The sequence below is a fragment of the Azospirillum soli genome (assembly GCF_017876165.1).
GTDB lineage: Bacteria > Pseudomonadota > Alphaproteobacteria > Azospirillales > Azospirillaceae > Azospirillum > Azospirillum soli.
This window is the reverse complement of the sequence record NZ_JAGINQ010000024.1, coordinates 1-56778: the sequence shown is the minus strand read 5'-3', so window position 1 is coordinate 56778 and position 56778 is coordinate 1. Positions and strand designations below refer to the sequence as shown.

Genomic DNA, 56778 nt, shown 5'->3' with positions numbered 1-56778 from the left:
CGTCAACGCGCAGGAGGCGTTCGACTCCTTTCTGGCGAACAATCCGGAGGCGCGCGCCGAATGGGAGGCGACGCGCAAGCTGCGCAACGATCCCCGCGTGACCTGGATCGGCCACATCCTACGCCGGACCAGCTTGGACGAGCTGCCGCAGCTGTTCAACGTCCTGACCGGGGAAATGAGCTTGGTCGGTCCCCGCCCCATCGTGGAAGAGGAGGTCTGCCGCTATCACGCCTGCTTCGCCTTCTACACCCGCTGCCGGCCGGGCCTGACCGGGCTGTGGCAGGTCAGCGGCCGCAACGACGTGGACTATGTGCGGCGGGTGCAAATGGACACCGCCTATGTCCTGGGGTGGAGCCTTTGGGGCGACATCCACATCCTGTTGCGCACGGCGGGCGTGATGGTCAGTGGCAAGGGTGCCTATTAAGGTTAAATTTCTCGGACCATGCCCCTCCCCGTCCGGGATTGAACGGCGCGGCTTCGCACACCCTATGTTAGACGAACGCCCTGCTCCGGAGCGGACTGGGGCGGAGGGGACTTGAGCGGGGCGGGGTTGCCGGGGGCGGACTTTGAGATTGCTTGACCGACGTGCTAGGTTTGTTTTAGGCGGAACGTCCGAATGTCGGAAGGCTATTCCGGCCTGCCCGAAGGTACGTACACACCGCCCGTAAACTTCCGGCAGGCGAAACCCCTGGTATAGTAGGTTCGATGGATTTGAATGTGCCGGCCGGACCGGCCTGTGGAGAGGGGCGCAGGATGGCGAAACTGCTCATGGCGCTGTTGCTGCTGATGGCGGCGATGGGGCCGGCATGCGCGGTGGCGCCGACGTCACGCGCCGAAACCAGCGCCGCGCTGGAGCGCTATCGGCAGGAGTTCGCGAAGGTCAAAGGCACCGCGACGGTTCCGTCCACCTCGGACCGCAACTACATCCTGTTCGCCGACGTGATGCGCCGCGTGCTGGCCGAACATGTCAAACCGTCGCCGCCGCAGGTGCTGGTCGAAAAGGCGGTCGCCGGCCTTCAGAAGAAAAAGAAGGACGAGCCCGGCGCCAACGACCGTGCGCTGACCGAAGCGGCGCTGGACGCCATGCTCAGCTCGCTCGATCCTTATTCAAGTTTCCTCGATTCCGAGCATTTCCGCTACATGCGCGAGCAGACGCAGGGCGAGTTCGGCGGCCTGGGCATCGAGGTGACGATGGACGACGACAGCGGGCTGATCCGCGTCGTTTCCCCCATCGACGGGTCGCCCGCCGCCCGCGCCGGCCTGCGCACCGGCGACCTGATCACCAAGATCGACGAGCTTCAGGTGAAGGGCCTGAACCTGCGCGACGCGGTCGCCCGCATGCGCGGGCCGGTCGGCACCTCGGTCGCCCTGACCATGCGGCGCACCGCCAACGACTCGCCGTTCCGCGTCTCCCTGACCCGCGCGGTGGTGAAGATCCAGCCGGTGCGCTACCGGTTGGAGGGCGACGTGGCCTACATCCGCATCGCCGCCTTCAACCAGCAGACCGCCCATTCGCTGGACGAGGCGGTGGAGGACATGCGCCGGCAGTCGAACGGCAAGCTGGCCGGCGCCGTGGTCGATCTGCGCAACAATCCCGGCGGCCTGCTCGACCAGGCGGTCAACGTCGCCGACCGCTTCCTGGAAGGGGTGGACATCGTGTCGGTGCGCGGCCGCGACCCGGACGAGAACCGCCGCTACACCGGCACGCCGGGCGACCTGCTGGCCGGGCTGCCGGTGGTCGTGCTGGTCAACAGCGGCTCGGCCTCGGCGTCGGAGATCGTGGCGGGCGCGTTGCAGGACCACAGCCGCGCGCTGCTGTTCGGCACGCGCAGCTATGGCAAGGGGTCGGTCCAAACCATCTCGTCCCTGACCGGGGACATCGGCATCCGCCTGACCACGGCGCGCTATTTCCGCCCGTCGGGCGCCCTGGTGGACTGTTTCGGCATCTCGCCGAACCTGGAGATCAAGCCGACCAACGGCAACACCGAGGAAACCCACCCCGACCCGGCCACCTGCGACCCCAACGCTCCGCCGCCGCCGCCCGCGCGCGCCTGGAAAATGGAGGAGCTGTGCCCGGACGTGGCGGCTACCGAACCCAAGCCGGACGCCGACCGCCCCATGGAATGCGCCGTCGCCGCCATCCGCACCCGCCTGATGGGCACCCTGATCGGCCGCCCGTAAGCAGCCCCGGCCGTAAACAACCTTTGCCCCTCCCCCTGGGGAGAGGAGAATAAAAAAGCCCTCCGCCCAAACTGGGCGGAGGGCTTTTTCTTAAGCGGTACGCGTGCGATCAGACCACTTCGATGCGCTGCGCTTCCGGACCCTTGGCGCCCTGGCGGATGGTCACCCGCACCTGCTCGCCGTCGGCCAGCGCGCTCACGCCCGAACGCTCCAGAGCGCGGATGTGGACGAAGATGTCCTTGCCGCCGGTGGACGGGGCGATGAAGCCGAAGCCCTTGGAGGTGTTGAACCACTTCACGGTGCCGTCCACGGTCTCCTCGGCGCCGCTGTCGTAGCCGCCGTAGCCGCCACCGCCATAGCCGCCGCCGTTGTCCCAGCCGCCGGAGTCACGGTCGCGCGGGGCGCGGGCCGGACGGCTCGGGCTGGCGGTCGAGGTGTCGACGTCGTGGATGGTGGCGACCTGCGGGCCCTTCGGGCCGCGCGACAGGTCGCAGGTGATGGTCGCACCCTCGGGAAGGCTGTCGTGTCCGCAGAACTGCAGAACAGTGGAGTGCAGGAAGGCATCCGGCGAACCATCCTCGGGCGTGACGAAGCCGAAGCCCTTGGTGCCGTTGAACCACTTGACGGTGGCGCGGATGTTGCGCTGGGTGATCTCGGGAGCGCGGAAGCTGTTGTTGCGCTGCGGACGGTCGAACATACGTGGTCTCATCTGTCGTGATACGCCGCGCCCCCTCAACCGAGACGCGGAACCTCGAAGATGATCCGTTCCGCCGCGCTTTTCAATTGAGAACGCAGGGGAGGACCAGAAAGACCGGACAAAGTCCTCCCCACGGCCGGCTCCGGGGTTCTGAGCGACCAAAAATGTCTCAATCAGAGCGCGAATCGGGGAGACTCGGACGTCAGGCCGCCGCCCCGTGGCACTTCTTGAACTTCTTGCCGCTGCCGCAGGGGCACGGGTCGTTGCGGCCGACCTTCGGGCCGCTGCGCGGGCGGGCGCCCAGCGTGCCGTCCACATAGTACCAGCGGCCGTCGCGCTTGGCGAAGCGGCTGGTCTCGTGGTGCTTCTGCGGCTTGCCGTTCATCATGAAGTTGGCGACGAACTCGACCACGCCTTCCTCGTCCTGCTCGTCGCCGGCCTCGGTGGAGCGGACCTCAAGACCGGTCCAGACGCTGTTCTTGGCCCAGGCCTCGATCTCCTTGCGGTCGAAGTCCTCGCGCGTTTCCGGCAGCAGGGTCTCCTGGAGGTAGTCGATCTTGCCGGTCGCGAAGGCCGAATAGCGCGAGCGCATCAGCGCTTCGGCGGTCGGCGGGGTCGCGGTGCCGTCGAGATAGGGGCCGCAGCAGGCGTCCAGGGCCTTGCCGGAACGGCAGGGGCAGTCGGTCATGGGTCAGGCCTTTCCTCTTGAGGGCGCCATGCATAGCGCAGCCGTTTCGCTTCGCCAAGATCCCGTCACAAGATCCACCATGCGGCAGCGCCCGTACTTGAGCTAAGCTGTCGACATCGAACGAGGGATGGGCCACCTCATGAGCAAAACCGCCAAATGACCAAGATTGGGGCCGAGGTGCGGAATCGCCGCTTTCCCGCCGGCACCGTCCTGATCCGCCAGGGCGAGCCCGGCGACCGCGCGTGGCTGATCGAGGCGGGCGAGTTGGAGGTGCTGCTGGAAGGGCCGGAGGGCATGCGCCGCCTGGGCACGGTCGGGCGCGGCGCCATCGTCGGCGAGATGGCCCTGCTGGACGACGGGCTGCGCAGCGCCACCGTGCGCGCGCTGAACGAGGTCGAGGCGGTCGAGCTGTGCCGCGACACCTTTCGCGCTTTGCTCGGCAAATGCCCGCCGCTGGCCGCCTACCTGCTGGAAAGTCTGATCGCCGCCATCCGCCGCACCTACGGCCTGCCCCAGCCGGAACGGCAGGAGGGCGGGGCCGACATCCGCTCCTCCAACGCCTTCGACAAGGTCGTGGACCGCCGCATGTTCCGCGAGGGCCACACGTTCTTCCGGCAGGGCGACGAGGGCACGGGCGCCTATCTGATCCAGTCGGGTTTGGTCAGCATCCAGAAGTCAGGCGAGGAGATCGCGGTGCTCGGCCCCGGCCGGATCTTCGGCGAACTGGCGCTGCTCGCCCACCGCCCGCGCGCCGCGACGGCGGTCGCGCTGGAGGCCACCGTCTGCGAGATCATCCGCAAGGACAGCTTTACCCAGGCGCTGTCCAGCATGCCGCCGATCCTGCGCTCTCTCACCCGCATCTACATCGAGCAGTTGGCGGGGCAGAAGTGATTTTTGACACAGATGGACACAGATAAACACAGATGGATTGCGCCAACGCCCCCGCCATTCGCGAACACGCCCGGTGCGCATTGATTCATCTTTATTAATCTGTGTTTATCTGTGTCCATCTGTGTCAAACAAACCCCACTCTTCTCCGCGAATGCTATGACGACGACCAAGACCACGCGCCCCAAGGCTGCCCGCTCGCATCCCGACCTGTCCTTTGAAACCACGCTCGGTCAGGGGCGGCGGGTGTGCGGCATTGACGAGGTCGGGCGCGGGCCGCTGGCCGGGCCGGTGGTCGCCGCCGCCGTGGTGCTGCCGCCGGAGGGCCTGCCCCAGGCGCTCGCCCGCGCCATCAACGACAGCAAGGCGCTGAGCCGCGCTGCTCGCGAGGATCTGGAACCGGAAATCCGTGCCCACGCGCTGGCCTTCGCGCTGGCCGAGGCGACGGCGGCGGAAATCGACCATTTCAACATCCACAAGGCGACCCTGCTCGCCATGAAGCGCGCCTACGAGGCGCTGACCGGGGAACCGCCGGCCGTCGCGCTGATCGACGGCAAGTTCACGCCGGACCTGCCCTGCCTGGCCGAGGCCATCGTCAAGGGCGACGGCAAGAGCCAGTCCATCGCCGCCGCCTCGATCATCGCCAAGGTGGCGCGCGACCGCGAGATGTGCCGGCTGGCTGAACTGCACCCTCATTACGGATGGGACCGCAACGCCGGCTATCCCACCCCGGAACATCTGGAGGCACTGCGCCGCCACGGAGTCACCGACCACCACCGAGTCAGTTTTGCACCAGTCCGCGAGCAAAAGGCGCTAAGCAACTGAGGCGCCTGATTCCCGCGATAGAAACCAGTTGACGGCGACTCGGGACCGAATCATTGTCCCAGCGAGTGAGTCGCTGCTGTTGGTTGCGTCAATGCTCCCCCTGAACAAAATTCTCGTGGGCGATTGTATCGCCCTCATGAATGAATTGCCGCCTGAATCGGTGGATCTCGTCTTTGCGGATCCGCCCTATAACCTCCAACTTGGGGGCGAGCTCTTGCGTCCGAACCACACCCGCGTGGATGGTGTGGAAGAGGACTGGGACAAGTTCGATGATTTCGAGACCTACGACCGCTTCACGCGCGACTGGCTCGCCGCCGCGCGCCGCATCCTGAAGCCGGAAGGCTCGCTCTGGGTCATCGGCAGCTATCACAACATCTTCCGCGTCGGCGCGACGTTGCAGAATCTGGGCTTCTGGATTTTGAACGACATCGTCTGGCGCAAGACGAACCCGATGCCGAACTTCCGCGGCACGCGCTTCGCCAACGCGCACGAGACGATGATCTGGGCGTCCCGCGACAAGGACGCGCGTTATCGCTTCAACTACGACGCCATGAAGGCGCTGAACGACGATCTGCAGATGCGCAGCGACTGGCTGCTGCCGATCTGCAGCGGCGGCGAACGCCTGCGCGACGAGGAGGGCCGCAAGACCCATCCGACGCAGAAGCCGGAAGCCCTGCTCTACCGCGTCATCCTGTCCTCCTCCCGGCCGGGCGACACGGTGCTGGACCCGTTCTTCGGCACCGGCACCACGGGCGCCGTCGCCAAGCGACTGGGCCGCAACTGGATCGGGCTGGAGCGCGACGACACCTATGTGAAGGCCGCCCAGGCCCGCATCGACGCAGTCGAGGAGGCGCCGGATCCCAGCGTGCTCGACACGCCCCCGAAGCGCTCGGCCCCCCGCATCCCGTTCGGCTGGGTAGTGGAGCGCGGGCTGCTGCGCCCCGGCACCTCGCTGTTCGACCAGCGCCGCCGGTGCATCGCCCGTGTCCGCGCGGACGGCACGCTGATCGGCTCCAACGCGCGGGGCGATCATCGCGGCTCCATCCATCAGGTGGGTGCCGCCATGGCCGGCCTGCCGGCCTGCAACGGCTGGACCTTTTGGCACTACGAGGAGGGCGACGACCTGCGCCCCATCGACGTGCTGCGCGAACGCATTCGCGCCGAGGCCAACTAAAGCGAATTTGCATCCGCTTTAGATTCATATGGCCTCATTCGCCGGCTCTCAGCGGATGCCATTGGCATCCGCCTGCCGCCAGCGGGAACTGCGTTCCCGCGAGAGGCCAGGCTTCGGCCGCACGTGCGGCCGGGACCGCCGTCGCGGTCCAAAGCGGATCGATATCCGCTTTAAGCCCAACAAAATCGGCATCGGTGCCCACCAATTATCGCCGCCGCGACGCCTTGGCACGGTCGCGGCGGCGTGCTAGGCGTGTGCGCCATGAACAAGCTCTTCGCCACCGTCACCGCTCCGCTGCCCCGCTCGACCCCGGCGGCGGTGTCCACCCGTTGCTTTGTGCGCGATCTGGTCATGGACGCGCTCGTCGGCGTCTACGCCCACGAGCGGATCAAGCCGCAGCGCATCCGGCTGAACCTGGATCTGGAGACCATCGCCCCCGGCATCACCGGCGAGGACATGGCCGCCGTGGTGAAGGGTCTGGTCAACCAGGGCCACGTCACCCTGATCGAGACGCTGGCCGAGCGCATCGCCGAGCGCTGCCTTGCCGACGCGCGCATCGCGTCGGTGAAGGTGCGCGTGGAAAAGCTGGACGTGTTTCCCGACGCCGCCAGCGTCGGCGTGGAGGTCGAGCGCGCGCGGAGCTGACGCTCCCCTCGCCCTTACGCCACCAACTCTTCCTGCGGAGCCTTGACCCGCCCGGCGACGGCAGCGGGCTGCGCCATGCCAGCGGCGGTCAGCGGCAGGCGGATGGTAAAGCGGCAGCCCTGGCCGGGGTGTGATTGCACGGAAATGCGCCCGCCCAGCGTGCCCACCACGATGTTATGGACGATGTGCAGGCCGAGCCCGCTGCCGCCCTCCGTCCGTCGCGTGGTGAAGAAGGGTTCGAAGATCCGTTCCAGGTTTTCCGGCGGGATGCCCTTGCCGTTGTCGGTGAAGTTGAGGAGGACGGCGGACGGCCCCTCCCGGTGCACCGCGATGACGATGGTGCCGGGAACGTCCGGCTCGAACGCGTGCAGCAGCGCATTGATGACGAGGTTCGAGACCACCTGCGACAGGGCGCCCGGATAGCTGTCCATGGTGACGCCGTCTGGACAGTCGAGCAGCACGCGGTGCGGCGTGCGCTTCACCTGCGGGGCGAGGCTGCCCAACACGCCGTCCAGATAGTCGCGCAAGTCGAACGGCCGGCGCGCCTCCGACGTCTGGTCCACGGCGACCTGCTTGAAGCTCTGCACCAGCGAGCAGGCACGCTCCAGGTTGGACAGGATCATGCCAGCGGCTTCCTCGATCCGCTCGATGAACTCCTCCAGGTCGCGGCGGCGCACGCCTCCATCGGCGGCGATGCGCTTGAAGCCGCGCGTCTGTTCGGCAAGGTAGGAGGCGGCGGTCACGCCGATGCCCAGGGGCGTGTTGATCTCGTGCGCCACGCCGGCCACCAGCGCGCCCAACGAAGCCAGCTTTTCCGCCTGGACGAGGCTTTTCTGCGTGCGTTGCAGGTCGATCAGGGTGCGTTCGGCCTGCTCCTTCGCGGCGACCAGCGCATTCTCCGCGTATTTGCGGGTGGAAATGTCGTGCAGCGCCAGGAACATCGAGGGTTCACCCCCGTAATCCATCGCCATCGCCGAGATGACGCCCCAGAAAGGCCGGCCCTCCGCAGTTTTCAGCCGCGTTTCGAAATCGGTCAGCCGGCCCCGGCGGAAGATGTCCTGGGCGAAGGCGACCCAGTCGATGGTTTCTTCCAGAAAGTCCGGTATCGCGCACCCCAGCGCGTGGGTGGACGGAAGCTCCAGCAGATCGACGGTCGGGGTGTTGGCGAACAGAACGCGCCCATCGGTGCGCCGGGCGATGACGATGGGAAAGGGCGAACTTTGCAGGATGGTGTTGAGCCGCCCCTCGCTGGCCCGCAACGCCTCGGTCTGCGCCTGCTGGGCGACCAGCGCCTCGGCGAAGCGCTCGACCGCGCGGTCGATGCGATCGAACTCCTCCAGCGAAGCGGGGGGCAGCGCCACCGGGCGCGGGGCCTGCTGCAACGCGTGCAGCGTCCGGCTGACCCGCAGCACCGGCCGCACCACATGCCGGCGCAGCAGCAGCGTCACGCCGCCCAGCAGCAGAATGGTCGCCGCGATACCGACGATGCTGATCCACAGGCCGCGCCGCCCGTCGGCGACGATCCGCTCCACCATGTCCAGCGTGGTGGCCGAGGCGTCGCCGGATAGGCTGTCGGCCAGCTGCTTCAACTGCTGGTAAGCGATGTCGCTGTCCTGGCGCATCTGCGCCTGCACGGCGATCCGGCCGCGATGCAGATCGGTCAACGTCCGCGCGGCGGCAAAGCGGTCCAGCACAGCCAGCAGCCGGCCCTGCTGTTCGCTGGCCGTGCCGGAGATGCCGCCGATGAGGGCGCGCTGGTTGCGCAGCAGGGTCAGGATATCGTGGTCCACGACCGTCAGCGCCTCGGCCGTGTCGGTCGCCATCGCCTGCCCGTAGAGACGGCGCAGGTGGTAGAGATTGCTGAGGAAGGCGTAGTCCTGCACCGCCCGGTCCGGTTCGGCCAGCAGCGAGGTACCGAGCGCCAGCGCGTCGTCCACCCCCGCCAGGGTCTCGCGGATGCTGGCCGACAGGGCGTCGATCAGGTCGGCGCGGTGGTTGCTCCGCCGCACCGCGTTCAGCGCGCGGTCGAGCTTTTCCAGAACGGAAACGTCCACCACCTGGGCGAACTGGCTGGCCAGCGCCTCCGCCTCGTCCAGCGATGCCGCGCGTCGGGCGCGGTCGCGGCTGTTCAGGATGACCTCGGCCAAGCGGCTCAATTGTGCGGCGGTCATGGCGTTCTGCTGCTGGGCGCCGATGCGCGGCACCGTGACGTCACGCGCCTGTTCCGCGATGCCGACGATGCCGAGGAAGGCGGCGCCCACCACGCCGGTCAGGGTGGCGAGGACCAGCGCCACCGCGCCGACCAGCGCCACCGCCGCCGCCTGCAAGCGCGGCTTGCCACCGGCGGAGGCTTCGGCCCGGCCGGCGTCGTCCTCGACTGTTCCCGGCCCGGCCGGTTCCCGATCCCGCATGCCCCGACCCCAGACGCTCGCGCGGGCAACACGCCGGATCCTTGAATCGCATACCCGAGGATGCTTCCGGCACAATGATTTTCGCGCTTAGGTAATTTACCGTCAGCCGGGCGATGCCTCCAGATGAATTTATCGCAAACACCAGCGGCTTAGCACCGCAGGTCATAGACGCATCAAAGATTAGCTGCCGTGATAATCTTGGCCGGAACGCCAAGACCGGCGATCTCCTGAATCAGCTTTTGCCGCAAAGCTTCAACGAAGCTGTCGCGATCCATGGCCGTCTTGACAAAGCAATTGGGGCCGCCGACGATGTTTTCTTGATAATATTCTTCCAGCCACGAAAACTCGTCGAGAATGGCGAGCGCGTTGATTGTGATGCCCTTCCGTTCGGCACGGTCCCGCGCGCCGGCCGGGTCGGCGCCGCTGTTGTTGAAGCCGTTCGACACGATGTCGATCACCTTGCGCGGCGCGTTGATCCCGTTGTTCTCGAACAGCTTGGCGGAGTCGTCGATGGCGCTGCCCAGCGCGGTGGAGTCCGCCTGGATGCCGCGCGGTGCGGATTCGATCTTGTGAGCGAAGGCCTTAGCGTCCTCGGCGTTGCGCAGAACGGTCCAGGGCACGATCACCCGCAGGCTGTGCGGGCCGGAAAAAACCACCAGCGTGGCGGCGATGCCGCCGGCCGAGATGGACTCGCCCAGTTGCGGGTCGTTGAAGGCGGCAGCGTGGCCCTGCAACTGAAACTCCAAGCCGCCGTCGGTGATAGAGGCGGACCCGTCCACCGCCAGCACGATTTCCAGCGACACCGACCGTTCCGCAGGGGCTACCAGCGGAGCTTTCTTCTTCGGCTCCGCCGTGGCGGGACCCGTCAACGCGATCAGCGCAAGAAACAAGAGGATCGCAGGCCGCAGCATTCCCAACCCTTTGCCATGTCGTTCACGCATCATCCTTCACGCGTGGGCAAGGGCGTGGCGCACCACCTTCATCATGACGGAGGGAAGCGCCTGCCCGCCCAGCCGGTCGACCGGGACCCAGATGCCCTCGGCCCGCCGCCAGCCGTCGCCGGCCTTCGCGGCGACCACTCCAAGTTCGAGGTGAAAATGGCTGAAAGTATGGCGGACCGTGCCGGGCAGCCGGCGCCAGTTCGCCTCCAGCGGAGCGGCGCGGCGCAACGCCGCCTCGTCGGGCGCCATCGCAGTCCAGTCGGTGGAGGGCACCTCGGTCATGCCGCCGAGCAATCCCTCTTCCGCCCGGCGGCGCAGCAGCACAGCGCCCTCGGGGTTCAGAAGCCAGTAGGCGACGCCGCGCCGGGTCGGCTTGTCGGCCTTGGCCACCTTGCGCGGCAGGTCTTCCTGAATGCCGGCGGCGCGGGCGTCGCACCATTCGGCCCAGGGGCACAGCATGCATTTCGGCTTGCGCGGCGTGCAGACGGTGGCGCCGAGGTCCATCATCGCCTGGGCATAATCGCCGGGCCGCTCGTCCGGGGTGATCGTGCCGGCCAGCGCGCGCAGCTTCGGCTTGACGTTGGGCAACGGCTCCTCGACCGCGAAGACGCGGGCGACGACGCGCTCCACGTTGCCGTCCACCACCGTGGCCTTGCGCCCGAAGGCAATGGAGGCGATGGCCGCCGCCGTGTAGGCGCCGATGCCCGGCAGTTCCAGCAGCCGTTCCTCGGCATCCGGGAAGCGCCCGCCCAGCTCGTTCGCCACCACCTGGGCGCATTTGTAAAGGTTGCGCGCCCGCGCGTAGTAGCCGAGCCCCGCCCAGGCGACCAGCAGGTCGTCCAGCGGCGCCGCCGCGAGGTCGTGCACGGTCGGCCAGCGTTCGGTGAAGGCGCGGAAATAGGGTGCCGCCGCCGGGACGGTGGTCTGTTGCAGCATAATCTCCGACAGCCAGACCCGGTAGGGGTCGGCCTCCTCCCCAGGCTTGGCGCGCCAGGGCAGGTCGCGGCGGTTGTGGTCATACCAGGAGAGAAGCCGCTCGGCGGCGTCGTGGGCATCGCGGATCATGGGCGGAAGAGATAGGCGTTTCGCCGCGCTCAAGAAAGTCCCTGGCGAAAGTCCCAGGCGCACGCTGGCGGAGTCCGGCGTGCTTGCGCTACGGTGCGCACGCCGAGCCACAGCGCAACGATTCAGGAGGGTGCCGCCATGACCGGACCAAAGCCGACCTCTCAGCCGCCCGCCCCCTGCCTCGTCGTCGCCGACGGCCCTGCCGCCATCGACTTCTACAAGGCGGCGTTCGGCGCCGAGGAGACCTTCCGGATGATGTCGCCCGACGGACGGCGCGTCCTGCACGCCAATCTGGTCGTCAACGGCGGCCCGGTCATGCTGTCCGATGATTTTCCGGAATACAACGGCGGCCGGTCACGGGATCCCAAGGGGCTGGGCGGCACGCCGGTGACCATCCACCTTCAGGTCGCCGACGCGGACGCGGTCTTCGCCCGCGCGCTGGAGGCCGGCTGCACCGCCGTCATGCCGCTGGCCGACATGTTCTGGGGCGACCGCTACGGCAAGCTTCTGGACCCGTTCGGCCATGAATGGTCGATCGCCACCACCATCGCGACCCCGACCCGTGAAGAGATGGACGCCGCCGTCCAGAGCCTCTTCGGTCAGGGCGGGTGCCAAGGTCAGTAATCGGACCAGCACATGAACGGACCGCGACGCATCGGCCAATCCGTGCAGGGTGTGGCGGGCAAGGCGCTGGGCAAGCGCGGCCTTGCCTTCGGCGCGCTGATCACCGACTGGTCGTCCATCGTCGGGCACCAGCTGAGCCTGCGCACCGCCCCCGACAAGCTGAGCTTCCCGCGCGGCAAGCGCGAGGACGCCACCCTGCACATCCGCGCCATGGGCGCCATCGCGCTGGAACTTCAGCACCTGGAACCGCAGATCATCGAGCGCATCAACAGCTTCTTCGGCTATCGCGCGGTGGCGAAGATCAAGCTGATCCACGCTGCCCCGGCGTCCATGCCGAGGCCGGTGGTGCGCCAGCGCCCGCTGACCATGGACGAGGAACTGTCGGTGATGACCACCACCTCGACCATCGAGGACGACGAGCTGCGCGCCACGCTGGAGCGCTTCGGCCGCTCGCTGCTGGCGCGGCCGAAACCGCAAGCCAAGCGCTGACGGCCGAAGGCCGACCATAGTCTTGCCGCAAAACGGTTGTTCTGATTATAACATCAACATCTGGTAGGGACGAGGGCATCGTGAACCGCAACCTCTTGGGTATTCTGATCGTACTCGGCGTCGGCATGGCGATCATCGTCGGGCTCGCCATCTACGGGTCGCAGCCGCAGACGACCGCCGTCAGCACCCCCGCCGGCGCACCAGCGACCCCGGCCGCGCCGGCTCCGGCTCCGAACACGCCCGCCCAGAGCACGCCCGCCCCCGCGCAGACCGCGACTCCGGCCCCGGCCACCTCGCCCGCCCCGGCTCCCGCCCAAACCGCCGCCGTCACCGACCCGCTGGCCGACCGCGTGCTCGGCAACCCGAACGCGCCGGTGACCATCCTCGACTATTCGTCGATGACCTGCCCGCACTGCGCCGCCTTCCACACCGAGACGCTGCCCAAGATCAAGGAGAAGTACATCGACACCGGCAAGGTGAAGCTGGTGTTCCGCGACTTCCCCTTCGACCAGGCGGCGCTGCGCGCCTCCATGCTGGCCCGCTGCGCGCCGGCCGAGCGCTACTACCCGCTGCTGGACGTGCTGTTCAAGGCTCAAGGACAGTGGAGCCGCGCCGCCGACCCGGCCAAGGCGCTGTCCCAGTACGGCAAGCTCGCCGGCATGAGCCAGGAGACCATTGACGCCTGCATGGCCAACCAAGCGCTGGCCGACGGCATCCTGAACATCCGCATGACGGGCCAGAACCAGCACCGCATCGAATCGACGCCGACCTTCATCCTCAACGACGGCGCCGCGACCATCAACGGCAACCAGCCGTTCGAGGTGTTCGCCCAGGCGATCGACAAGCTGGTCAAGTAATCAGGATACACCCCGGTGCACTTCACGCGCCTCCGCCTGTCCGGCTTCAAGTCGTTCGTCGATGCCACCGAGCTTGTGATCGAGCCCGGCATGACCGGCATCGTCGGCCCGAACGGCTGCGGCAAGTCGAATCTGGTGGAGGCGCTGCGCTGGGTGATGGGCGAGACCTCCGCCAAGAAGATGCGCGGCGATGACATGGACGACGTCATCTTCGGCGGCACGGCCAACCGCCCGGCGCGCAACCTGGGCGAAGTCGCCCTTCTGATCGACAACCGCACGCGCACCGCCCCCGCCGGCTTCAACGAGCACGACGAGCTCGAGGTGACGCGCCGGATCGAGCGCGGCAACGGCTCCGACTACCGCATCAACGGCAAGCTGGTGCGCGCCCGCGACGTGCAGCTTCTGTTCGCCGACAACGCGTCCGGCGCCAATTCCCCGGCGCTGGTCAGCCAGGGCAAGGTCGGCCAGATCATCAACGCCAAGCCGCAGGACCGCCGCATGCTGCTGGAGGAGGCGGCGGGCATCACCGGCCTGCACTCCCGCCGGCATGAAGCGGAGTTGCGGCTGCGCGCGGCCGAAACCAACCTGACCCGCCTCGACGACGTCATCGGGGCGATGGACACCCAGCTGCAAAGCCTGAAGAAACAGGCCCGCCAAGCTGCCCGCTACCGCAACCTGTCCGAACAGATCCGCAAGGCCGAGGCCGTCCTCTGGCACCTGCGCTGGATCGCCCACGAGGCGGAGCTTGAGCGTGCCCGCGCCGCCTTCGGCAAGGCCGAGGGCGCGGTGCGCGAGCTGATGCTGGCGGTCACCCAGCTGACCACCCGCCGCACCGACGCCGCCGCCGGCCTGCCGGAAAAGCGTCAGGCGGAAGCAGCAGCGGCGGCGGGCCTGCAACGGCTCGTCATCGCCAAGGAGCAGCTGGACGCCGAGGAAAGGCGCGTCGCCGAGCAGCAGCGCGCCCTGGTCTCCCGCCTTCAGCAGATCGCCGGTGACCTGGGCCGCGAGGAAGCGCTCGCCGCCGACGCGGGCGATGCGCTGGCCCGCCTGGAATCCGAACGCGACCGGCTGCGCGAGGCCCAGGCCGACGAGGAAATGCTTGAGGAAGCCGCCCGCGAGGCGCTGGCCGAAGCGCGCGAGGCGGTGGACGAGCTGGACCGCGCGCTGACCCGGCTGACCGAGCAGGTCGCCTCCGACGAGGCCCGGCGCACCGCCACGCAGCGGCAGGTCGCCGACCTGGAAACCCGCGCCGCTGGCCTCACCAAGCGCCTCGCCGAACAGCAGTCGCAGCGCGAAACCCTCGAACGCGAAATCTCCGCCCGCGCCGATGTGGCCGAGGCCGAACTGGCGGTCGAACTGGCCGAACAACGCCTGGAAGACGCCCGCGAAGCCGCCGAGGCCGCCGAGCGCGCCAAAACCGACTCCGAACCCGCCCAGGCCCGCGCCCGCGAGGCGCTGCAAGCCGCCGAATCCGCCCGCACGAAGCTGAAGGCGGAGGAAAAGGCGCTGACCGAACTGCTCGCCACCGGCTCCGGCGACCTGTTCCCGCCGCTGGTGGACGCGGTGACCGTCTCCCCCGGCTATGAAGGCGCGCTGGCCGCCGCGCTGGGCGACGCGCTGACCGCGCCGCTGGACGAGGCCGCCCCGGTCCACTGGCGCAACCTGCCGCCCTTCGACTCCGTGGCCGCCCTGCCCTCCGGCGCCGAACCGCTGGCCGCCCATGTCCAGGGTCCGGACGCCGCGTCCCGCGCGCTGGCCCACGTCGCCGTGGTCGCGGACGCCGAAACGGGTGCGACGCTCGCCCCGACCCTCGCGCCCGGCCAGATCCTCGTCAGCCGCGACGGCGGGGCGTGGCGCTGGGACGGGCTGACCATCCAGGCCGGCGCGCCGACCGCCGCCGCCGTCCGCCTGAAGCAGCGCAACCGCCTGAACGAGCTGCGCGGCGAACTCGACCTTGCCGAGGAGCAGCTCGACCTTGCCCGTGACGCCCTGGACGACGCCAAGCGCGCCGCCGAGGAAGCCGCCCAGGCCGACCGCCGCGCCCGCGACGCCGTGCGTGAGGCCTTCACCGGGGTCAGCGCCGCCCGCGACCGCCACGCCAAGCTGGCCCGCGAAGCCGACGCCGCCGCGACCAGGCTGGCCGCGCTGGTGGAGGCCATCGACCGCCTCGCGTCGGACCAGTGCGACGCCGAAGCCCAGCTGACCCAGGCCCGCGACGCCCTGGACGCCCTGCCCGACGCCCGCGAGGGCCGCGACAAGGTCAACGACCTCCGCGTCACGCTGGCCGAGCGCCGCACCACCCTGGCCGAGAAACAGAACGCGCTCGACCGCCTGACCCGCGAGGCTCAGTCCCGCCGCCAGCGCCTATCCAGCATCGAGCAGGAAATCGCCTCCTGGGGCACCCGCTCCCAGGGCGCCGGTGGGCGTGTCGCCGAGCTGAAGGAACGCGCCGCCGCCGCCGAAACCGAACTGGCCCAACTGCAAAGCCGCCCCGCCGCGATCGAGGCCGACCGCCAAACCCTTCTCGGCAAGATCAGCGAGGCCGAGCGCGCCCGCAAGCGCGCCGCCGACACGCTGGCCGAAGCGGAAAACCGCCTCGCCGAGACCGAAAAAGCCCTGAAACAGGCCGAATCCGGCCTTGCCGACGCCCGCGAGGCCCGCGCCCATGCCGAGGCCGCCGTCTCCGCCGCCCAGCAGAACGGCCAAACCCTGACCGAGCGCATCGCCGAGCGCCTGAACTGCCGCCCCGAGCAGACCCGCGCCGCCGCCGAACTCGCGCCCGGTGAGGAACTGCCCGACGCCACCGGCCTGGAAGCCCGCCTCGACAAGCTGACCCGCGAGCGCGAGAACATGGGCCCGGTCAACCTGCGCGCCGAGATCGAGGTCGCCGAGCTGGAGCAGCAGATCACCAGCCTGCAGACCGAGCGCGAAGACCTCGTCAGCGCCATCGCCCGCCTGCGCCAGGGCATCGCCAGCCTGAACCGCGAGGCGCGCGAACGTCTGATCGCCTCCTTCGACACGGTGAACCGCAATTTCCAGGACCTGTTCACCCGCCTGTTCGGCGGCGGCAAGGCCCATCTGGAGTTGGTCAACGCCGAGGATCCGTTGCAGGCCGGCCTGGAAATCTACGCCAGTCCGCCGGGCAAGAAGCTTCAGGTCCTCTCATTGCTGTCGGGCGGCGAGCAGGCGCTAACCGCCCTGTCGCTGCTTTTCGCCGTCTTCCGCTCCAACCCCGCGCCCATCTGCGTGCTGGACGAGGTGGACGCCCCGTTGGACGAGGCCAACGTCGGCCGCTTCTGCGACCTCGTGGACGACATCGCCCGCGAGGGCAACACCCGCTTCCTGATCATCACCCACCACCGCCTGACCATGGCCCGCGTGGACCGCCTGTTCGGCGTGACGATGGTGGAACGCGGCGTGTCGCAGCTCGTCAGCGTGGACCTGCGGGCGGCAGAGGAGCTAAGGGGCGTGGCGTAGGGCTTCGGCCACGTCCGTTTGCCGTTCAGGAGAACCGCGCGGCGACGCACACACGGCTGTCCGGGACACGGGAGCAAGGCTGTGATGCGAATGACGTGTTTCGGCGTGGGTCTCCGAAAGCCCCCGAGCATGTTTCCCGGCGCCCACCGATTCCCAGCTCGTCATTCCCGCGAAGGCGGGAATCCAGTCTGAACAAGCACTTAGGCGCGGAGTTTCCTGGACCCCCGCCTTCGCGGGGGTGACGACGTGAAAAGGGATGGCTCCGAGGCAAAATGTTTCACCGGACAGCCGTGCGCCCGCGCGGGATTTACCCTGTGTGATTGGCGCACGCCACCCTATGGCTTGGGCCGGCCCATCCGTCCCGCAGCTTGGAAAAGGCCGGCACGGCCGGTTCCGCCGCGACACGGATTCGGGCATCCATGCGTTGATGCAACAGGGAGAGGAGGTGCGCCATGAAGCAGGTGATGTTCGTCGAGCTTGGGATGGGCGTGGACCTGCACGGGCAGGACGTGACCAAGGCCGCCGTCCGCGCGGTGCGCAACGCCATTGAGCGCAACTCCATGCCGGGCATGCGCGCGCTGGTGGACGGAGACACCAGCCGGATGCAGGTGCGCGTCCATCTGGCCGTGCCCGCCGACGCCGATCAACTGGACGTCGAAGCGGTGCGGGCCGTCTTCCCCTATGGTCAGGTGACGGTGACGGTCGGCAGCGGCGGCATGTTGGCGCCGAGCGGCATCTTTCTTACCGACAAGGACGACAAGAATGAGATGATCTACGTCGTGAACGCGGCCATCGAGGTCGGGATTTAACGGGCACCGGTCCGGACGTCATCCCGCACCGGCCATCGCCCCCTGGGAGGACTGGATGATCTACGCGCTGGACGACAAGGTTCCGCAACTGGCCGCGGCTAGCTGGGTGGCGCCCAGCGCCACGGTGATCGGAGACGTCCTGCTGGAGGAGGATGCGTCGGTCTGGTGGGGCGCCGTGCTGCGCGCGGAGGCGGAGCGCATCCACATCGGTGCCGGCAGCAACGTTCAGGACAACGCCGTCCTGCACGTTGATCCCGGTTACCCGCTGACGCTCGGCCGCAATGTCACGGTCGGGCATCTGGCGATGCTGCACGGCTGCACCGTGGGCGACGGCAGCCTGATCGGCATCGGCGCCACGGTACTGAACGGCGCCCGCATCGGCCGCGACTGCCTGATCGGCGCCCACGCCTTCATCGCCGAGGGCAAGGAGATCCCCGACCGCTCGCTCGTGCTCGGCGCGCCGGGCAAGGTGGTGCGCAACCTCAGCGACGAGGACGTGGAGCGGCTTCGCGGCCCGGCGGCGGTCTATCAGGAACGCTGGAAATCCTACGCGCGCGGCCTGCGCGCAGTCTGATAACGAAGGCGATTGGCGATCAATCCTCCAGCCGCCGGCCCGTCGCTCCGTCGAACAGGTGGAGCGCGGGCGGCGGCGCGTCGAGCCGCAGCGTCTCGCCCTCGCGGCAGACCGGCAGGCCGGCCATGCGGACCAGCAGAGCCTCCCCGTTGGGCAGCCGGCCATAGACGACCGTGTCGGCGCCCAACGCCTCCACCAGATCGACCGTGACGCTCAGCGCGCCATCGGCCGACACCGCCACATGCTCCGGCCGGATGCCCAGCTTCACCTCCCGGCCGTTCAGGGCGGGCTGCGGGTGCGGCAGCGGCAGGGCGGCGCCGCAAGGCAGGGCCAGCGTCCGCCCGTCCGCCTCGACGTGGGCGTCCAGCACGTTCATCGGGGGCGAGCCGATGAAGCCCGCCACGAACAGGCTGGCCGGGCGCTGGTAGACCTCCAGCGGTGTGCCGACCTGCTCGGCGACTCCATGATTCATCACCAGGATGCGGTCGGCCAGCGTCATCGCCTCCACCTGATCGTGGGTGACGTACAGGCTGGTGACGCCGAGCCGGTCCTGAAGCCGCTTGATCTCCACCCGCATCTGCGTGCGCAGCTTGGCGTCGAGGTTCGACAGCGGCTCGTCGAACAGGAAGGCGGCGGGTTCGCGCACGATGGCACGGCCCATGGCGACGCGCTGGCGCTGGCCGCCCGACAGCTGGCTCGGCCGGCGGTCGAGGAATCGGCCGAGTTCCAGGATCTCCGCCGCCTTGGCGACGCGCGCCTGGATCTCCGCCTTCGGCACGCCCCGGATCTTCAGCCCGTAGGCCATGTTGTCGAAGACGCTCATGTGCGGGTAGAGCGCGTAATTCTGGAACACCATGGCGATGTCGCGGTCCTTGGGCTCCAGCCCGTTGACCACGCGCCCGCCGATGGCGATCTCGCCGCCGGTGATGCTCTCCAGCCCCGCGACCATGCGCAGCAGCGTGGACTTGCCGCAGCCCGAGGGGCCGAGCAGCACGAGGAATTCGCCGTCCGCGACGGCGATGTCGATGCCCTTGATCGCCTCGACGGCGCCGTAGGACTTGCGGACCCGATTCAGATCGACCGTTGCCATTCTTGTTACTTCTCGCTGTCCACAAGGCCCTTGACGAACCAGCGCTGCATCAGGACCACCACCGCCACCGGCGGCAGCATGGCCAGCACCGTCGTGGCCATGATCAGGTCCCAATCGGTCGCGGCCTCGCCGTTGCCGATCATCTTGGTGATGCCGATGACCACGGTTTCCATGTCGCCGCTGTTGGTGACCAGAAGCGGCCACAGATACTGGTTCCAGCCGTAGATGAAGAGGATGACGAACAGCGCCGCGATGTTCGTCCGCGACAGCGGCAGCACCACGTCCACGAAAAAGCGCAGCGCGCCCGCCCCGTCGATCTTCGCGGCCTCCACCAGTTCGTCCGGGATGGTCAGGAAGAACTGCCGGAACAGCAGCGTCGCGGTGGCCGAGGCGATCAGCGGGATCGTCAGCCCGGCGTAGGTGTCGATCAGCCCCATGTTCGCCACCACCTCGTAAGTGGGGATGATGCGCACCTCCACCGGCAGCATCAGCGTGATGAAGATCATCCAGAAGAAGACCATGCGCAGCGGAAAGCGGAAGAACGCCACCGCGTAGGCCGAGATGATGGAGATGGCGATCTTCCCCAGCGCGATGACCAGCGCCATGATCAGGCTGTTCATCATCATGATCCGCACGGGCGTGTGGATGATGCGGTCCCCGCGCGTCTCGTTCCAGGCCCGGGCGTAGTTGTCCAGCATCTCCCCGCCCGGCGTCAGCGGCAGGTTGCCCCGCGCGATGGTCCCGGCGTCCCAGGTGGAGCCGATCAGGGTGATGTAGATGGGAAAAGCAAAGATCAGCACGCCCAGGATCAGGACGACGTGCGGCACCGCATCCATCAGCCGCCGGCCGAAGGCGCTTTCGTCGGTCCTCATGAGTAATGCACCTTGCGTTCGACGAAGCGGAACTGGATCGCGGTCAGCGCGATCACGATGACCATCAGGATTACCGACTGCGCCGACGAGCCGCCGAGGTCGTTGTTGATCACGCCGTCCTGATAGACGCGGTAGATCAGCGTTTCCGTCGATTTGCCGGGGCCGCCGTGAGTCAGCGCGTGGATGGTGCCGAACGTCTCGAAGAAGGCGTAGACGACGTCCACCACCAGAAGGAAGAAGGTCGTCGGCGACAGCAGCGGGAAGGTGATGGTCCAGAAGCGCCGGACGGCGCTCGCCCCGTCGATGCTCGCCGCCTCCAGCACGGAGCGCGGGATGGCCTGAAGGCCCGCCAGGAAAAAGATGAAGTTGTAGGACACCTGCTTCCAGCTTGCCGCCAGGATGACCATGGTCAGCGCCTGCTCGCCGTTCAGCCGGTAGTCCCAAGCGTAGCCCAGGTCGTTCAGCGCGCGGCCCAGCAGCCCGATTTCCGGGTTGAAAATGAACATCCACAGCACGGCGGCCACGGCGGGCGCCAGCGCGTAGGGCCAGATCAGCAGGGTCTTGTAGGCCCCGGCGCCGCGTATCCGGGAATCCGCCAGCACCGCCAGCAGCAGCGCCACCCCCATCGACAGCGCCGTGACCGACAGGCTGAAGACGGCGGTGACGCGGACGGTGTCGAGATAGTTCGGGTCGGCCAGGACCGCCTCGAAATTCTCGAACCAGACGAACTGGCTGCGCAGGCCGAAGGCGTCCTGCAGATGCACCGACTGCCAGACCGCCTGGGCCGCCGGCCAGATGAAGAAGATCAGCGTCACCGCCACCTGCGGCGCCAGCAGCAGATAGGGCAACGCCTTGTTGTCGAAAATGACGCGACGCTGCAAAGGCCGTCTCTTTCAGAGTTTCGTTTTCGCGACGGATGAGCATGAATGAACACGGATGGGTGCGGATGACGGAACAGAGGTGTCCGTGTTCATCCGCGCCAAATCCGTGTTCATCCGTGTCTTGAAAGAACCGTTGCTTACCCCTTGTTGGCGCGCTCGAAGTTGCGCAGCACGGCGTTGCCGCGCTTGACCGCGTTGTCCACGGCCTGCTGGGCGGTCTGCTGGCCCTGGAAGGCCTTTTCCATCTCCTCCTGGATGATGTTGCGGATCTCCGGCAGGTTGCCGAGCCGCAGTCCCATGGTGTTCTCGGTGACGTCCGAGCGGGTCATCTGCTGGTAGGGAATGTCCGCGCCGGGGTTCTTCTCGTAATAGCCCTCGGCCTTCGCCAGCTCATAGCTGCGGAAGGTGATCGGCAGATAGCCGGTGTCCATGTGCCACTTGGCGTCCACCGCCGGCTGGCCGATGTACTTGAAGAACTCGGCAACCGCCTTGTACTCGTCCGGCGTGCGCTTGGGCGAGGTCATCACCCAGAAGGCCGCCCCGCCGATGATGGAGTTCTTCGGCGCGTCCTTCACGTCCGGCCAGTAGGGCAGCATGGCGGCGCCCCAGGCGAACTTCGCCTCCTTCAGGATGCGCAGACGCAGGCCGGAGGTGGCGTGCTGGATCGCGCATTCGCCCGTGGGGAACAGGGCGTCCGGGCCGTTGTCGCGCCCGGCGTACTTGAACAGCCCCTCCTTGTGCATGTCCATCAGCGTCTGAAGATGCTTCACATGCAGCGGGCTGTTGATCTTCAGCTCGGCGTTCAGGCCCTTGAAGCCGTTGGCCTGGGTGGCGAAGGGCACGTTGTGGATGGCGCTGAACTGCTCGAACTGCGCCCAGGTCGGCCAGGAGGTGGTGAAGGGGCAGGCGTGGCCGGACGCCTTCAGCTTCCTCGTCGCCTCGATCAGTTCCGGCCAGGTCTTGGGCGGGTTGTTCGGGTCGAGGCCGGCCTTCTGGAAGGCGTCCTTGTTGAAGTACATGATGGTGGTGGAGCTGTTGAACGGCATCGCCATCAGCTTGCCGTCCGCGCTGGAGTAATAGCCGCGCACCGACGGCAGATAGGCGTTGGGATCGATGGCGACCCCGGTTTCCTGGGCCAGCGCATGCACCGGCTTGATGGCCGGGCCGGCGGACAGCATGGTCGCGGTGCCGACCTCGAACATCTGCACGATGTGCGGGGCGTTGCCGGCGCGGAAGGCGGCGATGGCCGCCTGCATCGTCTCCGGATAGTTGCCCTTGTAGCTGGCGTTGACCTGGACCTTGTCCTGCGAGTCGTTGAAGGCCTTGACGACCGCCTCCAGCTGGCCGCCGAGCGGCTGCGGCAGGCCGTGCCAGAACTCGACGGTGGTCTTCTGCTGGGCGAAGGCGGAGCCGGCGAGGCCGGCAACGACGGCGAAGGCAGCCGTCGAGACCGCAAGCGTGCGGCGGGTCAGCATGGTCGTTCTCTCCCTGTACCGTTCGGCTTCGTGGTTTGTTGGAATGCCGGGCGCGGGTTTCAGCCCCGCTACGGTGTTATTAAGTTTTCGTGATGGTGCCACGGTCCCGGCACGTCACGCCAGCCCCTACCGTGGTTCCGGCCTTGGGACGATGGTCATAGGCCAAGCTGAATGGAATGGGCGCGATTCCCGCCACAATGGCGGTTGGTTTCGCCCCAAAGGTTCCTGTATCGTAATGATGAAACACGGGAATCGAGGCACCGCCCGGTTCCCGACGACAACGACGGTGGGGAGCGATGCAGACGCGCGTCGCGGATTTTGCCCATGAGGGCAGGCGTATCGTGGCTTTTCTCGACGAGGACCCGGCGGGACCGAACCGCTGGCCCGAGATCGCGGAACGCTACGCACAGGAGCATGGCATCGCCCTGAACGAGGCGCGCTGGTACAACGTGCGCGCGCGGCGCTTCGCCAACGGCCGGTCCGACGTCAACGAATTCCTGCCGAACAACCGGTCCTGGAGCTTCGAGACCAACCTGACCCTGTCGCGCGCGATCATCCAGCAGTTCGGGCTGGACCCGGAAACCCTGCCGCTCGACCTCTGAGCATTTCGGGCGCCCGACTGTCGGGTGCCCGACTGCCCGAGACGCTCAGCCGACCACCTGGCGGTAGAGCGCCGGCAGGGCCTTGGTCAGATGGGACACCTGCGGGAAGATGGCGTAGCCGCCCCGCCCGAACAGGTAGGGGAAGTAGTCGCGCGCCTCCGCATCCACGGTGATGCCGAACAGCGCGATGCCCTGGCGGCGCGCCTCCTGGATGGCGACGCGCGTGTCCTCGATCCCGTAGCGCCCTTCGTAGTGGTCCACGTCGTTGGGCTTGCCGTCGGACAGCAGGATCAGCAGCCGGTTGCGGTTGGGCCGCTCGACCAGCCGCGCCGTGGCGTGCCGCAGCGCCGCGCCCATGCGCGTGTAATGGCCGGGCTTCAGGGCCTGCACGCGGCGCTGCACGGCGGCGGTCAGCGGCTCGTCGAAATCCTTGACCGTCTGCACCCGCACCCAGTCCCGCCGCTTGGAGGTGAAGGCGAAGATCGCGTGGTCGTCGCCGCAGGCGTTCAGCCCGTTGGACAGGGCCAGCACCGCCTCCTTCTCCACGTCCAGCACGCGCCGCCCGTCCACCCAGCCGTCGGTCGAGAGGGAGGCGTCCACCAGCACCGCCACCGCGAGGTCGCGCGCGGCGTTGCGCACCGACTGGTAGACGCGCTCGCTGCCCGACCCGCCGGCGCGGGCGTCGGCGCGGCTGCGCACCAGGGCGGACAGGTCCAGATCGTCCCCGTCCGGCTGGCCTGTGAAGACCATGCGCTTGGGCCGCAGCGCCTCGAACTGGCGGCGCACCTGCCGGATGCGGCGCAGGGCGTCCGCGTCGGGCAGCCAGTCTTCGCCCTGCTCGGACGCCGGCTCGGCGATCACGCGGCAGTGGTTGGGGTGGAGGACGCGGCGACTGTAGTCCCATTCCGGGTAGGACAGCTCGGCCCGCAACGGAGCCGCGTTCACGGCCGAGGGGGCCAGTTCCAGGTCGAGCTTCAGGCGGATGGAGGGTTTGCGCTCGTGCTGGGACAGCGCGATCTCCTCCATGTCCTCGGCGGCCTGCTTGGCGCCGTCTTCGTCGTCATCCTCGACCGCGCGCGGGATGTTCATCATCTCCGCAAGGCCCATAATCTTTTCGAAACGGTTGAGGATCAGCGGGTCCTTGCGCTGGGTCTGGTCGGCCTCGCGGCGCTTGGCCTTGCGGCGCTGCCCGTCGCTCTCGGCCGCGTCGGACCCGCCGGAATCGCTGTCCGGTTCGGCGGAGGCGATGCCTTCGGCGCGGCCCGCCACCTCGCCCCAGAGGGGCACGGGCAGGAACGGCCGGTAGCCGACCGGAGCCGCGAAGCTGTCCAGCGGCACGGCGGGATCGAGGATCGCCTCCACCTCCCCTGCCCCCAGAAGCGCCTGCACCGCCCGCTCGACGGCCTCTTCCTGGGATGGCAGGGAGCGCGTTGGGCGTGCGGCGCGTAGGGCGGTGCACAGGTCGGCGTGCAGGCGGCGCAGGCCGGGCCAGCGCGCGAAGACCCGTTCCGTTGTCGCGCGCGCCTCGCGCAGGGCGGCCACGTCGGCTTGCAGGGGATCGGCGGGGATGGGGCCGCCCGGCTCCGCGTGGGCGAAGTAGGCGGCCAGCCATTCGTAAAGCCGTTCGTTCAGCGCGGCATCGGGAAAGACGTCGAGAACGGCGGGGAGTTGCAGCACGTCGCCGTCCAGCGCCGGGCGCTCCAGCTTTTCCGTGCCGAGGCCGATGCGCTCCAGCAGGGCCAGTCGGTGCCCGGACGAGGACTTCGCCCCGGCGGCCAGCCGCACGCCCCGGTCGCCGCCGAGCCCACGGAAGAACACGGCCAGCCGGGGTCGGATCGCCTCCAGCGCCACGGCGGCCTCCGGATGGCGCGGATAGCTCGAACGGCCGCCGACCAGACGGTGCCAGTGGCGGCCGATCAGTTCCTCGGGCTCGAACAGCGACAGAAGCATGACGTTCACCCCAAGGCGATGTCGGCGACGCGCAGCAGTGCTTGGCGCACGTCGGCATCGTCGGTCAGCGGTTCGATCAGGGCGGCGCGGATGGCGCGGTCGGGCTTGATGCCGGAGCGGATCAGCGTGGCGCAGTAGACCAGCAGGCGGGTCGAAACGCCCTCCTCCAGGTCTTGGCCTTTCAGGTCACGCAAGGCGCCGGCCAGCCGCACCAGCGGGGCAACGCGGCCTTCCGGCAGACCGCTTTCCCGCGCCACGATGGCGACCTCGTCCTCCGGGGCCGGAAAGTCGAACTCCACGGCCAGGAAACGCTGGCGGGTGCTGGGCTTCAGGGCCTTCAGGACGTTCTGGTAGCCGGGGTTGTAGGACACCACCAGCATGAAGCCGTCCGGCGCCTCCAACAGTTCGCCGGTGCGGTCGAGCGGCAGAAGGCGGCGGTCGTCGGTCAGCGGGTGCAGGACGACGGTCACATCCTTGCGCGCTTCCACCACCTCGTCGAGGTAGCAGATGGCCCCCTCGCGCACCGCGCGGGTCAGCGGCCCGTCCACCCACACCGTATCACCGCCCTTCAGCAGATAGCGGCCGGTCAGGTCGGCGGCGGTCAGGTCGTCGTGGCAGGACACGGTGTGGAGGCTGCGTCCCAGCCGGGCGGCCATGTGCGACACGAAGCGCGTCTTACCGCAGCCGGTCGGCCCTTTCAGAAGCAGCGGCAGCCGGTGGCGATAGGCATGCTCGAACAGCTCGCACTCGTCGCCGACGGCCTTGTAGTAGGGAATGTCGAGGTCGTCCGCGACGGCGGCCAGGGCGCTGCGGGTCATGATGTCTCTCCTGTCCGGAAAAGGTTCCCCCTCCCCCGCGGGGGAGAGGGAATGCGGGACGCCGTCACTCGGCCGGCTGCATGGCCCCGGCGGCGGGGGTGCGCTTCGACGCGGGCACCGGACCCAGCAGGGCGTAGAGGTACAGGGCAGCACCGATGAACACCGCCGCACCGGCCGCCAGACGTACCCAGTAGAAGGGGGCGATCTGCTCCTGCACGGACATGTAGTCCATGCCCATCACGCGCTGCAGGTGGACCTGCACGACGCCGGCGAAGGTCAGCGCGAAGGTCATCACCGTCATGCCGCCGGTCATCAGCCAGAAGCTCGCCTTGTTGAGGGTCTGGTGATAGGGGGCGACGCCGCGCAGATGCGGCATGGCGTAGCTGAAGATGGCGAGGTTGATCATGGCGTAGGCGCCGAAGAAGGCGAGATGGCCGTGCGCCGCCGTGACCTGTGTGCCATGGGTGTAGTAGTTGACCCAGGACAGCGTGTGCAGGAAGCCCCAGACGCCGGCGCCCAGGAAGGCCGTCACCGCGCAGCCGACCGACCACAGCAGGGCGGCCTTGTTCGGGTGGTTGCGCCCGCCCTTCAGGACCATCTGCACGGCGAAGACGACCATGAAGAAGAAGGGAGCGACCTCCAGAGTGGAGAAGAGCGAGCCGATCCACTGCCAGTAGCCCGGCGTGCCGATCCAATAATAGTGGTGACCCGTGCCCAGCAGGCCGGAGAACAGGGCGAGACCGACGATGGCGTACAGCCACTTCTCGACGATCTCACGGTCCACGCCGGTCATCTTGATCATCAGGAAGGCGAGGATGGAGGCCATCACCAGTTCCCACACGCCCTCGACCCACAGATGGACGACGTACCACCAGTACATCTTGTCCAGCGACAGGTTGGTCGGGTTGTAGAAGGAGAACAGGAAGAAGATCGCGATGCCCCACAGCCCCATCACCAGGATGTTGGTGATGACCGTGCGCCGGCCCTTCAGCACCGTCAGCGAGATGTTGTAGAGGAACATCAGCGCCACGACGACGATGGCGACCTTGATCCACATCGGCTGTTCCAGGAACTCGCGCCCCTCGTGGATGCGGAAGACGTAGCCGACGACGGCGGCCAGCGCCCCGAACATGAACAGGCCGAACTGGATGTAGGCCAGCTTCGGGCTGTGCAGTTCGCGCTCCGCCTCTTCCGGGATCAGGTAGTAGGCCGCACCGAAGAAGCCCATCAGCAGCCACACGATCAGCGCGTTGGTGTGGATCATGCGCAGGATGTTGAAGGGCAGAAGCTCCGACAGCGTGTTCGGCATCACGTAGACGATGCCCGCCAGCAGACCGACCAGCAGCTGCACCCCGAACAGGGCCAGCGCCCCGTAGAAGTAGGGCAGCGCGACCTTTTGGGTTTCGTACTTCATGGGTCCTTGTCCCTCTCGCTCAGCCGGAGACCTTGGGCGGCCAGTTCTGCGTGTTGACGCGGCTGGTCCATTCGAAGAAGTCGGCGAGGTCGTTGAGTTCCTGTTCGTTCAGATTGAACTGCGGCATCTGCCGGCGGCCCTCGATGCCGCTCGGCTGGGCCTGCATCCAGCCCTTCAGCGCGACGCGGGCGCCGTCGGGGTCCTTGTCGCCGCCGTAGCGGATCCAGACGTTGCCCAGCTCCGGCGCGAAATAGGCGCCCTCGCCCATGATGCTGTGGCAGTTGATGCAGGAGTGCTTTTCCCACACGTGCTTGCCGCGGGCGACGCCCTCGGTGATGCCCTTGTGGTCGGTTCCGGTCTCGACCACGTAGATGTGGCTCAGCGCGGTCAGCGAGACGAAGGCGGCGAAGAAGAACAGCGAACCGCCGTAGAAGATGTTTCGGGCGGCCGCCTTGGTGAAGCGTTCCGTCATGGGTTCTTTCCCCTGGATGAGGCCCACCTTACCGGTGGGATTTCGCATCGGCGGCGGTGCCGCCATCCGGGGGAAAAGTTGACTGATTTGGTCTGGCTATCCTTGACCGCCGTCAAGCGGACCGGGATGAAATCGTCTCCAGACGCTCGGCCAGCAGCGCCAGATGCCCGACCGCCGCTTCCTGAAGGCGCAGGGCTTCGGCCAGGACCGCTTCGTCGGCGGCCTGTTCGGCCACGTCGCCGAAGGCTTCGGCCAAGCGCTCCGACACCGCGACGGCGGCGCGCAGGCAGGCGGTGACATTTCCAAGCGCATCCGGATTGAATGGATTCGCACCGCCCTGCGCTGGTGCCATCCGCCGTTCCTCCTCCGCGACGCGAGTGAGCAGGGCGGCACTGTCGGAGTCGTTCAGGGCGTTCAACCGCGCCGCGATAACCGTGTGCTCCGTCGCGGCGGCGGACATCATCGTCGCGGCCAAACGGTCCAGCTCCTCGGTGTTGTCCACGCGCGTGGGCGTGGGCTTGCTCTCCACACCATGCCGTTCGCGATGGAACGCCTTGCGACGTTCACGGCGCAGCAGGGCGGCGTGGCGCAGTTCCTCCCGCGCCAGGGCCTCGGCATTGGCGCGGACCGGCTCGGCCTCGGCGTGGGCGGCGATGTAGCTGTAAAAGGCGAAGGCGCGCTGTTCGTTGACCACGGCCAGGGACAGTGCCTGATAGGGCGTCAGCCGCGTCCGCTCGGTCAGCTCGTCCCAGGAGGCGGCGATCTCCGGCGGCAGGCGCCACGCGAAGGCCGGGGCGTCGGGGGCCGGAACACCGAGGTCGTGCGCCCAGCCGTCCACGGCGGTCACATGGTCCTGTTCCTCCGCGACCAGGGCGCGGAAGGTGGCGGCGGTGGCGGCCTCCCCGCGATGGTCCATCAGTTGGGCAAGCTGGTCGTAACGGCGGGCCGCCTCCTTCTCCAGCGCCAGCGCGATGCCCAGCAGATCGCTCAGGCTTTCCACACGGCCCTGTGGTTCGTGGCGCAGCAGCGGCATGGCCCCACCCATTCAAATAAAATTATCGGTAATATTCCAAGCGGCATACGCCGCCGGGCCTCGGAAAGAGCATAGACAACTTATAATTTCTCCAGACTTGACGACGGTCAAGAAGCGTGGCGATAAATTGGTCTTATATCGACCTGTCGAGGCGGCCTACCGCTGCCGCTGATCGGGTGCGACCGCAGCCTTGACCAAAATCAAGTTATCAGGGCGGTTGGAATGCTCGGAAACACTTGGCTGATCGTGCGCGGAGCTGTGGCGGGGCTGCTTTTGCTGCTGGCCGGAATGGCCGGCGCGGAGGCCGCCGAAGCGAAATTGTCTCAGTATCTCGGTAAGGTGCAGCCGGCGGATCTGGTCGCCGGGGCCGACCGCTTCGGCGCGGCGCGGGCGAACGCCCCCGTGGTGCCGGTCTACAAGGGCGACGCGCTGGTGGGCCACGCCTACCTGACCTCCGACTTCGTCAACACCACCGGCTATTCGGGGCGCCCCATCCATGTGATGGTCGGGCTGACGCCGGACGGCACGGTGTCGGGCGCCAAGCTGGTGGACCATCACGAGCCCATCGTCCTGATCGGCATTCCGCCCGCGAAGATCAACGCCTTCATCGACGGTTACGTCGGCAAGAACGTGCTGACGCTGGCGTCGCAGAGCGCGGCCAGCCCGCCGGTGGACATCGTGTCTGGCGCCACCGTGACCGTGATGGTCATCGGCGACTCGATCATCCGTTCCGGCAAGAAGGTGATGCAGGCGCTTGGTGCCGCCACGGTCGAAGCCGCGCCTACGGTGACGAAAAGCCTCGACCTGTCCAAGACGGGGGTGGAGGACTGGGCGACCCTGGTCGGCGACGGCTCGGTGCGCCGGCTGACGCTCACCGTGGGCGAGGTCAACGCCGCCTTCGAGCGCACCGGCCGGGCCGACGCCATCGCCCGCCCCGAACCGGGCAATCCCGACGACACCTTCATCGACCTCTACGCCGCCCTCGCCACCATCCCCACCGTCGGGCGCTCGCTGCTGGGCGACGCGGAGTACGAGGCGCTGACGCAACGCCTGAAGCCCGGCCAGCACGCCATCATTGTGGCGGGCCAGGGGCGCTATTCCTTCAAGGGTTCGGGCTACGTGCGCGGCGGCATCTTCGACCGGTTCGAGCTGGTGCAGCACGAAGGCTCCGTCCGCTTCCGCGACCGCACCCACAAGCGGCTGGGCGGCCTCGCGGCGGCCGGCGTCCCGGATTTCCCCGAGGCCGGCCTGTTCATCCTGCCCGAAGGCGCGGAGTTCGACCCCGCCGAGCCGTGGCGCCTGCAACTGCTGGTGCAGCGGGCGACCGCCGCGCTGGACAAGGCCTTCGTGACCTTCGACCTCGGCTACCAACCGCCGGAGAAGTTCCTGAAGTTCGAGCGCGCCGCCGCGACCGCCGCCACACCCGCCGCGACGGTTCCGGCCGCCCCCGTGGCCCAGACGACGGCCGATCCGGTGGAGCCGGAGGCGACCGGCGAGACGCCACTGTGGCAGCGCATTTGGGAGAACCGGCTGTTTGACATCGCCGTGCTGTCCGCCGCCATCGCGCTGCTGACCGGGATCTTCTTCTTCCAGGATCAGCTGGTGCAGCGGCCGAAGCTGTACGAACGGGTGCGCTTCGGCTTCCTGGTCTTCACGCTGGTCTGGCTCGGTTGGTACGCCACGGCGCAGCTGTCGGTGGTCAATATACTCACCTTCGCCAACGCGCTGCGCACGGATTTCCGCTGGGACTATTTCCTGATGGACCCGCTGGTGTTCATCCTGTGGTTCTCGGTGGCGGCGTCGCTGCTGTTCTGGGGCCGGGGCGCCTTCTGCGGCTGGCTGTGCCCGTTCGGCGCTCTTCAGGAGCTGGCCTCCAAGGCGGCGAAGAAGCTGGGCATCCGCCAGATCCAGGTGCCCTTCGGGCTGCACCAGCGGCTGTGGCCGATCAAGTACATGATCTTCCTCCTCCTGTTCGGCCTGTCGCTCTATTCGCTGGCGACGGCCGAGAAGGCGGCGGAGGTTGAGCCCTTCAAAACCGCGATCATCCTGCACTTCATCCGCGAGTGGTGGTTCGTCCTGTTCGCGGTGGCGCTGATCGCCGCCGGCCTGTTCATCGAGCGCTTCTTCTGCCGCTACCTGTGCCCGCTGGGTGCAGCGCTGGCCATCCCCGGCCGGATGCGGATGTTCGACTGGCTGAAGCGCTACAAGGAATGCGGCTCCCCCTGCCAGCGCTGCGGCAACGAATGCCCGGTGCAGGCGATCCACCCCGACGGGTCGATCAACCCCAACGAATGCATCCAGTGCCTCCACTGCCAGGTGCTCTACCACCACGACCGGCTGTGCCCCGTGATGATCCAGAAGCGCCTGAAGCGGGAGCGCCGCGACGCCATCAGTTCCACCGGCACGGGAGCCGAGGCGAAGCCCCGCGCCGCCGTGCTGACCACCGATCCTGCGACCGGACGCCTGTCCGCCCGGCCCGAAGGAGCATGACCCCATGCGGGTCGAACAGGAGCCCCAGAGAGGGACAAAGGAGCAGAACATGTCGAACGAGAAAGCCAAGCAGACGGAGGTGAACCGTCGCGAGCTTCTGGGCGGGACGGCCAAGGTGGCGGCGCTCGCCGGCATCGCGGGTGCGGTCGGCACCGGTGCGGCAACCGGGGTCGCCGGCAACGCGCTGTTCGGCGCGTCCTCGGCGAACGCGCAGCCGGCATCGGCGGGCAAGCAGAAGTACGAGGTGAAGCCGGGCGACCTCGACGAATATTACGTCTTCCACTCCGGCGGCCATTCGGGCGAAATCCGCATCCTGGGCCTGCCCAGCATGCGCGAACTGCACCGCATCCCGGTGTTCAACCGCTGCTCGGCGTCCGGCTGGGGCCAGACCAACGAGAGCCTGAAGATCCTGACCGAGGGCCTGTCGCCGGAAACCAAGAAGTTCCTGGCGAACAAGGGCGGCAACTGGCTGAACGGCGACCTGCACCACCCGCACATGTCCTTCACGGACGGCACCTACGACGGGCGCTACCTGTTCTGCAACGACAAGGCCAACACCCGCGTCGCCCGCGTCCGCTGCGACATCATGAAGGTGGACAAGGTCATCGAGATCCCGAACGTCTCGGCGATCCACGGCCTGCGGCTTCAGAAGTACCCGCGCACCGGCTACGTCTTCGCGAACGCGGAGCAGATCGTGCCGATGCCGAACGACGGCAAGAACACCGACCCGAAGAACTACCGCACCCACTTCACCGCCATCGACGGCGACACGATGAAGGTGGCGTGGCAGGTGTGGGTCGACGGCAACCTCGACAACACCGAGGCCGACTACCAGGGCAAATACGCCTACTCGACCTGCTACAACTCCGAGGGCGGCGTCACCACGGCGGAGATGACCGGCAACGAGCAGGACTGGATCGTTATCTTCAACCTGAAGCGCATCGAAGAGGCGGTGAAGGCCGGCAAGGTCCAGGTGATGAACGGCGTTCCGGTGGTGGACGGCCGCCACGGCTCGGCCTTCACCCGCTACGTCCCGATCCCCAACAGCCCGCACGGCATCAACGCGGCCCCCGACGGCATCCACGTCACCGTCAACGGCAAGCTGTCGCCGACCGTGTCGGTGATGGACGTGCGCAAGCTGGACGACCTGTTCGACGACAAGATCAAGCCGCGCGACGTGATCGTGGCCGAGCCGCAGCTGGGCCTCGGGCCTCTGCACACCGCCTATGACGGGCGCGGCAACGCCTACACCACCCTGTTCCTGGACAGCCAGGTGGTGAAGTGGAACATCGACAAGGCCATCCGCGCCTACAAGGGCGAAAAGGTCGATCCGATCGTCCAAAAGCTGGACGTGCACTACCAGCCGGGCCACCTGCACTCCTCCATGGGCCAGACCAAGGAGGCCGACGGCAAGTGGCTGATCGTGCTGAACAAGTTCTCCAAGGACCGCTTCCTCAACGTGGGTCCCAGCAAGCCGGAGAACGACCAGCTGATCGACATCTCCGGCGACGAGATGAAGCTGGTGCACGACGGCCCGACCTTCGCCGAGCCGCACGACACGCTGATCGTCCACCGCTCCAAGGTGAACCCGAAGAGCGTCTTCACCCGCGACGACCCGATGTGGGAAGAGGCGCGCCAGCAGGCCAAGAAGGACGGCGTGGTGCTGGAGGACGACGCCAAGGTCATCCGCGACGGCAACAAGGTCCGCGTCTACATGTGGCAGCGCGCCCCAGCCTTCGGGCTGGAGGAGTTCACGGTCAAGCAGGGTGACGAGGTTACCCTCTACATCACCAACATGGACGATGTGGACGACCTGACGCACGGCTTCACGATGACCAACCACGGCATCGCCATGGAGATCGGCCCGCAGCAGACCACGTCGGTCACCTTCGTCGCCGAGCGTCCGGGCGTGCACTGGTACTATTGCCAGTGGTTCTGCCACGCCCTGCACATGGAGATGGGCGGCCGCATGATCGTCGAGCCGCGCAACACGTAAAGGCGCCGTTTGCCCCCACCCAATCTCCCTCCCCTGCGTTAGCGGGGGAGGGCCGGGGTGGGGGTATTGCTTTCCCATACAGGAACCGCCATGACCAACCGCCTCCCGCTCCTCCTCGCCACTGCCGCGCTTGCCCTGACGGCCGTCGCCGCCGGTCCGGCGCGTTCGGCCACGGTGACGGTGGCGCCGGGCGAGCTGGACGCCGCCCTGGCCTCGGCGGCGGCGGGCGACACGCTTCTCCTCGCCCCCGGCATGCACCCCGGCCCGCTGACCGTGAAGACCCCGGTCACCCTGCTCGGCCAACCGGGCGCGGTGATCGACGGGTGGGGCGAGCGGAGCGCGCTGACCATCCTCGCCCCCGACGTGACCGTCCGGAACCTGGAGATCCGCAACTCCGGCCTCAGCCTGGCGGAGCAGCACGCGGGCATCTTCCTGGGCAAGGAGGCCCACCGGGGGGTGATCGAGGACAACCGGCTGCGCGACAACCTGATCGGCGTCTATGTCTGGGGCGCCAACGACGTGATGGTCCGGCGCAACGACGTGACCGGCCGCACCGACCTGCGCGTGGCGGAGCGCGGCAACGGCATCCAGCTGTGGAACGCGCCGGGCACCCAGGTGCTGGAGAACACCGTCCGCGACGGCCGCGACGGCATCTTCACCACGACGTCGAAGAAGAACGTCTTCGCCCGCAACCGGTTCGAGCGGGTACGCTTCGCCGTCCACTACATGTACACCAACGACTCCGAGGTGTCGGACAATCTGTCGGTCGGCAACCATGTCGGCTACGCGATCATGTATTCGAACAACCTCGTGATCCGGAACAACCGCTCCCTGGGTGCCCGCGAACACGGGCTGCTGCTGAACTACGCCAACAGCGCGATCATCGAGGGCAACCACATCGACGGGCGTTTCGCGGCCGAACAGGACGGCCCCGTCGAGACCGTCGCCGACAAGGACATGCCGGTGGCGAGCGACGGCCCCACGGAGGGCAAGCGGTTCGGCACCTGGAAATGCGTCTTCATCTACAACGCCAACAAGAACCGCTTCGTGAACAACCGGTTCGAGAACTGCGAGATCGGCGTCCACTTCACGGCGGGGTCGGAGCGCAACGCCCTGACCGGCAACGCCTTCGTCGCCAACCGCACGCAGGTGAAGTATGTCGGCACCCGCGCGCTGGACTGGTCGGACAAGGGGCGCGGCAACTACTGGTCGGACAACGCCGCCTTCGACCTGAACGGCGACGGCATCGCCGACGAGGCCTACCGGCCGAACGATGTGATCGACCGGGTGATGTGGGCCTACCCGTCCGCCAAGCTGCTGATGAACAGCCCCGGCGTGCAGGTGATCCGCTGGGCGCAGAAGCAGTTCCCGGCGCTCCATCCCGGCGGGGTGATCGACAGCGCCCCCCTCATGAATCCGCCAACCATAACGGCCAGACCGCAATCGGCCGAAAGGACGACGCCATGACCGATGCGCCCACCATCCGCGTGGAGGGAGTTTCCAAGCAGTACGGCGACGCCTTCGCCGTGCGCGAGGTGGACCTGACCATGGCCCCCGGCGAATGCGTGGCGATGGTCGGTCACAACGGCGCCGGCAAAAGCTCGCTGATCAAGCTGATGCTGGGTCTGACCACGCCCACCGCCGGCAGCGTCCGCGTGCTGGGCGCCGATCCGGCCAGCGCCGCCGCGTCCCACATCCGCCGTCAGGTCGGCTTCCTGCCGGAAAACGTCGCCTTCCACCCAAGCATGACCGGGCGGGAGACGCTGGACTTCTACGCCCGGCTGAAGGGTGCGAACCGCCGCGACAACGACGCCCTGTTCGAGCGCGTCGGGCTGGAACCCGCCGCCGTGAAGCGCCGCGTCGGCACCTATTCCAAGGGCATGCGCCAGCGCCTCGCGCTCGCCCAGGCGCTGCTCGGCGGGCCGCTGGTCCTGTTTCTGGACGAGCCGACCACCGGCCTCGACCCCGCGCTCCGCCAGAGCTTCTACGAGATCGTGCGCGACCTGCGCGACGCCGGCACCACCGTCCTGCTGTGCAGCCACGCGCTGACCGAACTTGAGGGGCAGGCCGACCGCGTGGTGGTGATGAACCGGGGGCGGAAGGTGGCCGACGGCACGCTCGCCACGCTGCGCGGCCTCGCCCAGCTGCCGGTGCGCATCCGCCTGACCATGCCGGACGGCAACGTCGTGGAGATGACCTGCGCCAACGACGACAAGGTCGAGACGGTGCGCCGCATCGCCTGTGAGGGTCCCGCGGTCACCGACATCGAGATCGTCCAGCCCAGCCTGGACGAGATGTACGCCCACTTCCTGCGCCGGGAGGCCGCGGAATGAACACGCTCCTGATCATCGCCGCCAAGGAGGTGCGCGACGGCCTGCGCAACCGCTGGGTCGTCGCCACGACGCTGCTGATGGCGGCGCTGGCCCTGACGCTGAGCTTCCTGGGCGCGGCCCCGACCGGCACGGTCGGCGTCGGCCCGGTGGAGGTCACCATCGTCAGCCTGTCCAGCCTGACCATCTTCCTGCTGCCGCTGATCGCGCTGCTGCTGTCCTTCGACGCAGTGGTGGGGGAGATCGACCGGGGCACCATGACGCTGCTGCTCTCCTACCCCGTCGCGCGCTGGCAGGTGCTGCTGGGCAAGTTCCTGGGCCACGCCGGCATCATCGCCTTCGCCACCGTGCTGGGCTACGGCGCCGCCGGGGTGGCCCTGTCCATGGGCGAGGTGGAGATCGAACCTGAGAGCTGGCGCGCCTTCGCCGCCATGATCGGGTCCAGCGTCCTGCTGGGCGCCGCCTTCACGGCGATGGGCTATCTCGCCTCCACGCTGGTGCGCGACCGGGGCACGGCGGCGGGCATCGCCGTAGCGGTCTGGCTGGGCTTCGTCCTGCTGTACGACATGGGCCTGCTGGGCCTGCTGGTGGCCGACGGCGGCAAGACGCTGAACGCCGACCTGCTGAACTGGCTGCTGCTGGCCAACCCGGCCGACACCTACCGCCTGTTCAACCTGACCGGCTTCAAGAACGTCAGCCTGTTCGCCGGCACCGCCGGGCTGGCCGCGCAGGCGCAGGTCTCCGCCCCCGTTCTGCTCGCCGTGCTGGCCGGCTGGGTCGTCGCCCCGCTGGCGCTCGCCGTCGCTCTCTTTTCGAGGAAGCAAATCTGATGCGCACCTCTCTGAAGGCCACGCTGCTCGCCGCCTGCCTGCTGCTTCCGCTGAGCGCCTGCCAGCAGGAGCGCGCGGAGACGGCCCCGCCGCCGCCCGTCGCCATCGCCGCCGACGCCATCGGCCATTACTGCGGCATGAACCTCGCCGACCATCCCGGCCCCAAGGGGCAGGTGCAGGTGAAGGGGCAGGACCGGCCGGTCTGGCTGTCCTCCGTCCGCGACACCTTCGCCTTCACCATGCTGCCGGAGGAGCCGAAGGAAATCCGCGCCATCTACGTCACCGACATGGGCAAGTCCCCCGACCCGCAGAAGCCCGACCTGTCCGTGTGGGTCGAGGCGCGCAAGGCCTGGTACGTGCTGAACAGCCGCCAGCGCGGCGGCATGGGCGATGCCGAGCCCTTCCCCTTCGCCGAGGAAGCCGCCGCCCGCTCCTTCGCCGCCGCCAACGGCGGGACGGTCAAGCGCTTCGCCGACGTGAAGGAGGACGAGATCCTCACCCCGCAGACCGCGTCGGAGGAGCATGGCGAACAGGATGGACATGGGAGTGGACACGGGAACGGGCATGGAGGCGGGCATTGACGACGCACCCGCTCAACCGCCGCCGCTTCCTCGGCATCGCCGCCACGGCCGCCGGGCTGGCCCTGCTGCCGGGTAAGCTGCTTGCCGAAAACATGCCCGTCCGAACGTGGCGCGGCGTGGCCCTGGGGGCGGACGCCTGCATCCAACTGGCCCATCCCGACCCCGCCGAGGCCGACCGGCTGATCGCCCTGTGCCTGGAGGAGGTCGCGCGGCTGGAGCGCGTGTTCAGCCTCTACCGGCCGGACTCCGCCCTGTCCCGACTCAACCGCGACGGCGCGCTGGACGCGCCCCCCGCCGACCTCGTCCGCCTGCTGTCGGAATCCGTGGCCTTCGGCCAGCGCACCGGCGGGGCGTTCGATGTGACCGTGCAGCCGCTCTGGCAGCTCTACGCCGGCCATTTCGGGCGGCCCGGCGCCGCTGCGGACGGCCCACCCGCCAGCGCCCTGCGGGCGGCGCGCGGTCTGGTCGATTACCGGAAGCTCCGCGTCGAGCCGGACCGCATCGCCTTCGCGCGTTCCGGCATGGCGGTGACGCTGAATGGGATCGCCCAGGGCTATGTCACCGACCGCGTGGCCGAGCGGCTGACGGCGGAAGGCATGGACCGCGTGCTGGTGGACCTGGGCGAGATCCGCGCGCTCGGCCATCACCCGTCCGGCCGGCCCTGGAGCGTCGGACTCGTCGACCCAGTGGCAGAGGGAAGCACCACCACGACGTTGGAGGTCGCCGATCGGGCGGTCGCGACGTCCGGCGGGTACGGCACCCGCTTCGACCCTGCCGGGCGTTTCACACACCTGTTCGACCCGGTGAGCGGCGGTTGCGCATGGGAATGGCTGGCCGTCACCGTGCTCGCCCCCGACGCCACCACGGCGGACGCCTTGTCCACCGCGCTGTCCATCCTTCCGGCCGATCGGGCGGAAGCCGTCGTCAACGCAACACCGGGCGTCGCCGCCCGCCTCACCCGCCGCGACGGCAGCGTCCTCGCGCTGCGGGCCTGATCCGTTTCTTACCGGAGGACCTCATGGGTAGTTTCAGCTTGATGCATTGGGGTGTCGTTCTGCTGCTCGTCCTGCTCCTGTTCGGGGCCGGCAAGCTGCCGAGCGTGATGGGTGACCTCGCCAAGGGGGTGAAAAGCTTCAAGGCCGGTATGAAGGACGAGACGGCCTCCGAAACGGCGGTTCTGCCGGACACGGCGGGCGGCCCCGGCGCCCGTTCCTGAGGGTCCGTTTCGCGGGATTCGCGGCGGACGCCTTCGGCCGATTACGACCTATTCGGTTGACATTCCGCAGGCGGGAGAGAATCTCGGGGCCATGTCCTTGATGTCTCTCAGACGCCGCGATCTCCTCGCCGGCGGCGGCGTGCTCGTGCTGATGCCGGCCGCCGCGCTGGCTCAGCCGGCCACCGCACGCCGGCTGTCGATCCGCAACCAGAACACGGGCGAGACCTTCGACGGTCCCTACCGCGACGCGGACGGCCCCCTGCCCGACGCCATGGCCGATCTGGCCAAGCTTCTGCGCGACCATCACGCCGACAAGGTCGGCCCGGTGGATATCGGGACACTCGACCTGTTGGCCGACATCATGGAGGCTATCGGGCAGAGCAAGGTGACCGTGCTGTCCGCCTTCCGCACGCCGGAGACGAACGCCAAGCTGGCGAGCAAGGGCCTCGGCGTGGCCGAACGCAGCCAGCATCTGCTCGGCAAGGCGTTGGACATCACCTTCCCGTCGCGCCTGCCGGACGCGCGCCGCAAGGCGCTGGATCTCAAGCGCGGCGGCGTGGGGTGGTACCCGCGCTCCTCCTTCCTGCACATCGACACCGGGCCTGTGCGCAGTTGGGAGATGTTCGGCGGCAACCTGGACCATCTCTTCGCGCCGGGCGTCCGGGGCCGCCTGCGCACGGTCGCCGAGCGCATGAGGCTGCACCGCGCCCTCGCCAAACGCCGGCTCAAGCCCTAAAAGCGTCCTTTCGCAGGCATTCCCCACCCCGTCCGAAAGGGCTTTACGCCGCTTTTATGGACGGGGGCGGAAATCCATATCGATCCTTTATGCCCCTCCGCGCAACTGATGGTGCGTGAAATCCATCGCGGGAGGGCGTTTTGCTCGACTTGCTTTTCCTTGGCGGCGCCGTTGCCTTCTTCGGGCTGAGCGCGCTGCTGGTCCACGCCTTCAGCCGACTGTGAGCGGGGGGCATCCATGGACGCCTCGGGCATTCTTCAGATCGTTCTTTTCGTCGGCATCGTCGTCGCGATCACGCCGCTGCTGGGCGGCTACATGGCGCGGGTCTTCAGCGGCGAGCGGGTGGCGCTGAGCCGCGCGCTCGGCCCGCTGGAGCGCGCCCTGTACCGGCTGTGCGGCGTCCGCCCCGAGCAGGAGCAGCACTGGACCGCCTACGCGCTGTCGGTGCTGACCTTCAGTCTGGCGGGCGTGCTGCTGCTCTACGCGCTGTTGCGCGCGCAGTCCTGGCTGCCGTTCAACCCGGCCGGGCTGGGGTCGATGCCGCCGGACCTCGCCTTCAACACGGCGGTCAGCTTCGTCACCAACACCAACTGGCAAGCCTACGCCGGCGAAAGCGCGCTGAGCTACTTCAGCCAGATGGCCGGGCTGACGGTGCAGAACTTCGTCTCGGCGGCGGCGGGCATCGCCGTGGCGGTGGCGCTGATCCGCGGCTTCGCGCGGCGGTCGGCGCGCACGGTCGGCAACTTCTACGTCGATCTGACGCGCACCACGCTCTACGTGCTGCTGCCCGTCTGCGTCGTCGGCGCGCTGGTGCTGGTGTGGCAGGGCGTGCCGCAGACGCTGGGCGCCTACACGGAGGCGACGACGCTGGAAGGCGACCGGCAGGTCATCGCGCATGGGCCGGTCGCCTCGCAGATGATGATCAAGCATCTGGGCACCAACGGCGGCGGCTTCTTCGGCCAGAACGCGGCGCATCCCTTCGAGAATCCGACGCCGCTCGCCAACCTGATCCACATGGTGGCGATCTTCGCCATCGGCGCCGGCCTGACCAACAGCTTCGGCCGCATGGTCGGGGACGTGCGCCAGGGCTGGGCTCTGCTGGCCGTCATGGGCGTGCTGTTCCTGGCCGGGGTCGCGGTGGCCTGCTGGGCGGAAGCGCAAGGCAACCCGGCACTGGCGGCGCTCGGCCTCGACCAGCCCGTGAACATGGAGGGCAAGGAGGTGCGCTTTGGCATCGCCTCCACCATCCTGTTCGCCGTGGTCACCACGGCGGCGTCCTGCGGGGCGGTCAACGCCATGCACGACAGCCTGATGCCGCTGGCCGGCATGGTGCCGCTGGTCAACATGATGCTGGGCGAGGTCATCGTCGGCGGTGTCGGCGCCGGGCTCTACGGCATGCTGCTGTTCGTCGTGATGGCGGTGTTCATCGCCGGGCTGATGGTCGGCCGCACGCCGGAATACCTCGGCAAGAAGATCGAGGCGCGGGAGATCAAGCTGGCTGTGCTGGCCATCCTGGCGCCGGCCTTCGGCATCCTCGGCCTCGGCGCGCTGTCCATCGTTCTGCCGGCCGGCGCCGCGTCGGCCACGGCCGCCGGGCCGCACGGCCTGTCGGAGATCCTCTACGCCTACACCTCGGCCGCCGCCAACAACGGCTCCGCCTTCGCGGGCTTCGCGGCCAACACGCCCTACCAGAACGGCATGCTGGCGCTGGCGATGCTGATCGGCCGCTTCCTGATCATCGTGCCGGTGCTTGCCATCGCGGGCTCGGTCGCGGCGAAGAAGGCGGTGCCGGTCTCGGCCGGGACGTTCCCGACGCACGGCGGGCTGTTCGTCGGCCTGCTGGTCGGCGTCATCCTGATCGTCGGCGGCCTGACCTTCTTCCCCACACTCGCCCTGGGACCGATCGCGGAGCATCTGCTGCTCGCCACCGGCACCCTTTTCTGAAAGGCGAAGGCATCATGATCCATCGGCCCAAAGCCATCGGCCTGTTAGATCGGGCCATCCTGCGCGGCGCCGCCCTCGACGCCGTGCGCAAGCTGAACCCGCGCGATCTGGCGCGCAACCCGGTGATCTTCGTCACCGCCGTGGCGGCGCTGCTGTCCAGCCTGCTGGCCGCCGGCGACCTCGCAACCGGCGGCAGCGTCGCGGTGGAGGGGCAGATCGCCGCGTGGCTGTGGTTCACCGTCCTGTTCGCGACCTTCGCCGAGGCCATCGCCGAGGGACGCGGCAAGGCCCAGGCGGCCAGCCTGCGCAAGACCCGGACCGAGACGCCGGCCCGCAAGCTGGCCTCGGCCGACGCCACCACCACGACCGCCGTTCCGGCGACGTCGCTGCGCGCTGGCGACCTCGTGCTGGTCGAGGCGGGCGACGTGATCCCCGGCGACGGCGACGTGGTGTCCGGCATCGCCACGGTGGACGAAAGCGCCATCACCGGCGAGTCCGCCCCGGTGATCCGCGAGTCCGGCGGCGACCGGTCGGCGGTGACCGGCGGCACGCGGGTGGTGTCCGACCGCATCGTTGTGCGCATCACCACCAATCCGGGCGAAAGTTTTCTCGACCGCATGATCGCGCTGGTCGAGGGCGCCAAGCGCCAGAAGACGCCGAACGAGATCGCGCTGACCATCCTTCTGGTCGGCATGACCGTCCTGTTCCTGCTGGTCGTCGTCACGCTGCCGGCCTTCGCGAGCTGGTCGGGCACGGTCATCCCGGCTGTCTATCTGGTGGCGCTGCTGATCACGCTGATCCCCACCACCATCGGCGGCCTGCTGTCGGCCATCGGCATCGCCGGCATGGACCGGCTGGTGCGCTTCAACGTCATCGCCAAGTCCGGCCGCGCGGTGGAGGCGGCGGGCGACGTGGACGTGCTGCTGCTCGACAAGACCGGCACGATCACGCTGGGCAACCGGCAGGCGGCGGAGTTCATCCCCGTCCCCGGCGTGGCCGAGCGCGAACTGGCCGAGGCCGCCTTCCTCGCCTCGCTGGCCGACGAGACGCCGGAGGGCAAGTCCATCGTGGCCCTGGCGCGGGAGCGTTTCGGCTTCCATCCCGACGGGCTGGAGCGCGATGCCCTGACCTTCATCCCCTTCACCGCCCAGACGCGCATGAGCGGCGTGGACGTGCCCGGACAGGACCCGGCCGGCCGGGGGCTGCGGTCGGTCGGCGCCCAGGCCGCCCCCCAGGCGGCCATAACGGAAATCCGCAAGGGTGCCTCCGACGCCATCGTCGCCCGCGTTGGCCAACGCAACGTGACGCGCGATCTGGCCCTGGCGGTGGAGCGCGTCGCCAAGGCCGGCGGCACGCCGCTGCTGGTGGCGAAGGACGCCCGCGTGCTGGGCGTCGTCTACCTGAAGGACATCGTCAAGCCGGGCATCCGCGAGCGCTTCCAGACCTTGCGGGCCATGGGCATCCGGACGGTCATGGTCACCGGCGACAACCCGCTGACCGCCGCCGCCATCGCCGCCGAGGCCGGGGTGGACGATTTCCTGGCCGAGGCCACGCCGGAGCGCAAGCTGGAGCTGATCCGCTCCCACCAAGCCGAGGGGCGGCTGGTCGCCATGTGCGGCGACGGCTCCAACGACGCGCCGGCGCTGGCACAGGCCGACGTGGGCGTGGCCATGAACACCGGCACGCAGGCGGCGCGCGAGGCCGGCAACATGGTGGACCTGGAAAGCGACCCGACCAAGCTGATCGAGATCGTCATGATCGGCAAGCAGCTGCTGATGAGCCGGGGGGCGCTGACCACCTTCTCCATCGCCAACGACGTGGCGAAATACTTCGCGATCATCCCGGCCCTGTTCATCGCCGGCATCCCGCAGTTGCAGGCGCTGAACGTCATGGGGCTGGCGAGCCCGCAGAGCGCCGTCCTGTCCGCCATCATCTTCAACGCGCTGGTCATCGTGGCGCTGATCCCGCTGGCGCTGCGGGGTGTGGCCTACCGGCCGGCGCCGGCCGCCGTGCTGCTGCGCCGGAACCTGCTGGTCTACGGCCTCGGCGGCCTCGTGGTGCCGTTCCTCGGCATCAAGGCCATTGACCTCGCCGTGACCGCCCTCGGCCTTGCCTGACCCGGAGGAAGACATGCTCAAGGAACTTCGCCCCGCCCTTCTGCTGCTGGCCGCCATGACCGTGCTGACCGGCCTCGTCTATCCGCTGGCCGTCACCGGCATCGCCCAGGCGGTCTTTCCGGCCCAGGCGAACGGCAGCCTGATCGAGCGCGACGGCCATGTCGTCGGCTCGGCCCTGATCGCGCAAGGCTTCATCCGGCCGGAGTATGTCCACCCGCGCCCGTCGGCGGCCGGCCCCAACGGCTACGATGCGGCGGCCTCCGGCGCGTCGAACCTCGGCCCCACGGCCAAGGCGCTGGCGGACACGGTGACCGCGCGGGTGGAGGCAGTAAAAGCAGAAAACCCGGACGCCAAGGGGCCGGTGCCGGCCGATCTCGTCACCGCCTCGGCCAGCGGCCTCGACCCAGACCTGTCGCCGGCGGCGGCGCTCTATCAGGCCGCCCGCGTCGCCAGGGCGCGCGGCGTGCCGGAAGAGGCGGTGCGCGCCCTGATCGCGGAGGAGACCAGAGGCCGGTTCTGGGGCATGCTGGGAGAGCCGCGGGTGAACGTGCTGCGGCTCAACCTCGCGCTCGACGAACGGTTCCCCATGAAGTAGACGCCGACACGCATGGCCGACACCGACCACACCGATCGTCCGTCACCCGACGCGCTGCTCGAGGAGGCCATCCGCGAGCGGCACGGCCGGCTGAAGATCTTCCTCGGCGCCGCCCCCGGCGTGGGGAAGACCTACGCCATGCTGGAAGACGCCCAGGCGCGGCGGCGCGAGGGCGTGGACGTGCTGGTCGGCGTCGTCGAAACGCACGGCCGCGCCGAGACGGAGACGTTGCTGACCGGGCTGGACGTGCTGCCGCGCCGGGCCATCGACTACCGGGGGCGGCCGTTCCACGAAATGGACCTGGACGCCATCCTGGCGCGCCGCCCGGCGCTGGTGCTGGTGGACGAGCTGGCCCACACCAACATCCCCGGCAGCCGCCACCTGAAACGCTGGCAGGACGTGGAGGAGATTCTGGACGCCGGCATCGACGTCCACTCCACGCTCAACGTGCAGCATCTGGAAAGCCTGAACGACGTCGTCGAGCGCATCACCGGTGTCACGGTGCGCGAGACGCTGCCCGACAGCGTCCTGCACGGCGCCGACGAGATCGAGCTGATCGACCTGCCGCCCCAGGAACTCATCCGCCGCCTGGAGGAAGGCAAGGTCTATGTGCCCGAGCAGGCGCGGCGCGCCATCGGCCATTTCTTCTCGCCCGGCAACCTGACGGCGCTGCGCGAAATGGCCCTGCGGCAGGCGGCCGAACGGGTGGACGCGCAGATGCTGCGCTACATGCGCTCGCACGCCATCGCCGGCCCCTGGCCGACGCGCGAGCGCATCGTCGCCTGCGTCGGCGACGGGCCGCAGGCGCTGCGGCTGGTGCGCACGACCAAGCGCATCGCCGAACGGCGCGACGCCCCCTGGGTCGTGCTCTACGTCGAGACGCACCGCCACCAATCCCTGTCGGAGGAGGACAAGGACGGCATCGCCCAAGCGCTGCTGCTGGCCGAACAGCTGGGCGGGGAGACGGTGGTGGTCCAGGGCGACCGGGTCGCGGAGGAAATCCTGTCCTTCGCGCGGTCCCGCAACGCCACGCAGATCATCGTCGGCCGGGAGCGGCCCCGGCGCTGGCTGCGCCGCCTCGGCCATTCGGTCACGGCCGAGCTGCTGGCGAAGACCGAGGATTTCGACCTGCTGGTGATGGCCGGGGAGGACGACCGCCCGGCGCGGACGCTGGAAACCGGTGCGGCGCGCGAACCGGTGGACTGGCCGGCCTACGCGGCCACCGCCGCCGTCGTCGCGGCGGCGACGGGCGTCGCCTTCCTGATCGACCTGTGGCTGCCGGTCGCCAACATCTCGGTCGCCTATCTGATCGGCGTGCTGCTGGTCGCCATGCGTTACGGGCGCTGGCCGTCGGTCTTCGCCTCCGTCCTCAGCTTCTGCGTCTTCAACTTCTTCTTCACCGAGCCGCGCCTGACCCTGGCCATCTCGGACGCGCAGAACATCCTGACGGTGTTCTTCTTCCTGGCGGCGGCCATGATCACCTCCAACCTCGCCACCCGGCTGCGCGCCCAGGTGGAGGCGACGCGGCTGAGCGCCCGGCGCACCGCCAACCTGTACGACTTCAACCGCCGCATCTCGGCGGCGGTCGGGCTGGACGACGTGCTGTGGGCGGTCGTCCACCATGTGGCGGCCACCATGAACGGCGCCTCGCTGGTGCTGATGCCCGAGGACGAACGGCTGGAGATCAAGGCCGGCTACCCGCCGGAGGACCAGCTCGACGAACGGGCCAGGGCGGCGGCCCAATGGGCGTGGGACAACGGCAAGCCGGCCGGGCGCGGGTCGGCCACGCTGCCCTCCTCGGACTGGCTGTTCCTGCCGCTGAGGACCGGGCGGGGGCCGGTCGGCGTTCTGGGGGTGCAGCTGGCCGCCGGCCGGGACCTGCTGACGCCGGAGCAGAACCGGCTGCTGGCGACCCTGGCCGATCAGGCGGCGGTGGCCGTCGAGCGCACGGCTCTGGTCTCCGACGTGGAGGCGGCGCGCGTCGCCGCCGAGACGGAACGGCTGCGGGCGGCCCTGCTGTCCTCCCTGTCGCACGACCTGCGCACACCGCTGGTCTCGATCCTCGGCGCGGCGTCGAGCCTGCACGACTACGGCAAGACCCTGTCGCCGGACGAACGGCTGGAGCTGGCGCAGACCATCCAGGAGGAAGCCGAGCGGCTGAACCGCTTTGTCCAGAACCTGCTGGACATGACGCGCATCGGTTCCGGCGCCCTGAAGCCGCGCGCCGACTGGGTGGACCTGGGCGACGTCCTCGGAGCCGCCCTGCGGCGGGCGTCCACGATGCTGCGCGACCGCCGCGTGCGGCTGGAGCTGGCGCCGGACCTGCCGCTGCTGCGCGCCGACCCGGTGCTGCTGGAGCAGGTGTTTTTCAACCTGATCGACAACGCCTGCAAATACGCGCCGGAGGGCACGGCCCTGTCGATCCGGGCCGAACGGGGCGACGAGCGGGTCGAGGCCGAGGTCTGCGACCAGGGGCCAGGCATCCCCGAGCGGGACCGCGAGCGCGTCTTCGACATGTTCTACCGCGTCCAGGCCGGCGACAGCCAGACCGCCGGCACCGGGCTGGGGCTGGCCATCTGCCGGGGCATCGTCGAGGCGCACGGCGGCACCATCGCGGCGCGGCCGGGCCGGAACGGCGTCGGGACGATCATCGCCATCACCCTGCCCGCCGCCGCCGAGCCGGATCTGGCGGACGCCGGCACCCCCGCCGGAGAATGAACGAGCCGCGCCATGCCCTCCACAATGCTCCCCACGATGTCCAAGGTTCTGATCGTCGATGACGAACCGCAGATCCGCCGCTTCCTGCGCATCAGCCTGAGCGCCAACGGCTACGCCGTGGTGGAGGCGGAGAACGGGCGCGGCGGCATCTCGGCCTTCGAGGCCGAGCGGCCCGATCTGGTCATCCTCGACCTCGGCCTTCCCGACCTGGACGGGCAGGAGGTGGTCACCGCCATCCAGGCGATCCGGCCGGCGCCGGTCATCGTCCTGTCCGTGCGGGCGCAGGAATACGACAAGGTCGAGGCGCTGGACCGGGGGGCGGTGGACTATGTGGTCAAGCCGTTCGGCACGGCCGAGCTGATGGCCCGCGTGCGCGCGGCCCTGCGCCAGCGCCCCCAGGACGGCCCGCCGCCCACCACCGTCGCCGCCGGGCCGGTCACCGTGGACCTCGCCCGCCGCGTGGTGACGCGCGACGGGCAGGAGGTCCACCTGTCCCGGCGCGAGTTCGAGTTGCTGGCCGCACTCGCCCGCCACGCCGACCATGTGCTGACCCATACCGAACTGCTGCGCACCGTCTGGGGGCCGGCGCACGTCCACGACACGGCCTATCTGCGCGTCTATGTGAAGCAGCTTCGCCAGAAGCTGGAGGCTGACCCCAACCGACCGGGCCTGATCGTCACCGAACCGGGCGTCGGCTACCGGTTCCGAACGTCGATCGAGTAATCTGAGGCTGCCGGTCTTTCGCCATGCCCCGCCGGTCCTTCAGAAGCGCGCGCCCGCGACGTGGACCAGCTGGGCGCCGACCTCGTAATAGGCTTCCTTCGCGACCCGGTATTTGGCGGGTTCGGGATCGGTGACCGGCAGCGGCAGGTCGGCCTCGCTCAGCGTACCGAGCACCCGTTGCGCCAGACACCGCCCGAACACCGTGCCGGGCGCGATGCCACGGCCGTTGTAGCCGCTGAAGGACAGGACCTGACGGCCGAGGCGATGGAAGCGCGGCAGGGCGTTGTCGGTCATGCCGATCTGGCCGTACCACTCCGTCTCGAACTCCACGCCCCGGAGCTGCGGGAACAGCTTGGCGAGCGCCCGCCGGCCCCAGTTGCGGTGGATCGCAAGTCCTGTCCCGCGCAACGCGCCGACGCTGCCGAACACGAGCCGGTTCTGCCGGTCGAAGCGAAAGGAGCTGAGAACCTCGCAGGTGTCCCACACGCCCTGCCGTTCGGGCAGAATGGAGCGGGCCAGATCGTCCGCGAGCGGTTTCGTCGCGAGGTTGAAATAGGGAAGATGGACGAGTTCGCCGCGCACCTCCGGCCAGACACCGCCGGGGATCGCGCTGGTGTAGGCGTTGGTCGCGACGATCACCCACGCGGCGCGGACCGACCCGCGCGGCGTGCGCAGGCGCCACGCCGAGCCCTCGTCGGCGACCGACGTGACCGGGCTGTCGGTGTGGACTGTTGCTCCGGCGGCGATGGCGGCGGCGGCCAGACCACGGGCGTAGGCAAGCGGCTGGATGGTCCCGGCGCGCAGATCGAGCAGGGAACCGGCGTAAGCGCTGGTTCCAACCTTGCCGGCCGTTTCCTCCGCGCCGAGGAGGTGGACGGGGGCCCCGCGCTCCTGCCACTGCCGGGCGCGCTCCTGAAGTTCCTTGAAGCCTTTTGGCCCCACGGCGCAATGCAGGGTGCCCTGCCGCTCCGCTTCGCAGGCGATGCCATGGCGCTCGATCAGGTCGAAGACGACGCTCGGCCCGTTGCCGAGCAGGTCGAGCAGCCGCGGCCCGTGCGTGTCGCCCAGCACGGCGGGCAACTCGTCCGGCATCACCCACATGCCGGCGTTGACGAGGCCGACGTTGCGGCCGGAGCCGCCGAAGCCGATCTCCACCGCCTCCAGCACGGCGACGGAGGCGCCGCCCTGCGCGAGGTGGAGCGCCGCCGACACGCCCGTGAAGCCGGCGCCGATCACGGCCACGTCCACGTCGATGTCGCCGTTCAGCGGGGCGGTGGCCGGCGGCGGAGGGGCCGAGCGCTCCCACAGGCCATGGCTGCGTGAATCGTTCTTCATCGGCGTCCTCTCCCCGAAAGGGCTGGTCATGCGCGGCAAGCATCATCTTGGCCGACGCCTTTCGTTGTTTCAATTGACGTTGCCGTGTAACCTCATGACGGATTGGAATGAGTTTTGGTGCGACGTGGCGATTGTCCGGCGGTTCCTGCCCTCGATGTCCCTGCTGAGCGCCTTCGAGGCGGCGGCCCGCCATCAGAGCTTCACGGCGGCGGCGGCCGAGCTGAACCTGACCCAGAGCGCGGTGAGCCGCCAGATCCGGGCGCTGGAGGACATGCTGGGGTCCGAGCTGTTCGTACGCGAGCGGCAGACCGTCCGGCTGACGCTGGCCGGCGAGACCTACGCACAGCAGGTGCGCGAGGCGTTGCAGCACATCTCGACCGCGACGCTGAACTTCCGCGCCAACCCGCGCGGCGGCACGCTCAACCTCGCGATCCTGCCGACCTTCGGCACGCGCTGGCTGGCGCCCCGGCTGCCCGGCTTCGTGGCGGAACATCCGGGGATCACCGTCAACCTGACCACCCGGCTGGCCCCCTTCGATTTCCAGGTGGATCAGGTCGATGCGGCCATCCACTTCGGCGCGCCGGAATGGCCGGGCGCCGAACTCGACCTGCTGATGAGGGAGACGGTGGTGCCGGCCTGCAGCCCCGACCTGCTCGCCAGACACCGCTTCGCCAAGCCGAAGGATCTGCTGAACGCTCCCCTGCTGCATCTGGTGTCGCGGCCCGACGCCTGGGAGCGGTGGTTCGAAGCCATGGACGTCCGTCCGGACGGCGTGCGCGGCATGCTGATCGACCAGTTCGCCACGGCGGCCCAGGCGGCGACCGCCGGCATGGGGGTGGCGCTGCTGCCCAAATTCCTGATCGAGAGCGAGCTTGCGCGGGGCGATCTGGTGGAGGCGCTGCACGGCCCCGTGGAGAGCGCCGGGCGCTACTACCTCGCGTGGCCGACCAAGCGCGAATCCTATCCGCCGTTGCAGGCCTTCCGGGGCTGGATCCGCAAACAGGCGGCCGGGATGGGCCAGCCGCCCCGCTAAGGATGTTCCGATAAACTTGTCGATAGCGGCGGGCCTTCGCGATATGTAGGCGGGATGAACACAGACGCCGACTTCGAGATTTTCATCGTGACCGCTCCCGGCCTGGAATCCGTGCTGTGCGCGGAGGTGCAGGCCAAGGGCTTCCGGGAGCCCACGCCCGTCAAGGGCGGCGTGACGGTCAAGGGCGGCTGGCCCGAGGTCTGGCGGGCGAACCTGGAACTGCGCGGTGCGACCCGCGTGCTGGCGCGCATCGCCGCCTTCCGGGCCTTCCATCTGGCCCAGCTCGACAAGCGCGCGCGGCGCGTCGCCTGGGCTGACATCCTGCGCGCCGACGTTCCCGTCCGCGTCGAGGCGTCCTGCAAGGGCTCGCGCATCTACCACGCGGGTGCGGCGGCGCAGCGGATTGAACGGGCGATCCGGGAAGAACTGGGCGCGCCGGTGTCCGCCGAGGCCGAGGTCGTCATCAAGGCGCGCATCGACGACGACCTGTGCACCATCAGCGTCGACACCTCCGGCGACTCCCTGCACAAGCGCAACCACAAGGAAGCCGTCAACAAGGCCCCGATGCGGGAGACACTGGCCTCCCTCTTCCTGCGCCAATGCGGGTACGAGGGCACCGAGCCGGTCGTCGATCCGATGTGCGGGTCGGGCACCTTCGTCATCGAGGCGGCGGAGATCGCCGCCGGCCTGCACCCAGGCCGGTCGCGGCGCTTCGCGTTTGAGCAGCTGGCGACCTTCGACGAGGCGGCGTGGCAAGGCCTGCGCGCCACGGGCGGCGGGCCCAGGCCGGCCATCCACTTTTACGGCAGCGACCGCGACGCCGGCGCCATCGGCATGAGCCGCGCCAACGCGGAGCGCGCGGGCATCGCCGACCTGACCGAGTTCCGGCAGCACGCGGTCAGCGACCTCGCCGCGCCGGAGGGGCCGCCCGGCCTCGTCATCGTCAACCCGCCCTACGGCGCGCGGATCGGCGACAAGAAGCAGCTTTATCCGCTCTACCACGCGCTCGGGCAGACGCTGCTGGCGGGCTTCGCCGGCTGGCGGGTCGGCGTGGTGACGAACGACGATTCCCTCGCCAAGGCGACCGGCCTGCCCTTCGCGCCCTCGCCCCTCTCGGTGTCGAACGGCGGGCTGCGGGTGTCGCTCTACACGACCGCCCCGCTACCCTGATCCGGCCCCGCTCGCTGCCGGGATTATGACGGGCCGACCTGCACAACACGCAGGTTGTTGGTGGTGCCGGCCTGGGCGAAGGGGATGCCGGCGACCACGACCATGCTGTCGTTGGGCCTCGCGAACTCCTCCGCCTGGGCGATGCGGGTGGCGCGCTCGACCATCTCCTCGTAGGTGTGGATGTCCTCCGACAGCACGCTGTGCGCGCCCCACAGCAGGCACAGGCGGCGCGACAGCTTCTCGTCCGGCGTGATCGCCAGCACCGGCACCGCCGGGCGCTTGCGCGCGATGCGCGCCGCCGTGGTGCCGCTGGAGGTGAAAGCCACGATGGCCGCGGAATGGATCACCTCGGCCAGATCGGCCGCCGCCGCCGCCACCGCGTGCGGGGCGGTCTGCTCCTCGCCGGGGTCGGAGGCGTCGATGATCGAGCGATAGAGCTTGTGCTGCTCGGTCGAGCGGATGATGCGGTCCATCATCGCCACGGCTTCCACCGGGTAAGCCCCGCTCGCCGACTCCGCCGACAGCATCACCGCGTCGGCGCCATCGTAGATGGCGGTCGCCACGTCCGAGGCCTCGGCCCGCGTCGGGGTGGGGGCGGCGACCATGGAATCGAGCATCTGCGTCGCCACGATCACCGGCTTGACCGCCAGGCGGCAGGCGCGCACCAGCTCCTTCTGGCGACCGGGGACCTCCTCGTGCGGGATCTCCACGCCCAGGTCGCCGCGCGCCACCATCACCGCGTCGGACAGGCCGATGATGTCCTCGATCCGGTCGAGCGCCGAAGGCTTCTCGATCTTGGCCATCAGCCCGGCGCGCTCGCCGATCAGGCCGCGCGCTTCCAGCAGGTCGGACGGCTTCTGCACGAAGGACAGGGCGACCCAATCGACGCCCAGTTCCAGCCCGAAAGCGAGGTCGGCGCGGTCCTTGGTCGTCAGCGGCGAGAGGTCGAGCACGGTGCCGGGCAGGTTGACGCCCTTGCGGTTGGAGATCGTGCCGCCGAAGATGACCTTGGCTTCGATCCAGTCGTCGCCGAGGCCGGTGACCGAGACCCGCACGCGGCCGTCGTCGATCAGCAGGTGATGGCCCGGCACGATGGCCGCGAAGATCTCTGGATGGGGCAGCGGGATCGAATTCTGGTCGCCGTCGGACCCGGAGAGGACGAAGCGGATGGTGTCGCCGGCGGTGACGGTGATCTTGCCGTCGCGGATGGTGCCGACGCGGATCTTCGGCCCCTGAAGGTCCTGAAGGATGCCGATGGGGCGGCCGACCTCGGCCTCCAGCGCGCGAATGGCGGCGTGCACCTTGGCGTGGTCGTCGTGGGTGCCGTGGCTGAAGTTCAGACGAAAGGTGTCCACGCCGGCGTGGAACAGCTTTTTCAGCATTTCCGGTGTGTTGCTCGCCGGTCCGACGGTGGCGACGATCTTGGCACGACGATGACGACGCATGGTCTCTTCCGGCCGCGTTGGGCCGCCCCCTCGATGTTGCTGATGTCCGGCCCGTCAGCTTATCGGGGCCGTATGGAGTCTTGTTGACGCCCAGGAAGTGGTAGCCGCCGCCCGGACCGGCAAGACGGGGCGGCGCATTCGACGCTGCGCCCCCGTGCCGGCCTTATAGGTCCTGTTGTTGACCGATCATGCGCTGGTTGTGTGACGAGATGTTGGGCCGGCTCGCGCGCCTGCTGCGGGCTGCGGGCTATGACACCCGGCTCGCCGACGGCGGCACGCCGGATCGCGTGCTGCTGGAGCAGGCACGGGCGGAGGGCCGAATCCTGCTGACCCGCGACCGCCGTTTGGCGGAATCGGCCGGCGCGCAGGGCTGGCTGCTGAACGGCGAAGGCTTGGAGGAGCAGGCGCACGCCCTGGGCGATGCCTTCCGGGTGGATTGGCTGAATGCCCCCTTCTCCCGGTGTCTGGTGGACAACACGCCGGTGCGCCCAGCCTCCCCCGACGAGTTGTCCGCCATCCCGCCCGGTGCCCGCCCGACGCAGGGGCCGTTCAACAGCTGTCCGGCCTGCGGGCGCCTCTATTGGCCCGGCAGCCACGTAAGGCGGTTGGCCGGGACGCTGCAACGGCTTGCGCACAGGCACGGAACGCAGAAGGCCCCCGGCGCTGTTGACAGCTCGGACGCCACGAAGCGGAGGTGTTGACCCATGCTGTTCCGGGAAGACGGCGACGGCGTGATCGCCATTCCCCAGCCGAGCCATGCCTGGCTGTCGGGCCAACTGCTCCGCGCCTGGGGCAACGACACCTTCGCCCCGCCGTCGCCCCATGAGGAGGTCTGCCTGGGCGCGGAGCAGCACGACATCGGCTGGCTGTCCTGGGAGGCCGCCCCGACGCTGAATCCCAAGACCGGCCGGCCGCACGGTTTTCAGGAACTCGGCGCCAAGACGCACACGGGGATTTGGACCGAGGGCGTGCGCCGCGCGCTCGCCTTTGGGCGCTACCCGGCCCTGCTCGTCTCGCTGCACGCCGACACGATCTACGGCAGCTTCTTCGACTTCGACCGGGCATCGCCGGAGGACGCAGCGCTGGTCCGCCGCTTCCTGGACGAGCAGCACCGTTTCCAGCGCGCCTGCATCGAGGCCCTGTCCGCCGAGCCGCGCTATGCGTCGGTCCTCTCCCCACAGGCGGTAGAGCGCAACCGCCTGCTGGTCGCCACGGTGGATCGCATGTCGCTGGACATCGGATGGGGCGTCACCGAGGACGCGCGGATCCCCAAGGTCCCGACGAGCGGCGAGGACCACGCCGAACTGCGCCTCCGCGCGCCGGGCGGCAATCCGGCGGACCTGACCGTCGATCCCTGGCCTTTCGCCGCCGACCGGGTCGAGGTCATCTGCGAGGGACGCCGCCTGCGCGGTCGGTTCACCGACGAAGCCGCCATGCGCCAAGCGCTCGACGCGGCCGAGCCCGTCACCATCCTGACCGTGTTGAGGCACCTATGACGGCCGCCATGAAGACCACCATGACGGCCGCCGCGCGCTCGCGCGCCGCCGCCTGGTTGCCCGGTCTTGCCATGCTCGGCACCTTCGCCGCGCTGACGTGGCTGGAGACGCGGCGTCCCTTGCGTCGGACGGTGGAGCCGAAGGGGCGCCACGTCGCCCGCAACCTCGCCATCGCCGGGCTGAGCGCCGCCACCATACGCGCCCTGGAAAAGCCCGTGGTGGAGCCGCTGGCGGCGCGGGTCGATCGGCACGGCTGGGGGCTGCTGCCCCGCCTCGGCCTTCCGAAGCCGGTGGAGACCGCCGTCGCCGTGGTGTTGCTGGACTACACGCTGTACATCTGGCACGTGCTGACCCATCGGATGCCGCTGCTATGGCGGCTGCACCGCATCCATCACATGGATCTCGACCTCGACACCTCCACGGCCTTGCGGTTCCACGCGGCGGAGATGGCTTTGTCGGTGCCGTGGCGCGCCGCGCAGGTGGTGCTGATCGGCGTCCGGCCGGATGCTCTGTCGCGGTGGCAGACGCTGACCCTGCTGTCGATCCTGTTCCACCATTCGAACCTGCGCCTGCCCGTGGAGGTGGAGCGCTGGCTGACCCGGGTGATCGTCACGCCGCGCATGCACGGCATCCATCATTCGATCGTGCCGGAGGAAACCGGATCGAACTGGTCGAGCGGGCTCAGCCTGTGGGACCGGCTGCATGGCACGCTGACGCTCAACGTGCTGCAGGACGCCATCGTGATCGGCGTGCCGGAGGTGCGCGACGCGGAGCAGGTCACCTTGGGCCGCGCCCTTGCCATGCCGGTGACCGGCCCGGCCCCGACCGGACGCCTGCCGGACGGACGGCGCCCGTCCCGGTCCGCCCGGCCGGTGCCGGAGACGCGGTTGCTTGCGTGAGGAAACTTGCGTGAGGAAACGGGGCTGTCAGTCCTTCGATTCCCGCGTCGGCAGGTTCTTGCGCTTCGTCGCGGCCATGTCGTGAAGTTCCTTCTCGCTCATGGATTCGGCCATCTCCTTCGAGGCGCCGCGCAGGCTCGATTTCGGCGCCTCGCCGCGTTTCACGGCAAGCGCCGCGCCCGCCGCCATCTGCTGCTTCTTCGATTCCGCCTTGGCCATTTTGCGCTCCAATGGATTGGGAGGTTCACCCCACCAACAGGACCCGGGGAAGGTTGTGCCGCAACGCCTCGGACGGCGGGCTGTTGAGGCCCCATGCACCCCGATGATTCGAACGCCCACCGCCCCCCTGGCGAGCGCCCCTTGCGGGTTCTGGTGATCGCCGGTTCCGACCGGCGGCAGTACAATTGCCCCGGCGTGGACAGCAAGGCCCGTGCGCTGGCTCTGCGGATGGAGCAACGGCTGCCGCAGGAGTTCGAGATCGATGTGGAGGATCTGGGCAATCTCTATGGCCGCGCCCGGATTCAGAGCTGCAACGCCTGCGTCTCGACCTCCATGGCGCTGTGCGTCTGGCCGTGCAACTGCTACAGCAAGGACGACACGGCCGAACCGGACCTGATGTGGGATCTCGACCTTTACGCCCGGCTCGATCTGGCGGACGCCTGGGCGATCGTCGGGCCGATCAACTGGTACGGGCCGACCAGTAATCTGAAGCTGATGTTCGACCGTCTGGTCTGCGCCAACGGCGGCAACCCGCGCGAGGATCTGATCGACCACAAGGACCCGGAAAAGGCCATGGCGCTGGAACGCAGCCCGGAGTGGGAGGCGCTGAGCCGGAACCATCTGGAGGGCCGGACGGCCGCCTTCTTCTGCTACGGCGACGAGGGCGGGGACGAATTGGACCCGACCGGCCGGCCGAAGAAGCTGCGGCACAAGGCGTGGTTCGACCCGGCCGCCGAGCCGTTCGAGGACGAGCGCGACGCCTACCGCTCCCTGGTCTGGCAATGCCGCTACAGCGGGATCGAGGTGCCGGACCGGCTGTGGGCCCACGCGACGACCGGCAAGGGCAAACCCTATTCGGAGGATCAGGCCGAGCACATGGTCGAGGACGCCGCCTTCATGGCGGCCTTCGACGCGTGGGTGGACGCGGTCGCGGACCATATCCGCGCCAAGGGGGCTGTTCCACCCGGCCAGTACCGCGCCGTGGGCTATCAGGCGCCCGGCCACTGGTTGGCGGACCTTCGGCTGAAATGGCGCGAGGCGCGCATGCAGGCCGGTTTTCCGCCACCCGGCTCATCCCCCGCCGCGCAGCAGGCGCGTGGGCTCAACCAGGACTCGGGCTGGAACAGCAAATCGTCCGAAGGCGACAAGCGCCGGGAATGACTTGGGAGCCGATGGCCGCGACCGGCGTTCACCCTGTCGGTGCGGCGTGAACGGCGGGCGTTGAATGGGGCGGGTTTTCCGGTGGGTCCTGATTCTGGCGATCGTCGCCCTGTCCGGGGCGGGAGTCTTGGTCTGGCGCGGGATCATCGTTCTGCCGCCCCAGTACGACCCTTGGGCGACGCTCGACATCCGGGCCGCACCCAATGTCCTGACGCGCCTGAAGCTCAGCCGGCTGGACGATGCCCCGGCGCAGTGCCGCGCCGTGCTCGGCGACACGCGCCTGCACTTCACCCCGGTGCCGGACCGCGCCAACGATGCCGGCTGCGGCCTGTCCGGCGCGGTGCAGGTCTCGCGGTCGGAGGTGGCGTTCAACAACGGCTTCACGGTGACCTGCCCGGTCGCCGCCGCCTGGATGCTGTTCGAGACCCATGCCCTTCAGCCGGCGGCCGAGCGGCATTTCGGCCAGCGCGTCGCGCGGGTGCAGCATCTCGGCAGCTACGCCTGCCGCAACGTCTATGGCCGTGCCGAGGGGCGCCGAAGCGAGCATGCGACGGCCAACGCCATCGACATCGCCGGTTTCGTCCTGGAGGACGACACGGCGATCTCGCTCTTGCGCGACTGGAATTCGGAAACAGGGCGGAAGGCCGCGTTCCTGCGCGACCTCCGCGACGGCGCCTGCCGCTTCTTCAACGTGGTGCTAGAGCGGATTTCTGGTCAGCTTAGATTCGGGTACCCGCAAAGCTTGAACCACGCTTTTGCATCGGTTGCGGTGATGGCGTCGAGAGCTGGGCC

Annotated in this window: 51 protein-coding genes (1 of these 51 only partly in view); 34 read left to right on the top strand and 17 right to left on the bottom strand. The window is 68.8% G+C overall.

All coding sequences use genetic code 11. From position 1 onward, the window contains the following. Together J2852_RS26260 and J2852_RS26255 are read left to right on the top strand one after the other, a co-directional pair. Nucleotides 1-424, top strand: the 3' portion of a protein-coding gene (locus J2852_RS26260; RefSeq protein ID WP_209881391.1) for a sugar transferase. Its footprint begins 299 nt before the window's first position; the window shows 424 of its 723 coding nt (coding positions 300-723); its start codon lies beyond the left edge, outside the window; the stop codon is at nt 422-424. Between the two features lie 329 nt (nt 425-753). Continuing rightward, nucleotides 754-2181 (top strand): S41 family peptidase, encoded by a 1428-nt coding sequence (locus J2852_RS26255; protein ID WP_209881389.1) that lies wholly within the window; start codon nt 754-756, stop codon nt 2179-2181. Nucleotides 2182-2290: 109 nt separating this feature from the next. Here J2852_RS26255 and J2852_RS26250 read toward each other — a convergent pair whose 3' ends face one another. Continuing rightward, nucleotides 2291-2878 carry a cold-shock protein gene (locus J2852_RS26250; RefSeq protein WP_209881387.1) on the bottom strand — a complete coding sequence of 196 codons (588 nt, stop codon included), beginning with the start codon at nt 2876-2878 and terminating at the stop codon, nt 2291-2293. Nucleotides 2879-3080: 202 nt separating this feature from the next. Beyond that, a complete protein-coding gene (locus J2852_RS26245) occupies nt 3081-3566 on the bottom strand; it encodes a YchJ family protein (RefSeq protein ID WP_209881385.1) in 486 nt (161 codons plus the stop codon). Between the two features lie 156 nt (nt 3567-3722). Here J2852_RS26245 and J2852_RS26240 point away from each other — a divergent pair, with 156 nt between their 5' ends. The 4 genes from J2852_RS26240 to J2852_RS26225 all read left to right on the top strand — a co-directional run bounded on the left by J2852_RS26240 (nt 3723) and on the right by J2852_RS26225 (nt 7098). Next, nucleotides 3723-4457, top strand: coding sequence for a cyclic nucleotide-binding domain-containing protein (locus tag J2852_RS26240; protein ID WP_209881384.1), 735 nt, complete (start codon nt 3723-3725; stop codon nt 4455-4457). Nucleotides 4458-4613: 156 nt separating this feature from the next. Then, on the top strand, nt 4614-5279 hold the full coding sequence (locus J2852_RS26235; RefSeq protein ID WP_209881382.1) for a ribonuclease HII: 666 nt from the start codon (nt 4614-4616) through the stop codon (nt 5277-5279). A gap of 91 nt (nt 5280-5370) precedes the next feature. After that, nucleotides 5371-6453, top strand: coding sequence for a site-specific DNA-methyltransferase (locus tag J2852_RS26230; RefSeq protein WP_209881380.1), 1083 nt, complete (start codon nt 5371-5373; stop codon nt 6451-6453). A 261-nt stretch (nt 6454-6714) separates the two neighbouring features. Further along, nucleotides 6715-7098 carry a dihydroneopterin aldolase gene (locus J2852_RS26225; protein ID WP_209881378.1) on the top strand — a complete coding sequence of 128 codons (384 nt, stop codon included), beginning with the start codon at nt 6715-6717 and terminating at the stop codon, nt 7096-7098. 14 nt (nt 7099-7112) lie between these two features. On the opposite strand, the gene J2852_RS26220 is transcribed toward J2852_RS26225, so the two are convergent. The 3 genes from J2852_RS26220 to mutY form a co-directional block, all read right to left on the bottom strand. Then, nucleotides 7113-9509: a sensor histidine kinase gene (locus J2852_RS26220; RefSeq protein ID WP_209881377.1), complete on the bottom strand. Its 2397-nt coding sequence runs from the start codon at nt 9507-9509 to the stop codon at nt 7113-7115. Nucleotides 9510-9682: 173 nt separating this feature from the next. Continuing rightward, nucleotides 9683-10453: a DUF1194 domain-containing protein gene (locus J2852_RS26215; RefSeq protein ID WP_246499995.1), complete on the bottom strand. Its 771-nt coding sequence runs from the start codon at nt 10451-10453 to the stop codon at nt 9683-9685. A 3-nt stretch (nt 10454-10456) separates the two neighbouring features. Then, nucleotides 10457-11515, bottom strand: a complete 1059-nt coding sequence (gene mutY / locus J2852_RS26210) for an A/G-specific adenine glycosylase (protein WP_209881375.1) — start codon at nt 11513-11515, stop codon at nt 10457-10459. Nucleotides 11516-11653: 138 nt separating this feature from the next. Between mutY and J2852_RS26205 the strand changes: the two genes are divergently transcribed. The 6 genes from J2852_RS26205 (at nt 11654) to J2852_RS26180 (ending at nt 18345) form a co-directional block, all read left to right on the top strand. Further along, nucleotides 11654-12139: a VOC family protein gene (locus J2852_RS26205; RefSeq protein WP_209881373.1), complete on the top strand. Its 486-nt coding sequence runs from the start codon at nt 11654-11656 to the stop codon at nt 12137-12139. A gap of 12 nt (nt 12140-12151) precedes the next feature. Continuing rightward, entirely contained in the window at nt 12152-12628 is a 477-nt protein-coding gene (locus J2852_RS26200) for a DUF721 domain-containing protein (RefSeq protein WP_209881371.1), read from the top strand. A gap of 80 nt (nt 12629-12708) precedes the next feature. Beyond that, a complete protein-coding gene (locus J2852_RS26195; RefSeq protein ID WP_343206825.1) occupies nt 12709-13485 on the top strand; it encodes a DsbA family protein in 777 nt (258 codons plus the stop codon). A 15-nt stretch (nt 13486-13500) separates the two neighbouring features. Beyond that, on the top strand, nt 13501-16962 hold the full coding sequence (gene smc / locus J2852_RS26190) for a chromosome segregation protein SMC (protein ID WP_209881369.1): 3462 nt from the start codon (nt 13501-13503) through the stop codon (nt 16960-16962). A gap of 452 nt (nt 16963-17414) precedes the next feature. Beyond that, nucleotides 17415-17771, top strand: a complete 357-nt coding sequence (locus J2852_RS26185) for a Lin0512 family protein (RefSeq protein WP_209881368.1) — start codon at nt 17415-17417, stop codon at nt 17769-17771. Between the two features lie 55 nt (nt 17772-17826). Continuing rightward, nucleotides 17827-18345 carry a gamma carbonic anhydrase family protein gene (locus J2852_RS26180; protein ID WP_209881366.1) on the top strand — a complete coding sequence of 173 codons (519 nt, stop codon included), beginning with the start codon at nt 17827-17829 and terminating at the stop codon, nt 18343-18345. Between the two features lie 19 nt (nt 18346-18364). Here J2852_RS26180 and J2852_RS26175 read toward each other — a convergent pair whose 3' ends face one another. From J2852_RS26175 to ugpB, 4 genes are all read right to left on the bottom strand, one after another. Then, entirely contained in the window at nt 18365-19435 is a 1071-nt protein-coding gene (locus J2852_RS26175; protein WP_209881364.1) for a sn-glycerol-3-phosphate import ATP-binding protein UgpC, read from the bottom strand. Between the two features lie 5 nt (nt 19436-19440). Continuing rightward, a complete protein-coding gene (gene ugpE, locus J2852_RS26170; RefSeq protein ID WP_209881363.1) occupies nt 19441-20307 on the bottom strand; it encodes a sn-glycerol-3-phosphate ABC transporter permease UgpE in 867 nt (288 codons plus the stop codon). Then, nucleotides 20304-21188, bottom strand: a complete 885-nt coding sequence (gene ugpA, locus J2852_RS26165; protein ID WP_209881361.1) for a sn-glycerol-3-phosphate ABC transporter permease UgpA — start codon at nt 21186-21188, stop codon at nt 20304-20306. Before ugpA ends, ugpE begins: the two co-directional genes overlap by 4 nt. A gap of 137 nt (nt 21189-21325) precedes the next feature. Then, nucleotides 21326-22663, bottom strand: a complete 1338-nt coding sequence (gene ugpB / locus J2852_RS26160) for a sn-glycerol-3-phosphate ABC transporter substrate-binding protein UgpB (protein ID WP_209881359.1) — start codon at nt 22661-22663, stop codon at nt 21326-21328. A 341-nt stretch (nt 22664-23004) separates the two neighbouring features. Between ugpB and J2852_RS26155 the strand changes: the two genes are divergently transcribed. Continuing rightward, on the top strand, nt 23005-23265 hold the full coding sequence (locus J2852_RS26155) for a hypothetical protein (RefSeq protein WP_211112345.1): 261 nt from the start codon (nt 23005-23007) through the stop codon (nt 23263-23265). Nucleotides 23266-23310: 45 nt separating this feature from the next. Here J2852_RS26155 and J2852_RS26150 read toward each other — a convergent pair whose 3' ends face one another. The 5 genes from J2852_RS26150 to J2852_RS26130 form a co-directional block, all read right to left on the bottom strand. Beyond that, nucleotides 23311-25215 carry a nitric oxide reductase activation protein NorD gene (locus J2852_RS26150; protein WP_209881358.1) on the bottom strand — a complete coding sequence of 635 codons (1905 nt, stop codon included), beginning with the start codon at nt 25213-25215 and terminating at the stop codon, nt 23311-23313. Nucleotides 25216-25220: 5 nt separating this feature from the next. Beyond that, entirely contained in the window at nt 25221-26033 is an 813-nt protein-coding gene (locus tag J2852_RS26145) for a CbbQ/NirQ/NorQ/GpvN family protein (RefSeq protein ID WP_209881356.1), read from the bottom strand. A gap of 64 nt (nt 26034-26097) precedes the next feature. Continuing rightward, entirely contained in the window at nt 26098-27447 is a 1350-nt protein-coding gene (locus J2852_RS26140; protein WP_209881354.1) for a cbb3-type cytochrome c oxidase subunit I, read from the bottom strand. A gap of 19 nt (nt 27448-27466) precedes the next feature. After that, nucleotides 27467-27919 carry a c-type cytochrome gene (locus J2852_RS26135; protein WP_209881352.1) on the bottom strand — a complete coding sequence of 151 codons (453 nt, stop codon included), beginning with the start codon at nt 27917-27919 and terminating at the stop codon, nt 27467-27469. Nucleotides 27920-28031: 112 nt separating this feature from the next. Then, nucleotides 28032-28952 (bottom strand): ferritin-like domain-containing protein, encoded by a 921-nt coding sequence (locus tag J2852_RS26130; protein WP_209881350.1) that lies wholly within the window; start codon nt 28950-28952, stop codon nt 28032-28034. Between the two features lie 222 nt (nt 28953-29174). Between J2852_RS26130 and J2852_RS26125 the strand changes: the two genes are divergently transcribed. From J2852_RS26125 to J2852_RS26060, 14 genes are all read left to right on the top strand, one after another. Further along, nucleotides 29175-31442 carry a NosR/NirI family protein gene (locus J2852_RS26125; protein ID WP_209881349.1) on the top strand — a complete coding sequence of 756 codons (2268 nt, stop codon included), beginning with the start codon at nt 29175-29177 and terminating at the stop codon, nt 31440-31442. 49 nt (nt 31443-31491) lie between these two features. After that, nucleotides 31492-33438, top strand: coding sequence for a TAT-dependent nitrous-oxide reductase (gene nosZ / locus J2852_RS26120; protein ID WP_209881347.1), 1947 nt, complete (start codon nt 31492-31494; stop codon nt 33436-33438). A gap of 90 nt (nt 33439-33528) precedes the next feature. Further along, nucleotides 33529-34905, top strand: a complete 1377-nt coding sequence (locus tag J2852_RS26115; RefSeq protein WP_209881345.1) for a nitrous oxide reductase family maturation protein NosD — start codon at nt 33529-33531, stop codon at nt 34903-34905. Then, nucleotides 34902-35771: an ABC transporter ATP-binding protein gene (locus tag J2852_RS26110; protein ID WP_209881343.1), complete on the top strand. Its 870-nt coding sequence runs from the start codon at nt 34902-34904 to the stop codon at nt 35769-35771. The genes J2852_RS26115 and J2852_RS26110 overlap by 4 nt, the downstream gene beginning before the upstream one ends. After that, nucleotides 35768-36598 (top strand): ABC transporter permease subunit, encoded by an 831-nt coding sequence (locus J2852_RS26105; protein ID WP_209881341.1) that lies wholly within the window; start codon nt 35768-35770, stop codon nt 36596-36598. Before J2852_RS26110 ends, J2852_RS26105 begins: the two co-directional genes overlap by 4 nt. Then, a complete protein-coding gene (locus tag J2852_RS26100; RefSeq protein WP_209881339.1) occupies nt 36598-37179 on the top strand; it encodes a nitrous oxide reductase accessory protein NosL in 582 nt (193 codons plus the stop codon). The genes J2852_RS26105 and J2852_RS26100 overlap by 1 nt, the downstream gene beginning before the upstream one ends. Beyond that, nucleotides 37176-38174, top strand: a complete 999-nt coding sequence (locus J2852_RS26095) for an FAD:protein FMN transferase (protein ID WP_246499994.1) — start codon at nt 37176-37178, stop codon at nt 38172-38174. The genes J2852_RS26100 and J2852_RS26095 overlap by 4 nt, the downstream gene beginning before the upstream one ends. 23 nt (nt 38175-38197) lie before the next feature. After that, nucleotides 38198-38395 (top strand): twin-arginine translocase TatA/TatE family subunit, encoded by a 198-nt coding sequence (tatA, locus tag J2852_RS26090; protein ID WP_209881337.1) that lies wholly within the window; start codon nt 38198-38200, stop codon nt 38393-38395. 100 nt (nt 38396-38495) lie between these two features. Then, nucleotides 38496-39131 (top strand): YcbK family protein, encoded by a 636-nt coding sequence (locus J2852_RS26085; RefSeq protein WP_246499993.1) that lies wholly within the window; start codon nt 38496-38498, stop codon nt 39129-39131. A 237-nt stretch (nt 39132-39368) separates the two neighbouring features. Continuing rightward, nucleotides 39369-41075: a potassium-transporting ATPase subunit KdpA gene (gene kdpA, locus J2852_RS26080; protein ID WP_209881333.1), complete on the top strand. Its 1707-nt coding sequence runs from the start codon at nt 39369-39371 to the stop codon at nt 41073-41075. A 14-nt stretch (nt 41076-41089) separates the two neighbouring features. Then, nucleotides 41090-43192 carry a potassium-transporting ATPase subunit KdpB gene (gene kdpB / locus J2852_RS26075; RefSeq protein WP_209881331.1) on the top strand — a complete coding sequence of 701 codons (2103 nt, stop codon included), beginning with the start codon at nt 41090-41092 and terminating at the stop codon, nt 43190-43192. 13 nt (nt 43193-43205) lie between these two features. Then, a complete protein-coding gene (kdpC, locus tag J2852_RS26070) occupies nt 43206-43787 on the top strand; it encodes a potassium-transporting ATPase subunit KdpC (protein ID WP_209881329.1) in 582 nt (193 codons plus the stop codon). Nucleotides 43788-43799: 12 nt separating this feature from the next. Further along, nucleotides 43800-46505 (top strand): sensor histidine kinase, encoded by a 2706-nt coding sequence (locus J2852_RS26065; RefSeq protein ID WP_209881327.1) that lies wholly within the window; start codon nt 43800-43802, stop codon nt 46503-46505. A gap of 12 nt (nt 46506-46517) precedes the next feature. Next, nucleotides 46518-47228: a response regulator gene (locus J2852_RS26060; RefSeq protein ID WP_246499992.1), complete on the top strand. Its 711-nt coding sequence runs from the start codon at nt 46518-46520 to the stop codon at nt 47226-47228. Nucleotides 47229-47267: 39 nt separating this feature from the next. Here J2852_RS26060 and J2852_RS26055 read toward each other — a convergent pair whose 3' ends face one another. Next, complete coding sequence (locus J2852_RS26055) at nt 47268-48563, bottom strand: NAD(P)/FAD-dependent oxidoreductase (RefSeq protein WP_209881325.1); 1296 nt, start codon at nt 48561-48563, stop codon at nt 47268-47270. A gap of 94 nt (nt 48564-48657) precedes the next feature. Here J2852_RS26055 and J2852_RS26050 point away from each other — a divergent pair, with 94 nt between their 5' ends. Both J2852_RS26050 and J2852_RS26045 read left to right on the top strand, forming a co-directional pair. After that, the gene (locus J2852_RS26050) at nt 48658-49596 is read left to right on the top strand and encodes a LysR family transcriptional regulator (RefSeq protein ID WP_211112344.1); all 939 of its coding nucleotides are present in this window, start codon (nt 48658-48660) and stop codon (nt 49594-49596) included. Nucleotides 49597-49650: 54 nt separating this feature from the next. Beyond that, on the top strand, nt 49651-50766 hold the full coding sequence (locus tag J2852_RS26045; RefSeq protein WP_209881323.1) for a THUMP domain-containing class I SAM-dependent RNA methyltransferase: 1116 nt from the start codon (nt 49651-49653) through the stop codon (nt 50764-50766). Nucleotides 50767-50789: 23 nt separating this feature from the next. Here the strand turns inward: J2852_RS26045 and pyk are convergent, their stop codons facing one another. Continuing rightward, the gene (gene pyk, locus J2852_RS26040) at nt 50790-52211 is read right to left on the bottom strand and encodes a pyruvate kinase (RefSeq protein WP_209881321.1); all 1422 of its coding nucleotides are present in this window, start codon (nt 52209-52211) and stop codon (nt 50790-50792) included. A 188-nt stretch (nt 52212-52399) separates the two neighbouring features. Between pyk and J2852_RS26035 the strand changes: the two genes are divergently transcribed. Genes J2852_RS26035 through J2852_RS26025 form a run of 3 tightly spaced genes read left to right on the top strand, consistent with a single transcriptional unit; the run spans nt 52400 to nt 54606 of the window. Next, nucleotides 52400-52912, top strand: a complete 513-nt coding sequence (locus J2852_RS26035; protein WP_281418483.1) for a Mut7-C RNAse domain-containing protein — start codon at nt 52400-52402, stop codon at nt 52910-52912. A 3-nt stretch (nt 52913-52915) separates the two neighbouring features. Beyond that, nucleotides 52916-53707, top strand: coding sequence for a DUF3891 family protein (locus tag J2852_RS26030; RefSeq protein WP_209881317.1), 792 nt, complete (start codon nt 52916-52918; stop codon nt 53705-53707). 8 nt (nt 53708-53715) lie between these two features. Continuing rightward, the gene (locus tag J2852_RS26025) at nt 53716-54606 is read left to right on the top strand and encodes a sterol desaturase family protein (RefSeq protein WP_209881315.1); all 891 of its coding nucleotides are present in this window, start codon (nt 53716-53718) and stop codon (nt 54604-54606) included. A gap of 27 nt (nt 54607-54633) precedes the next feature. On the opposite strand, the gene J2852_RS26020 is transcribed toward J2852_RS26025, so the two are convergent. Next, the gene (locus J2852_RS26020; RefSeq protein ID WP_209881313.1) at nt 54634-54825 is read right to left on the bottom strand and encodes a DUF3008 family protein; all 192 of its coding nucleotides are present in this window, start codon (nt 54823-54825) and stop codon (nt 54634-54636) included. 93 nt (nt 54826-54918) lie between these two features. Here J2852_RS26020 and J2852_RS26015 point away from each other — a divergent pair, with 93 nt between their 5' ends. Together J2852_RS26015 and J2852_RS26010 are read left to right on the top strand one after the other, a co-directional pair. Further along, complete coding sequence (locus tag J2852_RS26015) at nt 54919-55986, top strand: NAD(P)H-dependent oxidoreductase (protein WP_209881311.1); 1068 nt, start codon at nt 54919-54921, stop codon at nt 55984-55986. A gap of 64 nt (nt 55987-56050) precedes the next feature. Next, on the top strand, nt 56051-56778 hold a 728-nt coding region (locus J2852_RS26010), incomplete at its 3' end, for an extensin-like domain-containing protein (RefSeq protein ID WP_209881309.1).

What these genes read in the sequence shown, in the direction of transcription:
- J2852_RS26255 (WP_209881389.1), top strand. Translation starts at nt 754, where the DNA reads ATGGCGAAACTGCTCATGGCGCTGTTGCTGCTGATGGCGGCGATGGGG.
- J2852_RS26250 (WP_209881387.1), bottom strand. Translation starts at nt 2,878, where the DNA reads ATGTTCGACCGTCCGCAGCGCAACAACAGCTTCCGCGCTCCCGAGATC.
- J2852_RS26245 (WP_209881385.1), bottom strand. Translation starts at nt 3,566, where the DNA reads ATGACCGACTGCCCCTGCCGTTCCGGCAAGGCCCTGGACGCCTGCTGC.
- J2852_RS26240 (WP_209881384.1), top strand. Translation starts at nt 3,723, where the DNA reads ATGACCAAGATTGGGGCCGAGGTGCGGAATCGCCGCTTTCCCGCCGGC.
- J2852_RS26235 (WP_209881382.1), top strand. Translation starts at nt 4,614, where the DNA reads ATGACGACGACCAAGACCACGCGCCCCAAGGCTGCCCGCTCGCATCCC.
- J2852_RS26230 (WP_209881380.1), top strand. Translation starts at nt 5,371, where the DNA reads ATGCTCCCCCTGAACAAAATTCTCGTGGGCGATTGTATCGCCCTCATG.
- J2852_RS26225 (WP_209881378.1), top strand. Translation starts at nt 6,715, where the DNA reads ATGAACAAGCTCTTCGCCACCGTCACCGCTCCGCTGCCCCGCTCGACC.
- J2852_RS26220 (WP_209881377.1), bottom strand. Translation starts at nt 9,509, where the DNA reads ATGCGGGATCGGGAACCGGCCGGGCCGGGAACAGTCGAGGACGACGCC.
- J2852_RS26215 (WP_246499995.1), bottom strand. Translation starts at nt 10,453, where the DNA reads ATGATGCGTGAACGACATGGCAAAGGGTTGGGAATGCTGCGGCCTGCG.
- mutY (WP_209881375.1), bottom strand. Translation starts at nt 11,515, where the DNA reads ATGATCCGCGATGCCCACGACGCCGCCGAGCGGCTTCTCTCCTGGTAT.
- J2852_RS26205 (WP_209881373.1), top strand. Translation starts at nt 11,654, where the DNA reads ATGACCGGACCAAAGCCGACCTCTCAGCCGCCCGCCCCCTGCCTCGTC.
- J2852_RS26200 (WP_209881371.1), top strand. Translation starts at nt 12,152, where the DNA reads ATGAACGGACCGCGACGCATCGGCCAATCCGTGCAGGGTGTGGCGGGC.
- J2852_RS26185 (WP_209881368.1), top strand. Translation starts at nt 17,415, where the DNA reads ATGAAGCAGGTGATGTTCGTCGAGCTTGGGATGGGCGTGGACCTGCAC.
- J2852_RS26180 (WP_209881366.1), top strand. Translation starts at nt 17,827, where the DNA reads ATGATCTACGCGCTGGACGACAAGGTTCCGCAACTGGCCGCGGCTAGC.
- J2852_RS26175 (WP_209881364.1), bottom strand. Translation starts at nt 19,435, where the DNA reads ATGGCAACGGTCGATCTGAATCGGGTCCGCAAGTCCTACGGCGCCGTC.
- ugpE (WP_209881363.1), bottom strand. Translation starts at nt 20,307, where the DNA reads ATGAGGACCGACGAAAGCGCCTTCGGCCGGCGGCTGATGGATGCGGTG.
- ugpB (WP_209881359.1), bottom strand. Translation starts at nt 22,663, where the DNA reads ATGCTGACCCGCCGCACGCTTGCGGTCTCGACGGCTGCCTTCGCCGTC.
- J2852_RS26150 (WP_209881358.1), bottom strand. Translation starts at nt 25,215, where the DNA reads ATGCTTCTGTCGCTGTTCGAGCCCGAGGAACTGATCGGCCGCCACTGG.
- J2852_RS26145 (WP_209881356.1), bottom strand. Translation starts at nt 26,033, where the DNA reads ATGACCCGCAGCGCCCTGGCCGCCGTCGCGGACGACCTCGACATTCCC.
- J2852_RS26140 (WP_209881354.1), bottom strand. Translation starts at nt 27,447, where the DNA reads ATGAAGTACGAAACCCAAAAGGTCGCGCTGCCCTACTTCTACGGGGCG.
- J2852_RS26135 (WP_209881352.1), bottom strand. Translation starts at nt 27,919, where the DNA reads ATGACGGAACGCTTCACCAAGGCGGCCGCCCGAAACATCTTCTACGGC.
- J2852_RS26130 (WP_209881350.1), bottom strand. Translation starts at nt 28,952, where the DNA reads ATGCCGCTGCTGCGCCACGAACCACAGGGCCGTGTGGAAAGCCTGAGC.
- J2852_RS26125 (WP_209881349.1), top strand. Translation starts at nt 29,175, where the DNA reads ATGCTCGGAAACACTTGGCTGATCGTGCGCGGAGCTGTGGCGGGGCTG.
- nosZ (WP_209881347.1), top strand. Translation starts at nt 31,492, where the DNA reads ATGTCGAACGAGAAAGCCAAGCAGACGGAGGTGAACCGTCGCGAGCTT.
- J2852_RS26115 (WP_209881345.1), top strand. Translation starts at nt 33,529, where the DNA reads ATGACCAACCGCCTCCCGCTCCTCCTCGCCACTGCCGCGCTTGCCCTG.
- J2852_RS26110 (WP_209881343.1), top strand. Translation starts at nt 34,902, where the DNA reads ATGACCGATGCGCCCACCATCCGCGTGGAGGGAGTTTCCAAGCAGTAC.
- J2852_RS26105 (WP_209881341.1), top strand. Translation starts at nt 35,768, where the DNA reads ATGAACACGCTCCTGATCATCGCCGCCAAGGAGGTGCGCGACGGCCTG.
- J2852_RS26100 (WP_209881339.1), top strand. Translation starts at nt 36,598, where the DNA reads ATGCGCACCTCTCTGAAGGCCACGCTGCTCGCCGCCTGCCTGCTGCTT.
- tatA (WP_209881337.1), top strand. Translation starts at nt 38,198, where the DNA reads ATGGGTAGTTTCAGCTTGATGCATTGGGGTGTCGTTCTGCTGCTCGTC.
- J2852_RS26085 (WP_246499993.1), top strand. Translation starts at nt 38,496, where the DNA reads ATGTCTCTCAGACGCCGCGATCTCCTCGCCGGCGGCGGCGTGCTCGTG.
- kdpA (WP_209881333.1), top strand. Translation starts at nt 39,369, where the DNA reads ATGGACGCCTCGGGCATTCTTCAGATCGTTCTTTTCGTCGGCATCGTC.
- kdpB (WP_209881331.1), top strand. Translation starts at nt 41,090, where the DNA reads ATGATCCATCGGCCCAAAGCCATCGGCCTGTTAGATCGGGCCATCCTG.
- kdpC (WP_209881329.1), top strand. Translation starts at nt 43,206, where the DNA reads ATGCTCAAGGAACTTCGCCCCGCCCTTCTGCTGCTGGCCGCCATGACC.
- J2852_RS26065 (WP_209881327.1), top strand. Translation starts at nt 43,800, where the DNA reads ATGGCCGACACCGACCACACCGATCGTCCGTCACCCGACGCGCTGCTC.
- J2852_RS26060 (WP_246499992.1), top strand. Translation starts at nt 46,518, where the DNA reads ATGCCCTCCACAATGCTCCCCACGATGTCCAAGGTTCTGATCGTCGAT.
- J2852_RS26055 (WP_209881325.1), bottom strand. Translation starts at nt 48,563, where the DNA reads ATGAAGAACGATTCACGCAGCCATGGCCTGTGGGAGCGCTCGGCCCCT.
- J2852_RS26050 (WP_211112344.1), top strand. Translation starts at nt 48,658, where the DNA reads ATGACGGATTGGAATGAGTTTTGGTGCGACGTGGCGATTGTCCGGCGG.
- J2852_RS26045 (WP_209881323.1), top strand. Translation starts at nt 49,651, where the DNA reads ATGAACACAGACGCCGACTTCGAGATTTTCATCGTGACCGCTCCCGGC.
- pyk (WP_209881321.1), bottom strand. Translation starts at nt 52,211, where the DNA reads ATGCGTCGTCATCGTCGTGCCAAGATCGTCGCCACCGTCGGACCGGCG.
- J2852_RS26035 (WP_281418483.1), top strand. Translation starts at nt 52,400, where the DNA reads ATGCGCTGGTTGTGTGACGAGATGTTGGGCCGGCTCGCGCGCCTGCTG.
- J2852_RS26030 (WP_209881317.1), top strand. Translation starts at nt 52,916, where the DNA reads ATGCTGTTCCGGGAAGACGGCGACGGCGTGATCGCCATTCCCCAGCCG.
- J2852_RS26025 (WP_209881315.1), top strand. Translation starts at nt 53,716, where the DNA reads ATGAAGACCACCATGACGGCCGCCGCGCGCTCGCGCGCCGCCGCCTGG.
- J2852_RS26020 (WP_209881313.1), bottom strand. Translation starts at nt 54,825, where the DNA reads ATGGCCAAGGCGGAATCGAAGAAGCAGCAGATGGCGGCGGGCGCGGCG.
- J2852_RS26015 (WP_209881311.1), top strand. Translation starts at nt 54,919, where the DNA reads ATGCACCCCGATGATTCGAACGCCCACCGCCCCCCTGGCGAGCGCCCC.